The 56,849-nt window shown below is 69.2% G+C and carries 55 protein-coding genes (1 of these 55 running past the window's edge); 29 read left to right on the top strand and 26 right to left on the bottom strand.

Annotation, left to right across the window (positions count from 1 at the left end):
• The 5 genes from CFP71_RS06370 to rsmD form a co-directional block, all read right to left on the bottom strand.
• On the bottom strand, positions 1-21 hold the beginning of the coding sequence (locus tag CFP71_RS06370; protein ID WP_093932898.1) for a hypothetical protein. It extends 768 nt beyond the left edge of the window; the window shows 21 of its 789 coding nt (coding positions 1-21); the start codon lies at positions 19-21; the stop codon falls past the left edge of the window.
• Positions 21-536, bottom strand: coding sequence for an RNA polymerase sigma factor (locus CFP71_RS06365; protein ID WP_093932897.1), 516 nt, complete (start codon positions 534-536; stop codon positions 21-23). Before CFP71_RS06365 ends, CFP71_RS06370 begins: the two co-directional genes overlap by 1 nt.
• Positions 537-603: 67 nt before the next feature.
• Positions 604-1,293: a ribonuclease domain-containing protein gene (locus CFP71_RS06360; RefSeq protein WP_093932896.1), complete on the bottom strand. Its 690-nt coding sequence runs from the start codon at positions 1,291-1,293 to the stop codon at positions 604-606.
• Positions 1,294-1,392: 99 nt separating this feature from the next.
• Positions 1,393-1,875, bottom strand: a complete 483-nt coding sequence (coaD, locus tag CFP71_RS06355) for a pantetheine-phosphate adenylyltransferase (protein ID WP_093932895.1) — start codon at positions 1,873-1,875, stop codon at positions 1,393-1,395.
• Positions 1,876-1,927: 52 nt separating this feature from the next.
• Complete coding sequence (gene rsmD, locus CFP71_RS06350) at positions 1,928-2,482, bottom strand: 16S rRNA (guanine(966)-N(2))-methyltransferase RsmD (RefSeq protein WP_093932894.1); 555 nt, start codon at positions 2,480-2,482, stop codon at positions 1,928-1,930.
• Positions 2,483-2,604: 122 nt separating this feature from the next.
• Here rsmD and CFP71_RS06345 point away from each other — a divergent pair, with 122 nt between their 5' ends.
• On the top strand, positions 2,605-4,719 hold the full coding sequence (locus CFP71_RS06345) for a HelD family protein (protein ID WP_093932893.1): 2,115 nt from the start codon (positions 2,605-2,607) through the stop codon (positions 4,717-4,719).
• Positions 4,720-4,998: 279 nt separating this feature from the next.
• Here the strand turns inward: CFP71_RS06345 and CFP71_RS06340 are convergent, their stop codons facing one another.
• Positions 4,999-8,814 (bottom strand): nSTAND1 domain-containing NTPase, encoded by a 3,816-nt coding sequence (locus tag CFP71_RS06340; RefSeq protein WP_482746717.1) that lies wholly within the window; start codon positions 8,812-8,814, stop codon positions 4,999-5,001.
• Positions 8,815-8,988: 174 nt separating this feature from the next.
• On the opposite strand from CFP71_RS06340, the gene CFP71_RS06335 reads away from it, so the two are divergent.
• From CFP71_RS06335 to CFP71_RS06280, 12 genes are all read left to right on the top strand, one after another.
• A complete protein-coding gene (locus tag CFP71_RS06335; protein WP_208635891.1) occupies positions 8,989-9,984 on the top strand; it encodes an LLM class flavin-dependent oxidoreductase in 996 nt (331 codons plus the stop codon).
• A gap of 541 nt (positions 9,985-10,525) precedes the next feature.
• Positions 10,526-11,320, top strand: coding sequence for an MlaE family ABC transporter permease (locus tag CFP71_RS06330; RefSeq protein ID WP_020630757.1), 795 nt, complete (start codon positions 10,526-10,528; stop codon positions 11,318-11,320).
• Entirely contained in the window at positions 11,320-12,171 is an 852-nt protein-coding gene (locus CFP71_RS06325; protein ID WP_038509575.1) for an MlaE family ABC transporter permease, read from the top strand. The genes CFP71_RS06330 and CFP71_RS06325 overlap by 1 nt, the downstream gene beginning before the upstream one ends.
• A complete protein-coding gene (locus CFP71_RS06320) occupies positions 12,168-13,433 on the top strand; it encodes an MCE family protein (protein WP_093932891.1) in 1,266 nt (421 codons plus the stop codon). The genes CFP71_RS06325 and CFP71_RS06320 overlap by 4 nt, the downstream gene beginning before the upstream one ends.
• On the top strand, positions 13,430-14,437 hold the full coding sequence (locus CFP71_RS06315) for an MCE family protein (RefSeq protein WP_093932890.1): 1,008 nt from the start codon (positions 13,430-13,432) through the stop codon (positions 14,435-14,437). The genes CFP71_RS06320 and CFP71_RS06315 overlap by 4 nt, the downstream gene beginning before the upstream one ends.
• Positions 14,434-15,426: an MCE family protein gene (locus CFP71_RS06310; protein WP_093932929.1), complete on the top strand. Its 993-nt coding sequence runs from the start codon at positions 14,434-14,436 to the stop codon at positions 15,424-15,426. Before CFP71_RS06315 ends, CFP71_RS06310 begins: the two co-directional genes overlap by 4 nt.
• Positions 15,423-16,418: an MCE family protein gene (locus tag CFP71_RS06305; protein WP_093932928.1), complete on the top strand. Its 996-nt coding sequence runs from the start codon at positions 15,423-15,425 to the stop codon at positions 16,416-16,418. The genes CFP71_RS06310 and CFP71_RS06305 overlap by 4 nt, the downstream gene beginning before the upstream one ends.
• Complete coding sequence (locus CFP71_RS06300) at positions 16,415-17,470, top strand: MCE family protein (RefSeq protein ID WP_093932889.1); 1,056 nt, start codon at positions 16,415-16,417, stop codon at positions 17,468-17,470. The genes CFP71_RS06305 and CFP71_RS06300 overlap by 4 nt, the downstream gene beginning before the upstream one ends.
• Positions 17,470-18,663: an MCE family protein gene (locus CFP71_RS06295; protein WP_093932888.1), complete on the top strand. Its 1,194-nt coding sequence runs from the start codon at positions 17,470-17,472 to the stop codon at positions 18,661-18,663. Before CFP71_RS06300 ends, CFP71_RS06295 begins: the two co-directional genes overlap by 1 nt.
• The gene (locus CFP71_RS06290; protein ID WP_093932887.1) at positions 18,648-19,151 is read left to right on the top strand and encodes a hypothetical protein; all 504 of its coding nucleotides are present in this window, start codon (positions 18,648-18,650) and stop codon (positions 19,149-19,151) included. The genes CFP71_RS06295 and CFP71_RS06290 overlap by 16 nt, the downstream gene beginning before the upstream one ends.
• Complete coding sequence (locus CFP71_RS06285) at positions 19,148-19,756, top strand: hypothetical protein (RefSeq protein ID WP_093932886.1); 609 nt, start codon at positions 19,148-19,150, stop codon at positions 19,754-19,756. The genes CFP71_RS06290 and CFP71_RS06285 overlap by 4 nt, the downstream gene beginning before the upstream one ends.
• A 63-nt stretch (positions 19,757-19,819) precedes the next feature.
• The gene (locus CFP71_RS06280; protein ID WP_093932885.1) at positions 19,820-20,476 is read left to right on the top strand and encodes a hypothetical protein; all 657 of its coding nucleotides are present in this window, start codon (positions 19,820-19,822) and stop codon (positions 20,474-20,476) included.
• Between the two features lie 96 nt (positions 20,477-20,572).
• On the opposite strand, the gene CFP71_RS06275 is transcribed toward CFP71_RS06280, so the two are convergent.
• Complete coding sequence (locus CFP71_RS06275; protein WP_093932884.1) at positions 20,573-21,490, bottom strand: RCC1 domain-containing protein; 918 nt, start codon at positions 21,488-21,490, stop codon at positions 20,573-20,575.
• A gap of 343 nt (positions 21,491-21,833) precedes the next feature.
• On the opposite strand from CFP71_RS06275, the gene CFP71_RS06270 reads away from it, so the two are divergent.
• The 3 genes from CFP71_RS06270 to CFP71_RS06260 all read left to right on the top strand — a co-directional run bounded on the left by CFP71_RS06270 (position 21,834) and on the right by CFP71_RS06260 (position 24,527).
• Positions 21,834-22,460 carry a DUF6801 domain-containing protein gene (locus tag CFP71_RS06270; protein WP_093932883.1) on the top strand — a complete coding sequence of 209 codons (627 nt, stop codon included), beginning with the start codon at positions 21,834-21,836 and terminating at the stop codon, positions 22,458-22,460.
• A 70-nt stretch (positions 22,461-22,530) separates the two neighbouring features.
• On the top strand, positions 22,531-23,151 hold the full coding sequence (locus CFP71_RS06265; RefSeq protein WP_093932882.1) for a DUF6801 domain-containing protein: 621 nt from the start codon (positions 22,531-22,533) through the stop codon (positions 23,149-23,151).
• A 17-nt stretch (positions 23,152-23,168) separates the two neighbouring features.
• Positions 23,169-24,527, top strand: coding sequence for a DUF6801 domain-containing protein (locus CFP71_RS06260; RefSeq protein WP_093932881.1), 1,359 nt, complete (start codon positions 23,169-23,171; stop codon positions 24,525-24,527).
• Between the two features lie 67 nt (positions 24,528-24,594).
• Here the strand turns inward: CFP71_RS06260 and CFP71_RS06255 are convergent, their stop codons facing one another.
• The 5 genes from CFP71_RS06255 to CFP71_RS06235 all read right to left on the bottom strand — a co-directional run bounded on the left by CFP71_RS06255 (position 24,595) and on the right by CFP71_RS06235 (position 33,207).
• Positions 24,595-25,878: a PucR family transcriptional regulator gene (locus CFP71_RS06255; RefSeq protein WP_093932880.1), complete on the bottom strand. Its 1,284-nt coding sequence runs from the start codon at positions 25,876-25,878 to the stop codon at positions 24,595-24,597.
• A gap of 231 nt (positions 25,879-26,109) precedes the next feature.
• On the bottom strand, positions 26,110-26,904 hold the full coding sequence (locus tag CFP71_RS06250; RefSeq protein ID WP_093932879.1) for an arginase family protein: 795 nt from the start codon (positions 26,902-26,904) through the stop codon (positions 26,110-26,112).
• Positions 26,905-27,614: 710 nt separating this feature from the next.
• The gene (locus CFP71_RS06245; protein ID WP_093932878.1) at positions 27,615-30,992 is read right to left on the bottom strand and encodes a pyruvate carboxylase; all 3,378 of its coding nucleotides are present in this window, start codon (positions 30,990-30,992) and stop codon (positions 27,615-27,617) included.
• A gap of 88 nt (positions 30,993-31,080) precedes the next feature.
• The gene (locus CFP71_RS06240; protein WP_093932927.1) at positions 31,081-31,980 is read right to left on the bottom strand and encodes a S8 family peptidase; all 900 of its coding nucleotides are present in this window, start codon (positions 31,978-31,980) and stop codon (positions 31,081-31,083) included.
• A 42-nt stretch (positions 31,981-32,022) separates the two neighbouring features.
• Positions 32,023-33,207 (bottom strand): erythromycin esterase family protein, encoded by a 1,185-nt coding sequence (locus CFP71_RS06235; protein WP_093932877.1) that lies wholly within the window; start codon positions 33,205-33,207, stop codon positions 32,023-32,025.
• Between the two features lie 31 nt (positions 33,208-33,238).
• Here CFP71_RS06235 and CFP71_RS06230 point away from each other — a divergent pair, with 31 nt between their 5' ends.
• Complete coding sequence (locus CFP71_RS06230) at positions 33,239-33,862, top strand: TetR/AcrR family transcriptional regulator (RefSeq protein WP_093932876.1); 624 nt, start codon at positions 33,239-33,241, stop codon at positions 33,860-33,862.
• Between the two features lie 365 nt (positions 33,863-34,227).
• Positions 34,228-34,635 carry a hypothetical protein gene (locus CFP71_RS06225; protein WP_093932875.1) on the top strand — a complete coding sequence of 136 codons (408 nt, stop codon included), beginning with the start codon at positions 34,228-34,230 and terminating at the stop codon, positions 34,633-34,635.
• On the opposite strand, the gene CFP71_RS44825 is transcribed toward CFP71_RS06225, so the two are convergent.
• The 6 genes from CFP71_RS44825 to CFP71_RS06200 form a co-directional block, all read right to left on the bottom strand.
• Entirely contained in the window at positions 34,625-34,768 is a 144-nt protein-coding gene (locus tag CFP71_RS44825; RefSeq protein ID WP_244199571.1) for a hypothetical protein, read from the bottom strand. The genes CFP71_RS06225 and CFP71_RS44825 overlap by 11 nt on opposite strands.
• The gene (locus CFP71_RS44820) at positions 34,752-35,063 is read right to left on the bottom strand and encodes a GNAT family N-acetyltransferase (protein WP_244199570.1); all 312 of its coding nucleotides are present in this window, start codon (positions 35,061-35,063) and stop codon (positions 34,752-34,754) included. The genes CFP71_RS44825 and CFP71_RS44820 overlap by 17 nt, the downstream gene beginning before the upstream one ends.
• Positions 35,064-35,130: 67 nt before the next feature.
• Positions 35,131-37,251, bottom strand: a complete 2,121-nt coding sequence (locus tag CFP71_RS06215) for a caspase family protein (RefSeq protein ID WP_093932874.1) — start codon at positions 37,249-37,251, stop codon at positions 35,131-35,133.
• Complete coding sequence (locus tag CFP71_RS06210; protein WP_093932873.1) at positions 37,248-37,628, bottom strand: hypothetical protein; 381 nt, start codon at positions 37,626-37,628, stop codon at positions 37,248-37,250. The genes CFP71_RS06215 and CFP71_RS06210 overlap by 4 nt, the downstream gene beginning before the upstream one ends.
• Positions 37,629-37,711: 83 nt before the next feature.
• Positions 37,712-39,865 carry an ATP-dependent DNA helicase RecG gene (gene recG / locus CFP71_RS06205; protein WP_093932872.1) on the bottom strand — a complete coding sequence of 718 codons (2,154 nt, stop codon included), beginning with the start codon at positions 39,863-39,865 and terminating at the stop codon, positions 37,712-37,714.
• A 4-nt stretch (positions 39,866-39,869) separates the two neighbouring features.
• On the bottom strand, positions 39,870-41,453 hold the full coding sequence (locus CFP71_RS06200; protein WP_093932871.1) for a DAK2 domain-containing protein: 1,584 nt from the start codon (positions 41,451-41,453) through the stop codon (positions 39,870-39,872).
• A gap of 133 nt (positions 41,454-41,586) precedes the next feature.
• On the opposite strand from CFP71_RS06200, the gene rpmB reads away from it, so the two are divergent.
• Positions 41,587-41,778: a 50S ribosomal protein L28 gene (gene rpmB, locus CFP71_RS06195; RefSeq protein WP_007031450.1), complete on the top strand. Its 192-nt coding sequence runs from the start codon at positions 41,587-41,589 to the stop codon at positions 41,776-41,778.
• 518 nt (positions 41,779-42,296) lie between these two features.
• On the opposite strand, the gene CFP71_RS06190 is transcribed toward rpmB, so the two are convergent.
• Complete coding sequence (locus tag CFP71_RS06190; protein WP_093932870.1) at positions 42,297-42,974, bottom strand: uracil-DNA glycosylase; 678 nt, start codon at positions 42,972-42,974, stop codon at positions 42,297-42,299.
• 221 nt (positions 42,975-43,195) lie between these two features.
• On the opposite strand from CFP71_RS06190, the gene CFP71_RS06185 reads away from it, so the two are divergent.
• Positions 43,196-43,420 carry a hypothetical protein gene (locus CFP71_RS06185; protein WP_093932869.1) on the top strand — a complete coding sequence of 75 codons (225 nt, stop codon included), beginning with the start codon at positions 43,196-43,198 and terminating at the stop codon, positions 43,418-43,420.
• On the opposite strand, the gene CFP71_RS06180 is transcribed toward CFP71_RS06185, so the two are convergent.
• On the bottom strand, positions 43,417-43,938 hold the full coding sequence (locus tag CFP71_RS06180) for a gamma carbonic anhydrase family protein (RefSeq protein ID WP_093932868.1): 522 nt from the start codon (positions 43,936-43,938) through the stop codon (positions 43,417-43,419). The genes CFP71_RS06185 and CFP71_RS06180 overlap by 4 nt on opposite strands.
• Positions 43,939-43,946: 8 nt before the next feature.
• The gene (locus CFP71_RS06175; RefSeq protein WP_093932867.1) at positions 43,947-44,417 is read right to left on the bottom strand and encodes a GNAT family N-acetyltransferase; all 471 of its coding nucleotides are present in this window, start codon (positions 44,415-44,417) and stop codon (positions 43,947-43,949) included.
• A 111-nt stretch (positions 44,418-44,528) separates the two neighbouring features.
• On the opposite strand from CFP71_RS06175, the gene CFP71_RS06170 reads away from it, so the two are divergent.
• Entirely contained in the window at positions 44,529-45,263 is a 735-nt protein-coding gene (locus tag CFP71_RS06170; protein ID WP_093932866.1) for a GNAT family N-acetyltransferase, read from the top strand.
• 3 nt (positions 45,264-45,266) lie between these two features.
• Here CFP71_RS06170 and CFP71_RS06165 read toward each other — a convergent pair whose 3' ends face one another.
• On the bottom strand, positions 45,267-46,223 hold the full coding sequence (locus CFP71_RS06165; RefSeq protein ID WP_093932865.1) for a thiamine-phosphate kinase: 957 nt from the start codon (positions 46,221-46,223) through the stop codon (positions 45,267-45,269).
• A gap of 133 nt (positions 46,224-46,356) precedes the next feature.
• Between CFP71_RS06165 and CFP71_RS06160 the strand changes: the two genes are divergently transcribed.
• Positions 46,357-46,590 (top strand): Lrp/AsnC ligand binding domain-containing protein, encoded by a 234-nt coding sequence (locus CFP71_RS06160; RefSeq protein WP_005160289.1) that lies wholly within the window; start codon positions 46,357-46,359, stop codon positions 46,588-46,590.
• Between the two features lie 19 nt (positions 46,591-46,609).
• Positions 46,610-47,152: a DUF3515 domain-containing protein gene (locus CFP71_RS06155; protein WP_093932864.1), complete on the top strand. Its 543-nt coding sequence runs from the start codon at positions 46,610-46,612 to the stop codon at positions 47,150-47,152.
• A gap of 17 nt (positions 47,153-47,169) precedes the next feature.
• Here the strand turns inward: CFP71_RS06155 and CFP71_RS06150 are convergent, their stop codons facing one another.
• Complete coding sequence (locus CFP71_RS06150) at positions 47,170-48,141, bottom strand: zinc-binding dehydrogenase (protein WP_093932863.1); 972 nt, start codon at positions 48,139-48,141, stop codon at positions 47,170-47,172.
• Between the two features lie 33 nt (positions 48,142-48,174).
• The gene (gene pdxR, locus CFP71_RS06145; RefSeq protein WP_093932862.1) at positions 48,175-49,533 is read right to left on the bottom strand and encodes a MocR-like pyridoxine biosynthesis transcription factor PdxR; all 1,359 of its coding nucleotides are present in this window, start codon (positions 49,531-49,533) and stop codon (positions 48,175-48,177) included.
• A 90-nt stretch (positions 49,534-49,623) separates the two neighbouring features.
• On the opposite strand from pdxR, the gene CFP71_RS06140 reads away from it, so the two are divergent.
• The gene (locus tag CFP71_RS06140; RefSeq protein WP_093932861.1) at positions 49,624-50,277 is read left to right on the top strand and encodes a pyridoxamine 5'-phosphate oxidase family protein; all 654 of its coding nucleotides are present in this window, start codon (positions 49,624-49,626) and stop codon (positions 50,275-50,277) included.
• 289 nt (positions 50,278-50,566) lie between these two features.
• Here the strand turns inward: CFP71_RS06140 and CFP71_RS06135 are convergent, their stop codons facing one another.
• Both CFP71_RS06135 and CFP71_RS06130 read right to left on the bottom strand, forming a co-directional pair.
• Complete coding sequence (locus CFP71_RS06135; RefSeq protein ID WP_093932860.1) at positions 50,567-52,000, bottom strand: sensor histidine kinase; 1,434 nt, start codon at positions 51,998-52,000, stop codon at positions 50,567-50,569.
• Complete coding sequence (locus CFP71_RS06130; protein WP_093932859.1) at positions 51,997-52,698, bottom strand: response regulator transcription factor; 702 nt, start codon at positions 52,696-52,698, stop codon at positions 51,997-51,999. Before CFP71_RS06130 ends, CFP71_RS06135 begins: the two co-directional genes overlap by 4 nt.
• Before the next feature lie 137 nt (positions 52,699-52,835).
• On the opposite strand from CFP71_RS06130, the gene CFP71_RS06125 reads away from it, so the two are divergent.
• From CFP71_RS06125 to CFP71_RS06105, 5 genes are all read left to right on the top strand, one after another.
• Entirely contained in the window at positions 52,836-54,191 is a 1,356-nt protein-coding gene (locus CFP71_RS06125; RefSeq protein ID WP_208635889.1) for a ferredoxin reductase family protein, read from the top strand.
• Positions 54,192-54,208: 17 nt separating this feature from the next.
• A complete protein-coding gene (locus CFP71_RS06120; RefSeq protein ID WP_093932858.1) occupies positions 54,209-54,625 on the top strand; it encodes an FMN-binding protein in 417 nt (138 codons plus the stop codon).
• Positions 54,622-55,359, top strand: a complete 738-nt coding sequence (locus tag CFP71_RS06115) for an FAD:protein FMN transferase (protein ID WP_093932857.1) — start codon at positions 54,622-54,624, stop codon at positions 55,357-55,359. Before CFP71_RS06120 ends, CFP71_RS06115 begins: the two co-directional genes overlap by 4 nt.
• A gap of 137 nt (positions 55,360-55,496) precedes the next feature.
• Positions 55,497-55,877, top strand: coding sequence for a VOC family protein (locus CFP71_RS06110; protein ID WP_093932856.1), 381 nt, complete (start codon positions 55,497-55,499; stop codon positions 55,875-55,877).
• Entirely contained in the window at positions 55,874-56,698 is an 825-nt protein-coding gene (locus tag CFP71_RS06105) for a class I SAM-dependent methyltransferase (RefSeq protein ID WP_093932855.1), read from the top strand. Before CFP71_RS06110 ends, CFP71_RS06105 begins: the two co-directional genes overlap by 4 nt.
• Positions 56,699-56,849 lie beyond the last annotated feature (151 nt).

Here is a 56,849-nt window from a genome sequence, read left to right as displayed (position 1 = left end):
CTTGTTCTCGAGTTCGTCCATCACGCGTTCCTCCCGGAGACAGCCTCGTCGTGCTGTCTCTTCAGGGCCGCGCGGAGGACGTCGAGTCCCCGCGAGGCCTGGCTCCTGACCGTCCCTTCCGAACTGCGCAGCGCGACGGCGACCTCCGCGACCGGGAGGTCGGCGCAGTAGCGCAGTACGACGGCGGCGCGCTGTTTCGGTGGAACTTCGGCGAGGGCGCGAAGCAGCGAATCCGAGATGCCCGCATCAGCGGGGGCCGAAGGCTCTTCGGGGACGACGCCGTCGCGGTTTTCCTTGCTCCGCCATGGACGTCGCCGCTCATCGAGCCAGCAGCGCATCAGGATCTGCCTCGTGTAGTTGTCGACGGGCCCTTTCCGGCGGACCTTCGGCCAGACCCGGTAGAGCTTGATGAGCGCGGTTTGGACCAGATCCTCCGCGAGATGCCAGTCGCCGCAGAGCAGGTACGCCGTCCGCCGGAGCGGCAGCGCCTTGTCCCTGGCGAACTCCCTGAAGCTCGCATCGTCCCCAGACCGCATCGTGCCTCCTCATCCGTGTTCCGATGTATCTCACGGACGAGGAGGCACGGGATGTTGCATGGGCGACTCAGCCGTTCAGGTCGACCAGCTTGAAGGTCGCGTAGCGGTCCGGCGTGTAGACGATCTCGCTGCCCTTGCCGGAGATCACGCGGTCGCTCGTGCCCACCGGGAACAGCTGGTAGTAGCCGGCCGCGCACGACGGCAGCACCCCCTCACGGTTCTCGTAGACCGTGCCGGTCGCGCCGCCGCGGGCCTTGTCCACCACGGACTTCGCCGCGGAGGACAGCGCCGAGTAGCCGGTCTTCGCCAGCTTCGAGGTGTCACCGCAGGACGGCGCCGGCGTGCCCTTGACGTCGATCACGGAGAAGCTCTTGTAGTGGTCGCCGGTGTAGAAGTACTCCCCGCCGGTCCCGGTGACGATGCGGCGCGTGCCGCGGTTCGACGAGCCCGGGGTCGGGACGGTGTACTCGTGGTAGTAGCCCGAAGCGCACTTCGGGAGGATGTTCTCCCGGTTCGAGAAGACCGTTCCGTCGTTGTCCGGGTACGGGTACGGCCCGCCCTTCTGGATCAGGTTGTACGTCGTCGTCGCCTCGGCGGGGAGCGACGAGAGCGACGTGTGCTTGAACCCGGTGAGATCCCCACAAGGGTTCTGCTGGATGGAGACGGGCGCCGCGGCCTGCGCCGCACCGACCCCGCCGAAGAACGTGACGAGCAGAACGAGCAGCGCGGCGGCGGCCCGCGATCGTTTGTTGGTCATTTTCGGACCGTAACCCGATCGTGTGTTCGCCAGAAGGCGTCGAGATGAACTCTCCACCGCCGCTCACCGCTGCCAGACCAACGGCTTCGGCCGTTCGGGTCAACCTCGTTCGGAGTACTTCTCCGAGAGGCGTTTGAACACTATCGGCGGCACCAGGTGCTCGATGTCGCCACCGAGCGCGGAGATCTCCTTGACCAGCGAGCTCGACACGAAACCGTAGGCCGGGTTGTTCGCCATCAGCAGCGTTTCGAGCCCGGTCAGCTCGCGGTTCATCTGCGCCATCTGGAGCTCGTAGTCGAAGTCGCTGACCGACCGCAGGCCCTTCGCGACCGCGATGATGTCGTTCTCACGGCAGTAGTCGACCAGGAGTCCCTGCCAGGAGTCGACGCGCACGTTCGGCAGCTTCGCGGTGATCTCGCGCAGGATGTCCATCCGCTCTTCGGTGGTGAACAGGCCCTTCTTGCTCTTGTTCACCCCCACCGCGACGACGACCTCGTCGAACAGCTTGGCCGCCCGCTCGATGATGTCGAGATGCCCATTGGTGGCCGGGTCGTAGGACCCGGGACAGACCGCACGCCGCATGGCGCGGACGCTACCAAGGCCGACGGCCTCCCGCGCGTTTCTCTGTGCGGCGTCACACCTGATATTCGGCCCAGTAGAGCGCGGTGTCGCCGTAGCGTTTCGTCCGCATCGGCGCGAAGCCCGGCGGCCAGTCCGGCTCGCCGTCCCGCGCGGCCCGCTCGATCACCACCAGCGCCCCGTCCACGACCCAGCGACCTGCCGCGAGCGCGGCCATGACCTCCCCCAGGCGGGTGGAATCGACCGCGTACGGAGGGTCGGCGAGGACGATGTCGAACGTCTCCGGCGCCGGAGCGGCGACGACGGACTCGACGGCCCCGGCGCGGACCGTGCCGCCGAGACCGAGCGCGGCGACGTTCCCCTTGAGCACTTCGACCGCGCGCCGGTCCGACTCGACGAACAGCGCGCCCGACGCGCCGCGGGACAGCGCCTCGAGCCCGAGCGCGCCCGAACCGGCGTAAAGGTCGAGGACCTGGCTCCCTTGCAGCTCGCCGGCGACCTCCAGCGCGTTGAACAGCGCTTCGCGTACGCGTTCCGATGTGGGCCGCGTGCCCTTCGGAGGGACCTTCAACCGCCTGCCGCCCGCGGTCCCCGCCACGATCCTGGTCATTGCAGCATCGTGCCTCAACGCCTTCCACCGTGACGTTGCCCGGGACTTGGTGAAGCCGCCGCCCAGCTCGCGTAGAGTCGTCCTTCGCCCTCGGAGGCGATAGAAGCGTTTAGGAGCGTTGCGTGTCCGAACCTCGGGTCAGACGGGCCGAGATCGCCATCGAGCAAGCCCATGTGGACACGGTCTACACCCGGCTCGCCGAACTGCGAGCCCAGGCAGAGGCCATGCGTACCAAGGGCTATGAGATCGGCCATGGCGCCGGGCGGGAAGCGATCTTCGAGCAGGCGTCGATGCTGTTCGAACGGGACATGATGGTGTACCACGCCAATCAGACCCTCCAGACCCTCGACGCGGAGTACGAGGGCCTGGTCTTCGGCAGGCTCGACCATCTCGACAACGACCACATCTACGTGGGCCGTCTCGGGATCCGCGACGCCGAGTTCGACAACCTCGTCACCGACTGGCGCGCGCCCGCGGCCGCGGCGTTCTACCAGGCGACCGCCGAGGAGCCGATGGACGTCGTCCGGCGCCGGGTGATCCGGTGCTCGGGGCAGAACGTGCTCGACGTCGACGACGACGTGCTGATCGCCGACGCGGTCCCGGAGACGATGCAGATCGTCGGCGAGGGCGCGCTGATGGCCGCGCTCGGGCGGTCGCGCGGCGAGAAGATGCGCGACATCGTCGCGACCATCCAGAAGGAACAGGACGAGGTCATCCGGGCGCCGTGGCGCGGTGTCACGGAGATCACCGGCGGCCCCGGCACCGGCAAGACCGCGGTCGCGCTGCACCGCGCGGCCTACCTGCTCTACCGTCACCGCCGCCAGCTCGGCGGCGCGGGCGTGCTGGTGATCGGCCCGTCGGGGGTGTTCACCAGCTACATCTCGCGGGTGCTGCCGTCGATGGGCGAGACGAACGTCGAACTGCGCGCGCTCGGCGAGGTCCTCGACGGCCTCGAAGCGACCCGGCAGGACCCGGCTCCGCTGGCGGCGATCAAGGGGTCGCTGCGGATGCGCAAGATCCTGCTGCGCGCTCTGCGGGACACGCCGGAAGACGCGCCCGAGGACATGAAGATCGTCTACCGCGGCGAGGTGCTGCGGCTGAACGCGCGCGAACTCGACAAGGTGCGCCGCAAGGTCCACACCGCGGGCGGGCCGCCGAACCGGTCGCGGATCCGCGCCGCGGAACTGCTGCTCGACGCGCTCGCCGCGAAGGCCGATCAGCACGCGAAGGACGACGGCCGTCAGATCGACAAGGCCGAGCTGATCACCGAACTCGGCGAACGCATCGAGTTCCACCGGTTCCTGGTGGTCTGGTGGCCGATCCTGTACCCGGCGCAGATCCTGCGGTGGATGGGCACCGAGAAGCGGCTCGCGTCGGCGGCGAAGGGCCTGCTCAACCGCACTGAGATCAGCATGCTGGCCGCCGACTTCGCCGACCGCTCTCGCGGCTGGACCATCGCGGACGTCGCGCTCCTCGACGAGCTGCGCGTCCTGATCGGGCAGCCGCCCAAGAGCCGCCGGGCCCGTCAGAGCATCGAGGTCAACCCGGAGCGCGGCGGCGCCCCGACCCGGCCCGAGCACTACGACGAGTACTCGCACGTGGTCATCGACGAGTCGCAGGACCTCTCGCCGATGCAGTGGCGGATGGTCGGGCGGCGCGGGAAGTACGCGAGCTGGACCGTGGTCGGCGACCCGGTGCAGAGTTCCTGGCCGGATCCGGCCGAGGCCGCGATGGCGCGTGACCAGGCCTTCGGGCTCAAGACGACGCGGCGACGGTTCACCCTGCGCACCAACTACCGGAACTCGGCGGAGATCTTCGATCTGGCCGCGAAGGTCGTCGCCGGGCACGCCGAGGCCGACGAGCTCCCGCGCGCGGTGCGGCAGACCGGCATCACGCCGGAGGTCCGGCCGGTCGAGGCCTCCGGGTTGCAGGCGGGGACGCAGGCCGCGGTGAAGGAACTGATGGGGGCCGTCGAAGGCACCGTCGGCGTGATCACCGCCATGGACCGGGTGCCCGAGGTCGAGGGCTGGCTCGACGGGCTCGCGGACGAGCGGCTCAAGGTCGTCGGCAGCCTCGACTCGAAGGGCCTCGAGTACGACGCCGTCGTCCTGGTGGAGCCCAACGACCTCATCACGGAGTCGACCACCGGACGGCGGGTGCTGTACGTGGCGCTGACCCGCGCGACCCAGCAGCTGACCGTCCTGGCCTCCAACCCGGACTGGATCCCCGCCGTCTGACCCCCGCCCGACCTAGAACGCATTTCGTCCTCTGGATGCGGTAGTTGCGCGTGCAAGTACCGCATCCAGAGGACGAATTGCGTTCTAGGGGTGGGCGCGAAAAAGCTGAAGGGCTCCTTCAGGGCACTGGTGAATGTCCTGAAGGAGCCCTTCAGACCCCCGGTGAGTGAACGATGTGGGGACGCATCGCACGTCCAGGGGTATTTCTAGCGCCTATTCGTTGTTCGGTGTCACAGCGCTTTCACCGAACAACAACGCCGAACAACGAATCGGCGGTGGTCACGGGCACGGAGGCCGGTAATCGAGCCCCGGGAGGCGTTGCTCCCACTCCGCCGCCGTGATCCGCGGGTACACGGTCGCGCAGACGCGTTCGGCGGCGCGTTCCGCGTTCGTCTCCCACAACCGCACGCTGCCGTCCGCCACCGAAGCCGCGAGCGTGTGCCCGTCGGGGGCGAACGCCACCGCGTTGACCCTGTCGACATCCTCGGCCAGCGTCGCCGATTCACGGACCGCTCCGGGATCGGAGACGTCCCATAGTCGCACGGTCCGGTCGTAGCTGCCGGTCGCGAAGGTCTTCCCGTCGCCGCTGAACGCCACCGAGATGACGATGTCGGTGTGCCCGGGGACCGACGCGGTCTGCCGCGGGGCCGCCGGATCCGACACGTCCCACAGCCGCGCGGTGCGATCGGCGCCGCCGGTGGCGGCGAGTCTGCCGTCCGGGCTGAACGCGACGGAGAACACGGTGTCGGTGTGTCCCTTCAGCACCGAAAGCTGCTTCGGCGCCTTCACCATGGAGACGTCCCAAAGCCGCGCCGTGTGGTCCCAGCCCCCGGTCAGCAGAGTGCGCCCGTCCGGGCCGAACGCGATCGAATGGACGTCGTCCTCGTGCCCGGTCAGGGTCGCGAGTTCGACGGGTCTCCGCGTGTCCGCCACGTCCCAGAGCTTCACCGTGTGCCCGGCGCCCGCGGTCGCCAGGGTCCGGCCGTCCGGGCTGAACGCGACCGCGTCGATCTCCTCCGGAGGCCTGCTGAAGACACCGACGTCGACCGGCGCGCGCGGATCGCCGACGTCGATCAGCCGCATCGTGTGGTCCCAGGCGCCGGCCGCGAGCGTCCGGCCGTCCGGGCTGAACGCGAGACCGCAGACGCCGTTGCCGAAGCCCGTGATCCTGCCCAGCTCGCGCGGGTTCCGCGGATCGGCGACGTCGTTCAGGCGCACCACGCCGTCCTGGCTCCCGGTGGCCATCAGCTTCCCGTCGGCGCTGAACACCGCCCGGCAGGCCGACCTCGTGGGGCCGGTGATCGCGGGCCCCGGCAGCTCCCACAGCCGCACCGTCTGATCGTCGCTCGCGGTCACGAGCGTGCGGCCGTCGCGGGAGAACACCGCCCAGACCACCGCCGCGGTGTGCCCGGTCAGCAGCGCTTTCTCACGCGGCTTCTTCGGGTCGGTGACGTCCCACAGCCGCGCGTTGCGGTCGAAACCGGTCGTCGCGAGCGTCGTCCCGTCGGGACTGAACGCCACCGACCGCACGATGGTCCTGTGCGCCGTCATCGTCCCCAGCGGCGCGGGCGCCATCGGGTCGGCCAGGTCCCACAGCCGCGCGCTCTGGTCGATGCTCGCGGTGGCGAGCGTCCGGCCGTCCGGGCTGAACGCCGCGGAGTGGACCCCGGCGGTGTGCCCGGCCGCCACCCCGAGCGGCCTGGCCTTCAGCGGTTCGGCGACGTCCCACAGTCGCGCGGTCTTGTCCGCGCCCGCCGAGGCCAGCGTCCGGCCGTCGGGGGCGTAGGCGAGACCGTTGACGTTGCCGGTGTGCCCGGCCAGCGTGGCCACGAGCACCGGTTTCGCGAGATCGCGGACGTCGAACAGGCGGATCGTGCCGTCGCCGTCCGCGGTGGCGAGCACCGGCGCCTTCGGGCTGAACGCGACCGCGTTGACCCGGCTCGGATGTTCCCCGACCGGCACCCCCGGCCCGGGGTTGGCCGGATCGGCGACGTTCCACAGCCGCGCGGTCTTGTCCCAGCCCGCCGTCGCGACCGTCCCGCCGTCGGCGCTGAACGCCACCGAGTTGACGTTTTCGGTGTGCCCGGACAGCGTGGCCAGCTCGCTCGGACGATAGGGATCCTTGACGTCCCACAGCTTCGCCGTGTGGTCCCAGCTCCCGGTCACCATGACCTGGCCGTCGCCGCGCAGGGCGGCCGAATTGACCCGGTTGGCGTGCCCGGCGGCACGGGTCGAGTAGGGCGAGGCGACCATCCCGAGCACGCTGCCGCGGGTTTCCACCCCCGGGTCGACGCGATACGCCGCCAGCGCGAGCTGCGCGGCCAGCGCCGGGTTCGTCCCTCGCATTTCGAGGGCCTGCCCGGCGACCTTCTGCGCGAGCGCGTTGTTGCGCTGGCTGGTCGCGGTCTGCTCGGCACGGACGGCGTACACCATCGCGGCCGTGGCCAGGACCAGCAGCACGGCCAGGAGCGCGACCAGCTGACGCAGCCGCCGGGTGCGACGGCGCGCGATGGCCTGCTCCCGGTTCTCGATGGCGACGCTCGCTTCGAGGAAGCCGCGTTCACGCTGGGAAAGCGCGCTGTCGTGCTCGCCCGCCCACTCCATGGCGATGGACAGCCGCGCGCCGCGGTAGAGCCAGCCGTCGTCGCGGCCGACCGACTCCCACGCGTCGGTCGCCTCGGTGAGCTGCCGGTGCACGCGCAGGCCCTCACGGTCCTCGGCGAGCCATTCGCGCAGGCGAGGCCAGCCGCGGATCAGCGCCTCGTGCGCGATCTCGATGCCGTTGTCGTCGAGGGTGACCAGCCGCGAGGAGGCCAGCCTGTCCAGCACGACGGCGACGTCCGGATCGTCGGCGTCCACTTCGTCGCGGGTGATGCGGCGTTTGGTGTCCTCGGTGCCTTCGCCGAGCGCGGTCATCCGCAGGAAGATCTGGTTCGCCAGTTGCTGTTGGTGTTCGCTCAGCGCGGTGAAGGTGTGCTCGGAGGTCTGCGCGACCGACCGCTCGATCCCGCCGGTGGACTCGTAGCCGGTGAGGGTGAGGGTGTTGCCGTGGCGGCGGCGCCAGGTCTCCAGCAGCGCGTGCGAGAGCAGCGGCAGCACGCCGGGCTGCCCGGTCGCGTCGGCGACCAGCCGCGAGACCAGCGCGTTTTCGACGCGGTACCCGGCGTCGATCGCCGGTCGCGAGATGGCCTGCCGCAGCTCCTCGGTGCTCATCGGGCCGACGAGGATCTGCGCGTCCTGCATCGCCTCGACCAGCTCGGGATGCCGCGCGCAGTGCGTGTAGAAGTCGGTGCGGATGCCGAGGACGACCCTGGTCCGGCTGTCCGGCTCGGTCGTCGCGGTGACCAGCGCGGCCAGGAAGGCGGCGCGCTCGTCGGCGTCCTGGCAGAGCGTGAAGACCTCTTCGAACTGGTCGACGACCAGCACGACGTCGCCCTCGCGGTCCGCGACCAGCTGCCGGGCGGCGAGACCGAGATTGCGCGGATGCCCGGTGAACTCGGTCAGCAGCCCGCCGGGCGCGAGCCCGAGCGCGGCGCCGAACTGGACGGCGCACTCCTGCAGCGGCCGCGAACCGGGCGTCATCAGCACCGTGACGGAGTGCTCGCCGACGACGGGCAGGAGGCCCGCCCGGAGCAACGACGACTTACCCGAACCGGACGCTCCCAGAACCGCCAGAAATCTTTGCCCCGAAAGCCGGGTAACCAGTTTCCCGACAAGTCGTTCGCGTCCGAAGAATCGGCCCGCGTCACCCGGTCCGAATGCGGTCAGGCCGATATAAGGGGCCGATTCCCCATTCAGTGGGGCAACCCGTGAATCGCTGACTCCGGTGCGCGTCCGCTCGGTCACGTCGTGCCATCGGGCCTCCCACTCCGCCTCTGGCCCTTCACATGCCCGGACGTAGGCCAACGTGACCGCCAAGCTGGGCATCTTCTTCCCGCCCGCGGCTTCGGAGAGGGTGCCTGCCGAGTAATGGGCGCGCCTGCCCAGCTCGCGGTACGTCGGGTTTCCGGCTTTCTCCCTCAATCTCCGGAGATCGGCGGCGAACTCGAGCAACGGATCGTCCCCGGGATCCAAAGGTCGCTCCGGACGCGGCACCCTCAATCCTTTCTTTTCAGTGGTTTTCCCACGGTCGCATTAGGGGGCAACCGTACCGTGAAAACGACGGGAGTCCGCCGGGCACCGGACATATCGGGTCGGTTAATTTCGATCGGTTGACAGGTGCTCGATGTCACGGGAAGGGATCGGGGGCCGGACGCGTTGTACCGGAGCGTGACCTCCTTGCCTGACATCCCGCTGTCCGTGCTCGACCTCTCGCCCGTCGTGGCCGGGGGCGGCGTGGGCGACTCGCTGCGCAACACCCTCGACCTCGCCCGCCGGACCGAAGCGCTCGGCTATCACCGGTACTGGCTCGCCGAGCACCACAACATGCCCGGCATCGCGAGCTCCGCGACCGCCGTGATGATCGGCCAGGTCGCCGCCGCCACCGAACGCATCCGGGTCGGCTCCGGCGGGGTCATGCTGCCGAACCACGCGCCACTGGTGGTCGCCGAACAGTTCGGCACCCTGGAGGCGTTCCACCCCGGCCGGATCGACCTCGGCATCGGGCGCGCCCCGGGGACCGACCAGCGGACCGCGCTCGCGCTGCGCGGCCCCGGCGGGCTCACCGCGGAGAACTTCCCGCAGCAGTTCGCGGAGCTGCTGGCCTACTTCGAGCACTCCGACCAGCGCGCGGTCAACGCCGTGACCGCCGAGGGCAACAAGCCGCCGGTGTGGCTGCTCGGTTCGAGCGGCTTCAGCGCCCGGATGGCGGGCGAACTGGGCCTGCCGTTCTCCTTCGCACACCACTTCAGCGCCGAGAACACGCTTCCCGCCGTGGCGCTCTACCGCGACTCGTTCAAGCCGTCGGACGTCCTCGACGAGCCGTACGTGATGCTCGGCGTCTCCGTGGTGGCCGCCGAGACCGACGAGCGCGCCCAGTACCTTGCCGCGCCCAGCGGCCTGACGTTCCTCAGCCTGCGCAAGGGCCGCCCGATCCCGCTGCCGACTCCGGAAGAGGCCGCGGCGTACCCGTACACCGACATCGAGCGTGTGTTCATCGAGGACCGGGCTTCGAGCAGCGTCATCGGTTCGCCCGAGACAGTCCACAAGGGACTCGAAACCCTGCTGGCCGACACGGACGCGAACGAGCTGATGATCACGACCATGGTGCACGACCAGGCGGACCGGGTCCGCTCCTATGAACTGGTGTCCGAACTGGCGCGCTGACCGGCCGCCGGGCGGCCTCGACCATGCCCCCGATGTGGCATTGGGGACGCTGAGTGTCCCCAATGCCACATCGGGGGCAACCGATGAAGCGTGAAAGGGTCCACCAGCGACCTCGCCACCCCCGTTCCGTGAAGGCCTCCTTGCCTACCTTGAGGGTAGGGAAGGAGGCCTTCACGGACTTTCGGGACAACAAAACCGAGACTCGAGGGTCGATCGAGACTCCAAGTGGGTGACCGTCCCGCCTCTCACCCACCCCGAAGCACCGAACGGCCCACCGCGCCGGAGATCGCGAAAGAACGGACAAGATCCACGTCCGCCTTTGTCATAAAGGGACAAGAATTCACCGGTTACCAGGACGTGACGTCTTGATCGGACCGAAGTTCTTGTCACCAAGCAGGCTCGTCATTAGCGTACCGACCAGTAGCAAACAGCACGGTAACACCCCGTTGATCCTATTCAACGATTCCGCTCCGCCATTCGGAGCAAAGGAATTGCGCAACCTGGGGTGTATTCGCCGTGCCCGGAAAACGGGAGGGTCGGCGTGGGCGTCCGGACTAACGCACCCTCATTCCCCGGCGCGGGTGCGATCCGGGAGACGGGCAGGCTCTACTCACTCGGCCTCGACGTCGTCCGCCTGACTTTCCGGCGGCCGTTCCAGGCCCGCGAGCTGATCCAGCAGTTCTGGTTCATCGCGAGTGTGTCGATCCTGCCGACGGCGCTGGTCGCGATCCCGTTCGGCGCGGTGATCGCGCTGCACATCGGGTCGCTGACCGCGCAGATCGGCGCGCAATCCTTCACCGGCGCGGCCAGCGTGCTGGCGATCATCCAGCAGGCGAGCCCGATCGTGACGGCGCTGCTGATCGCGGGCGCCGGCGGATCGGCGATGTGCGCGGACCTCGGGTCCCGCACGATCCGCGAGGAGATCGACGCGATGGAGGTGCTCGGGGTCTCCCCGATCCAGCGCCTGATCGTGCCGCGGGTGCTGGCCGCGATGGGGGTCGCCGCGTTCCTGAACGGAATGGTCAGCGTGGTCGGCGTCCTCGGCGGCTATTTCTTCAACGTCATCATGCAGAACGGGACACCGGGTGCGTATCTGGCCAGTTTCTCCGCTCTCGCGCAGCTGCCGGACCTCTGGATCAGCGAGATCAAAGCGGTCATCTTCGGTTTCGTCGCGGCGATCGTCGCCTCTTATCGCGGGCTTAATCCGAAAGGCGGCCCGAAAGGCGTCGGTGACGCGGTGAACCAATCCGTGGTGATCACGTTCCTGCTCCTGTTCCTGTTGAACCTCGTGCTGACGACGCTTTACCTGCAGCTCGTCCCGGCGAAGGGCAGCTGATGGTCACGACGACACCCACCCGGGCCACGCGGGTCCGCGAAGCCGTGGACCGCCGGTTCGGTTTCCTGGACACGCTCGGCGACCAGATCCTCTTCTTCCTCAAGGCGCTGGCCTGGGTGCCGCGCGCGGTGCGCCGCTATCTCCGCGAGATCACCCGCCTGCTGGCCGAAGTCAGCTTCGGCAGCGGCGCGCTCGCGGTCATCGGCGGCACGATCGGCGTGATGATCGGGATGACCGTGTTCACCGGCACGGTCGTCGGGCTCCAGGGCTATTCGGCGCTCAACCAGGTCGGCACTTCCGCGTTCGCCGGGTTCGTCTCCGCGTACTTCAACACCCGCGAGATCGCGCCGCTTGTCGCCGGGCTGGCCCTGTCGGCCACCGTCGGCTGCGGGTTCACCGCGCAGCTGGGCGCGATGCGGATCTCCGAGGAGATCGACGCGCTCGAAGTGATGGGCATCCCCAGCGTCCCGTACCTGGTGACCACCCGGATCATCGCGGGTTTCCTCGCGGTCATCCCGTTGTACGCGATCGGCCTGCTGACCTCGTATCTCGCGTCGCGCCAGATCACCGTCTGGTTCTACGGGCAGTCCGCGGGCACCTACGACCACTACTTCCTGCTGTTCCTGCCGCCCGGCGACGTGCTCTGGTCGTTCGGCAAGGTGCTGGTGTTCAGCGTCGTGATCGTGCTCGCCCACTGTTACTACGGGTTCCGCGCGAGCGGCGGGCCGGCGGGCGTCGGGGTGGCCGTCGGCCGCGGCGTGCGCACCGCGATCGTGGCGGTCAGCGTGCTGGACTTCTTCCTCAGTCTCGCGATCTGGGGCGCGACCACGACGGTGCAGGTGGCCGGATGAGCAGGCGCGGGCTGCGCAAAGCCGGGGTCAGGACGGCCGGAGTGCTGTTCCTCGTGGTGATGTCCGCCCTCGTGCTGCTCTCGATCAAGATCTACCAGAAGGACTTCGTCACGTCGGTCCCGGTGACCTTGCAGGCGGACCGGGTCGGCAACCAGCTGCGCGCGGGCGGGCAGGTCAAGGCACGCGGTGTGGTGGTCGGCGAGATCCGCGACGTCCGCGCCACGCCGTCGGGCGCGGAGATCGAGCTGGCCATGGAGCCCGGCAAGGTCTCCCAGCTGCCGAAGAACGTGTCCGCGCTGCTCGTGCCGAAGACCCTGTTCGGTGAGCGGTACGTGCAACTGTCCATTCCGGACGGATCGACCGCGAAGCCGCTGGCCTCGGGCGACGTGATCACCCAGGACCGCTCGGCCAACGCGATCGAGCTGGAACGAGTCTTCGACAACCTGCTGCCGCTGCTCAAGGCGGTGCAGCCGCAGAAGCTCGCGACCACGCTCACCACGGTCTCCACCGCGCTGGAGGGCCGCGGCGAGCAGCTCGGCGACACCCTCGCCACCGCGGCCGCGTACCTCAAGGACTTCAACCCGAACCTCCCGAAGCTGAACGACAACATCCGCGATCTCGCGACGGTTTCGAAGCTGTACGGCGACATCGCGCCGGACCTGCTCGACGCGCTGAGCGCCTCGGCGGTCACGCTCGACACGGTCAAGGAGAAGCGCGCCGAACTGGCGACGGTGTACCAGCAGGTGACGGCGTCCTCCCAGCAGGTCACGACGTTCCTCGCCAACAACCGCGCCAACATCATCGCGCTCGCCACCGACAGCCGGGCACCGCTGGAGATCGGCGCGAAGTACTCGCCGAGTTTCGCCTGCACGCTGACCGCGCTGGCCGAGCTGAAGCCGCAGATGGACAAGGCGCTGGGCGCGGGCACGGACGAACCCGGTCTGCACGCGGAGGTCACCATCACCCAGCCTCGCGGCAAATACGTCCCCGGCAAGGACGACCCGGTCTACAACGCCACCGGTGAACCACGTTGCTACCCGTCGAACGGGCTGATGACCCAGGGCATCGCGGTGACCGGCGAGAAGACCGCCTCGCTCCCGGGCGTGCAGGGCGACCTCGGCCTGGCGAACTCGCCGCAGGAACGGGAACTGATCTCCACGCTGGTCGCGCCGTCGGCCGGTGTCCCGGCGAGCCAGGTGCCCGCCTGGGGCAGCGTGCTCGTCGGTCCGCTCTACCGGGGCACGGAGGTGACCCTGCGATGAGGAACTTCGTGAGCCCGCTGATCAAGGGGCTGATCTTCGTCGTCGTCACGACACTGGCCACGGTGCTGCTGGCGGTGTCCATCACCAACACCGGCCTCGGCGACACCAAGACCTACAGCGCCAAGTTCCTCGACGCGACTTCGCTGAACGTCGGCGACGACGTCCGGATCTCGGGGGTGCGGGTCGGCCAGATCGAGGAGCTGGAGATCGCCGATCACAGCCTGGCCCGGATCAGGTTCTCCCTCGACTCCCAGCGCAGGCTGCCCGCCGACGTGAGTGCGGTGATCAAGTACCGCAACATGGTCGGCCAGCGCTACATCGCCCTCGAACGCGGCAAGGGCACCCGCGAACTCCTGGAGCCGGGCGCGGAGATCCCGCTGGAGCGCACGACTCCCGCACTGGACCTGACGGAACTGTTCAACGGCTTCAAACCGCTGTTCCAGGCGCTGTCCCCGAAGGACGTCAACCAGCTCTCCGGCGAGATCGTCCAGGTACTGCAGGGCGAGGGCGGCACGGTGGAAAGCCTGCTGGCGCACACCGGTTCGCTGACCACCACGCTCGCCGGCCGCGACAAGGTGATCGGCGACGTGATCACGAACCTGGACACCGTGCTGAAGACCATCAACGGCAAGGGCGACGCACTGTCCACTTTGGTCTCCACGCTGAAGGAGCTGGTGTCCGGCCTCGCCGGTGACCGCGCCGAGATCGGGGAGGCCGTCTCCGGGCTCGCGGACCTCACCACCGCCACGGCCGGTCTGCTCGAACAGGGCAGGAAGCCGCTCAAGGACAGCATCGAAGGTCTCGGCCTGCTCTCCGGCCAGCTGACGACCGACCAGGGCAAGGCCGAGGTCGAACGGGTCCTCACCGTGCTCCCGGGGAAGCTGGACGAGCTGGGCCGGATCGGCTCGTACGGATCGTGGATGAACTTCTACCTGTGCTCGTCCGTCCTCCGAAGCACCCCTCCCCGCGGGGTCCCGGCGACGGCGGAGAGGTGCACGTCGTGAAACCCTTCAAGGAGCGGAACCCGATCGTCATCGGTGTCGTCGGCAGCGCCGTCGCGGCCGCGCTGCTGACCGCGACGCTCAACTACGAGAACCTCCCGATCATCGGCTCCGGAACCACCTACCAGGCCGAATTCTCCGAAGCGGCCGGGTTGCAGGCCGACGACGAGGTGCGGATCGCCGGGATCAAGGTCGGCGAGGTGAGCGACGTCCAGCTCGCCGAGGACCACGTGGTGGTGAGCTTCCGCGTCAAGGACGCCTGGGTGGGTGACAAGACCGCCGCCGAGATCAAGATCAAGACGCTGCTGGGCCGGAAGTTCCTGGCGCTGCGCCCGACCGGCGAGACGGTGCAGAACCCGAAGCAGGTCATCCCGCGAACCCGGACCGTCACGCCCTACGACGTCACCGAGGCGTTCAACGGGCTGGCCGACACCGCGGGCGCGATCGACACCGATCAGCTCGCGGAAAGCTTCACCACGCTGTCCGACACGTTCAAGAACTCGCCCGACCACATCCGGAAGGCCCTCGACGGGCTGACGTCACTGTCGAAGACCGTGTCCTCGCGGGACAACGAACTCGCGAGCCTCCTGTCGAACGCGCACGGCCTCACCACGACGCTCGCGAACTCGAACGAAGACTTCACCAAGCTCCTCTCGGACGGCAACCTGCTGCTGACCGAACTGGACAACCGGCGGCAGGCGATCCACGACCTGCTCACCGGCTCGCAGGACCTCGCCACCCAGCTTTCGGGCCTCGTGCAGGACAACAAGGAGCAGCTCGGCGGGGCGCTCAGCCAGCTCGGAGAGGTGACCGACATCCTGCAACGGCAGAACGACAATCTCGCCAAGAGCCTCGACCTCGCCGCGCCGTACTTCCGGGTGGTCAACAACTCCCTCGGCAACGGACGCTGGGTCGACAGCTACCTGTGCGGACTCGTCCCTGAGAACCGGGATCCGTGCACCCCGGTGATCCCCCGCGGAGGTGGCCGGTGATCAGCAGGTTCGTCACCCTCGCGCTCGTGCTCGCGCTGGCCGTCGTCGGCGGTCTCTGGTGGATCTTCTCCGGCAGCGGGCTCGACCGCGTCACCGTGTACTTCTCGCGCGCGGTCGGTGTCTACAGTGGATCCGACGTCCGGGTGCTCGGCGTCCGGGTCGGCCAGGTCGAATCGGTCGCCCCGGAAGGCGAGCAGGTCAAGGTCGTGCTGACCGTCGACGGCTCGACCCCGATCGCCGCCGACACCAATGTCCTGGTCGTGGCGCCGAGCGTGGTCGCCGACCGGTACGTCCAGTTCACCAAGCTCACCCGCGCCGGGAACCGGCTGGACGACGGCGCGGTGATCCCGGTGGAGCGCACCGGCACGCCGGTGGAGCTCGACCAGCTCTACTCCAGCCTCGACACGCTCGCCAAGGCTCTCGGCCCCAAGGGCGCGAACGCCGACGGCGCGCTTTCGGAGCTGCTGCGCACCGGCGCGAAGAACCTGCAAGGCAACGGGAAACCGTTCAACGAGTCGGTGCGCAACTTCGCCGACCTCGCCAGGACGCTGTCCGGGAACTCGCAGAACCTGTTCGCCACGGTCGACGAGCTCCAGCGGTTCACCTCGATGCTGGCGACCAACGACCGGAACGTCAGCGAGATCAACAAGCAGCTCGCCTCGGTGACCGGGACGCTGGCGCGGAACAAGGACGAGCTCGCCCGCGCGCTCAACGGCCTCGGCGGCGCGCTCGCGCAGATCCAGCAGTTCATCCGGGACAACCGCGCGCTGATCAAGTCCAATGTGGACAAGCTCGCGGTGACCACCGGGACACTGGTGGACAAGCGCGCCGCGCTCGCCGAGACCCTCGACACGATTCCGCTGGCGGTGACGAACGTGCTCGAAGCCGTCGACCCGAAGACCGGGAAGCTGCAGGGCCGCGGCAACCTGCTCGAATACGCCCCGCTCCCGCTGCCGGTCGCCGGCGACACCTACACCGGGGGGCGCCGATGACCACGAAACGGACGATCGCGGTGCTCGCCGCGTGCTGTGTCGCGCTCACCGCCTGTTCGTCGGATTTCAAGGGCGTCTACGACCTGCCGCTGCCCGGCGGCGCGGACATCGGCGACCATCCGTACCGGGTGACCGTGCAGTTCGCCGACGTGCTCGACCTGGTCCCCCAGGCCGCGGTGAAGGTCGGCGACGTGCCGGTCGGCCGGGTCGAGACGATCAAACTCGGCGAGGACGGCTGGACGGCGGAAACCGTCCTGGCGGTCAACGGCGACGTCCACCTGCCCGCCAACGCCATCGCCCGGCTGCGGCAGTCCAGTCTGCTCGGCGAGAAGTTCATCGAGCTCGCCCCGAGCGCGACGAAAGCCGAAGGCAGGCTGGGCGACGGCGGGGTGATCCCCGTCGCGAGCACGAACCGCAACCCCGAGTTCGAGGAGATCTTCGGCGCGCTTTCCCTGCTGCTCAACGGCGGCGGGATCGGCCAGCTGCAGACCATCAACCGCGAGCTGTCGAAGGTGATGGACGGCAACGAGGAGGAGATCCGCTCCTTCCTGTCCACAGTGGAGCAGCTGGTGTCCAACCTGGACTCGCACCGCTCCGACATCACCTCGGCGCTCGACGGGCTCAACCAGCTCTCGACGACGCTGGCGAACCGGAAGACCCAGGTCGAAGGCGCGCTCACCGACCTCACCCCCGGGTTGAAGAGCCTTTCCGAACAGCGCACCCAGCTCGTCTCGATGCTGCAGTCGCTGGACCGGCTCTCCGGGGTCGGCGTCGACGTGATCAAGAAGACCAGGGCCGACCTCGTCGCGGACCTCACCGCGCTCGCGCCGATCCTCAAGCGGCTGGCCGACGCCGGCGAGAACCTGCCCAAGTCGCTGGAGATCCTGCCGACGTTCCCGTTCACCGACGCCGTCCGCGACGGGATCAAGGGCGACTACCTGAACGTCTACGCCTCGATGATCCCCGGGCCGGGCGTCGAGCTGCCGCCTCCGGGCGAAGGGGTCCCGCCGGGGCTCCCGACCCTGCCGCTGCCGTCCTCCGGAGGTAGCTGATGCTCACCACCCGTGTCCGGATCCAGGTGATCGCGTTCGTCATCATCGCGCTGGCGACGACGGCGTTCGTGGGGGCCAACTACGCGGGGCTCGGCCGTCTCTTCGGGGCGAGCGGGTTCACCGTGAAGCTGGCGCTGACCGACGGCGGGGGCCTGTTCACCAACGGCGAGGTGACCTATCGCGGCGTCGCCGTCGGCCGGGTCGGCGAACTCCGGCTCACCGCCGGGGGCATGGAAGCGGATCTGCTGATCGACGACGACGCGCCGCCGATCCCCGCGAACTCGCGGGCGGTCGTGGCGAACCGGTCCGCGGTCGGCGAGCAGTTCGTCGACTTGCAGCCCCGGACCGGCGACGGGCCGTTCCTCGCCGAAGGTTCGGTCATCCCGCGCGAGGCGACGAGCGTTCCGCTGCCGGTGCAGCACCTGCTGACCGATCTGGACTCGCTGACCGCGTCCGTGCCGACCGAGGATCTGCGGATCGTGGTCGACGAACTCGACAACGCCCTGCGTGGTTCCGGCGCGAACCTCCAGGTGCTGCTGGACTCGACCACCGACTTCACCAAGCAGGCCGCGAACCACCTGCCGCAGACGGAAAAGCTGCTCACCGACGGCACGACCGTGCTGAAGACCCAGGTCGATTCGTCGCAGGCGTGGCGGCAGTTCAGCGACAACGCCCGGCAGTTCGCCCAGCAACTGTCCCGTTCGGACGGTGACCTGCGCACGCTGATCGCGACCGCGCCCGAAGCGGCGACCCAGCTCTCCGGGCTGCTGAGGGACAACGAACCCGGTCTGCCGATCCTGCTGGCGAACCTGCTCACGACGTCCCAGGTGTTCTCCGCGCGCACCGACGGCCTGCGGCAACTGCTGATCAACACCCCGAAGGCGGTGTCCGCGGTCGACGCGGCCGTCGACGGGGGGTCCGTGAAGATCGATCTGGTCCTGACCTTCTTCGACCCGATGCCGTGCACCAAGGGCTACGAGAAGACGACGATCCACAGCAGCGCGGAACTCTCGACGCTGCCGTTCAACACCGGTGCCGCGTGCACGCTCGACAGGGGCGATCCGAGTTCGGTCCGCGGCTCGCAGAACGCGCCGAAGGGCGGCGTCCCGCCCGCCGCGATCCCCGGCGGCTTCGGCGCCGACGGCCAGGCGACGTCCACCAGCCTCGAGGAGATGTTGTGGCTGCGCAACTGAAGATCGCGATCGCCGTGCTCGCCGCGGCCTGCGCGTTCGCCGGATGGGCCGGGTACACCTGGTACACCGCGACGAGCTCCGAGGCCGTGTCCTACGGGAACTCGCGCGACGAAGCGCTGAAGTCCGGGCGAGAGCTCGTCGCCCGGCTGACCAGCCTCGACCACCACCGCGTCGAGGCAGGCATCGCCGACTGGCTCGCCGCGTCGACCGGTCCCCTGCGCGATCAGCTCGGCAAGACCGACGACGCGACGAAACAGACGCTCACCAAGGACGCGACGGTCTCGACGGGCAAGGTGCTCGACGCGGCGATCAGCGAACTCGACGACCACGCGGGAACGGCCAAGATGCTGGCTTCGGTGGAGATCACGATGGCGAAGGAAGGCGCGGCGCCGACGACGAAACGCAACCGCTTCGCAGCCGGACTGACCAGGACCGGCGAAGGCTGGAAGCTCAGCGCGCTCGACCAGCTCCCGGTGGGTGCGCGATGACCGCCGCGGCAGAGACCGAGCCCGAAACCGATGCCGAGACCGAGCCCGAAGCCGCGTCCGAGGCCGAAACCGTCGCCGAAGAGACCGCCGAACAGCCGTCCCGCAGGCCGAAGCTGTTTCTGATCCTGCTGGCCGTGGCCGCCGTGCTGGTGGCGGCTGGAGTGTGGTTCACGCTGGAGGCGAGGTCGATCTCGGCCGCGCCGTCGGCGGCCAACACCGCGCTCACCGACGTCGGGGCGACCGCCGAGGTGAACTCGGCGGTGACGGTGGCGCTCAACAAGATCTTCTCCTATTCCTTCGACCGGACCGACGTCACCGAAAAGGCGGCCGCTTCGGCGTTGAGAGGCAAGGCGCTGGAGTCGTACAACCAGTTGTTCGCCCAGGTCCGGGAAAAGGCTCCGGCACAGAAACTCGTCCTCACGACCCGCGTCTCCTCATCCGCCGTCCAGGAACTCGGCGACGGTAAAGCGCGACTGCTCGTATTCCTCGATCAAGCGGCGACGCGAGCCGACAACAATTCGTCGACGACGGCAGCCGCCCAGCTTTCGATCACCGCGGAACGCGAAGGCGACAATTGGGTCATCACCGATCTTGTCCCCCGGTGACAAACCGGTAATTCCTCATTCAGTCCACGGTTGTAAAACAGGAGAGAAAACGAGGAGAAACCCATGTTCGGTCGAACGCGCCCGAAAACAGCCCGTCGCCGCCTCGGCACGGTCGTCGCGCTCACGTCCGCGATCGCCGTGGCCGGCAGCCTCGCCGCGTCCCCCGCGCTCGCGGACGACCCGGTGGAGATCCCGGTGTCCTACACCGTCACCGGGAAGACGACGGTGAAGAAGACCGGCGGCACCCTCGACCTGGGCCCCGGCCAGCTCAACGGCGCCCTGGTCATCGACGGGGACAACGTCGGCATCAGAGGCGACCTGTCCCTGCCGCCCTCGACGGCGAACATCTCGCTGGTCTCGGGTGTCTTCAAGATCAAGGCCCGCGTGCGGATCCAGCCGACCGGCCCGGTCACCGGCACCCTGGCCAACGGCGATCTGACCACCCACTCGCAGGCGAACATGCTGATCGACAACATCGTCGTCGGCCTGTTCTACCCGGTCATCCCGCTCCCGACGGTGCCGAACGCCTGCAAGACGGTCAAGCCGCTCGACCTGACGCTGGTGTCGAAGAACGTCGACCTGTTCGCGGAGACGATCCCGTCTTCGGGCACGTTCGTCATCCCGGAGTTCAAGGACTGCTTCATCAACGACCTCGCGCTGGGGGCGTTGATCTCGGGTCCTGGCAACACGATCAACCTGAACCTCAAGTCGAACGTCTAGGCACGGTCCCCTGAGTACATGAAGGCCCCCTTGCTTGCGCCTGGCGCAAGCAAGGGGGCCTTCATGTACTCAGGGGACGTGGCTGGCGGACGAGCGTCAGCAGAACTGCGGCGCGCTTGGGTCGACCAGGGCGACACCGGTGCCGTCACCTGCGGAAACGGCGTAGACCGGAGCACAGACACCCGAGAACTTCCACATGTCCATCGGCGGTTCCGAACTGGTGTCCCGGCTCTCCTGCTTGAGGTTGCTACCCCAGGCGAAGACGCTTCCGTCGGCCTTCAACACGACGTTGTGGTTGTAGCCGGCGTCGATGGCGACGACGTCCGACTGCGCCTCGGGCGGCACGGACGACTGACCGTAGGTGTTGTCGCCCCAGGCGAGGACGCCGCCGTTCTTCAGCGCGATGCTGTGGCGGAACCCGCCCGAGATCGCCGTCACCCCGGAGGTCGCCGCCGCCGGCACGGTGATCTGGCCCTTCGCGTTGCTGCCCCACCCGATCACGCCGCCGTTCTTCAGCGCGAGGCCGTGGTCGACACCCGCCGAGATCGCGGTGACCCCGGACGAGACCGTCGCGGGGACGGTGGTCCGCGAGCCCCAGCTCAGCACACCGCCGTTCTTGAGCGCCAGGTTGAAGTACGCACTGGTGGAGATCGCGGTGATCCCCGAGGTCGCGGCGGCCGGGACGACGTTCTGGCCGTAGAACCCGTTGCCCCAGGCGATCACCCCGCCGTTCTTGAGCGCCAGCCCGTGCGCCCAGCCCGCGGCGATCGCCGAAACCCCGGACGTCGCCGCGGCGGGCACGACGGTCTGGCCGTAATTGTTGTTGCCCCAGGCGACGACGCCGCCGTCCTTGAGCGCCAGATGCGTGAGCCCGCCCGCAGAGACCGCGCTCGCGCCGAACGCCTGAGGGGGCACCGTGCCCTGCCCCTGCTGGTAGTCGTTGCTCCCCCACGGCCGCGGTTCGCCGGTCGGCGCGGCGTCGGCGATACCGGAAAGAGAAACCGTGGCGATCATTACGGCTATCGCGGTGGTCGTCACGCGCCGTGTCGTGGATCGTCGATTGACTGAAGCCATGCGGGAAATGTTAACCCGGTTCCGCCGATCGGCTCCGTCTTTGTCATCGGAGCACAAACTTCATAATCGTATTCAGCACGCACTGACAAGAAAGAACGGGCTCCTCACCCGCTCCGAAACATGTCGACATGAATCCTTGTTACGTACATAACTCGCGGGTAACCTCGGTTTACCCCACCACCGAGAAAGCCGCTCAGTCGAGCATATTTGATCAGAAAAATCCGCCGAAAGGCGCATGGGGAAAGCCGCCGAGACGTAAACTGGATCAAAGGAGATGACAGGTATGTCCCGCAGACTTGGCAAGTTGTCAGCAGGCGTCGCCACCACCGGCATCGTGATGGGCGCGGTCGCCGTGCTCACCGCCGGCACGGCGCTGGCCGCCACCACCTACGCCACCGGCACCGTCGCGTACATGTGCAACTTCCCCGCGATCGGCCAGCAGCAGCTGGACGTGAAGGCGCAGTTCGACGGACCGGCTTCGGTCGCTTCGGGCGGCACCTTCACGCCGTCGAACATCTCGGGCACCGCCACGATCAGCGCCACCATCAACGCGCTGCTCAACAGTGCCAACTACGACGGCGTCCGCGGCAAGGTGAACATGCCGGTGACCGTCACCAACGCGACCCCCGCTTCGGCGACGGTGACGAACCTCGACGTCCCGACCCAGATCAACCCGTACGTGCCGGGAACGCGGACGTTCAACATCGTCCAGGCCACGGGGACCGGCGTCCCCACGTTCACCGCCGGAACGCCCGGCTCGGCGACGGCGTCCCTCGGCACCGCGATCAGCGCGCCGCTGGAGTTCCACAAGAAGGACGGTTCCTGGACCGCCTGGAGCTTCAACTGCACGGTGAAGAACACCAACCCGGCGCAGAACCGCGCGTTCAGCCCGGCGGTCCCCATCACCTGATGAACCATCCGTGCGGGGCGGGGACGCCCGCCCCGCACGGTCCCCACCCCCAATCTCGAGAGGAATACATATGGGACAGCAGGTTCGCCGAGCGGGCACGGTCTCCGTCATCGTGTCCGGCGTGGCCTGCCTGCTCACCATCGGGCAGGCCTCGGCCGCCGTCTCCCACGAGACGGGGACCGTCCTGTACATGTGCAGCTTTCCCATGATCGGCCAGCAACCCCTCGACATCACGGCGAGGTTCGACAGCCCGGGTACGGCGACCGCGGGCGGCACGATCACCCCGGCCGCGATCAGCGGCACCGCGACCTTCAACGCCATCCACAACGCGACGATCTTCAGCGCGGCCAACTACGACGGCCTCCGCGGCAAGGTGACCGCGCCGGTGACCGCGACGAACGCCACCCCCGCTTCGGCGACCGTCACCGGACTGGACCTGCCAGCGCAGATCACCCCGTACGTGCCGGGGCCTCGCACGTTCGTCTTCACCCAGACCGCGGCGACCGCCGTCCCCTCTTTCACCGCGGGTGCCCCCGGTGAGGCGACGTTCGCGCTCGGCAACACTTTCAAACTGGAAGTCGACTTCCACAAGAGGGACGGCACCTGGACCCCGTGGACGCTCGACTGTACGGTCAAAATCACCAACCCGGCACAGAACCGCGCGTTCGCCCCGGCGATCCCCGTCGTTTGACGCGAGAGGAAACCCAGATGACGCAGCAGGTTCGCCGGACACTCGGGAGGGTTCCCGTACTGGCGGGCGTGATCCTGCTCGCGGGCGTGAACGGCGCGCTGGCCTCGTCGGCGGCGACCGATCCGAGCGCCCCGCCGAAGCCGCTGCTCCAGGGCGCCGCCCCCGCGCACCAGACCCTGGCGAACAAGTGCGTCTTCCCGGATCCCGTCGGGGAACGTCCGGTCACCATGGACGTCGAGGCCACGCTGCCCAAGGTCGTGCCGTCCGGAAAACCGGTACAGGTCAAGGACTTCTCCCTCACCTTCACCCTCGGCGAGGGAACGCTGGGCGCGCTCACCGAGGTGACGGGCGCGGCGACGATCGAACTCACGGCCACGCGCGACGACAAGACATCCGCGATTCCGGTGACCCTCGAGATCCCGGCGACCAAGGTGCCCGCCACCGGCGAACTGAAGCTGGTCGCGACGGGCAAGGTTCCCGATATCGTGTCGACCCGCCCCGGCGAACTCCGGCTCACCACGGGCGCGCCTTCCCTCGCGCTGACCGCGGAGAAGACGGAAACGCCGCCGAAACCGATCACCTGTACGCAGGTCCCGGATCAGGACACCGCGCTCGGCAGCGTCACGCTGGCGGAGCTGCGCGCCGCGGAACCGAAGACCGACAAGCCCGGGGAAAAGCCCGGTGAACGGGCGCGGGCCGCGCAGGACGAGCCGGTGCCGGATGCCGTGTTCCCCTTGCAGCCCTTCGAATCGCAAGGCACGTCTTCGGTGAAGAAGCTGGGTGCCTTCGTCCGGTTGACCCCGTCGTTCATCTTCAACGCCTTCTACTACCTCTATCCGGCGCCTCCGCATCGCAGCACCGGCTCCACGATCCTGCCGCCGAGCAAGATGACGTTCCTCGGCTTCGGTTTCGTCCCCGTCAACGGGACGATGGAGCTCCTGCCGACCGACTACAAGACCGGCAACACCGTCGTCGACGTCGAGACCATGCTGCACGGGGACACGACGACGACGGCCATCGCCCGGATCGAACTATTCGGGAAGCTGAAGGACATCACCATCAACGGCACTCCCCTCGACGTCGGCCCCGACTGCATGACCGCCGAACCGATCGTGCTGAACCTGCGCGGTCCGAACTGGAACGCGTTCACCGGTGGCGTGCTGCGGACGGACCCGAAGGACCCGGAACCCGCCTTCCAGGGATTCACCCTGCCCAAGTTCTCCGGCTGCGGAGTCACGGAGAACCTCGACTCCTTGCTGAGCGGGATGGGATCGGGGCCGGGGAACCAGGCGTGCATCGGGGTCAACCAGGTGGGCCTGGAGTGGGAAGCGGAACGCAAGTGCCCCAACACGGATCCGCCGGTGGGGCGCCGCTGACGAGTGTCATGAGGGGTCCCCATAGGACGAAAAGTGTCCTATGGGGACCCCTCATGACATCCCGAGGCTACGACCCGCTCGGCGTCCATTGTGGACTCTTGCGCGGCGCCGGAAGCACCTCCGGCAGCGCGTAGCCCTCGGGCGCCGAGGAAGACGTGACGCCGGCCCGCAGCGCCAGTTCCATTTCGAACCGCGCGCCCGGGTCTCGCAGGTGCTCGCCGAAGGTCGCCTGGAGCTGGCGCATGCGGTACCGGACGGTCTGCGGGTGGACCTGGAGGCGCTCGGCGATGTCGACGACGTTGCCCTGGCTGTCGAGCCAGGCGCGCAGGGTTTCGAGCAGCCGTTCCCGTTGTTTCCCGGTCATTTCGGCGAGCGGGGCGAACAGGCGGTCGCGCAGCTGGCAGGTCAGCACCGCGTCGGCGTTCACGAGCAAGGTCGCGAGGTGCTCTTCGGCGCGGATCACCCGGCGGACGCCGATGATCCCGCGTTCGGAGAGGTGCAGGGCGTCGCGTGCCCAGCGCAGCGAATCGGCGACGGAGTCCAGCGGACGGCACGGGCCGATCGACAGCCGGTAGTCCGGCAGTGCGGCCTGCAGAGTGGCCAGGCGGGCGCCGGAGATCTCGCCGGGGACGAGCAGACGCGGCTCGGCGCAATCGAGTTCGGCCAGGATGTCCGAATCCACCGCGTTGTGCCGCCGCGGTCTGACACTGTCGTTGATCGGGTGCAGCACCACCGGGGTCGCGCGCTCGGGTACCGGCCAGCCGGTCAGCTGCGCGAGTTCCGCGATCGCCTTCGACGGCGCGGGCGGGGTTTCCAGCACCAGGTGCAGCAGTTTGCGGCGCCACGTGTCCAGCGCCCCCGCGGTGCGCGCCTTCGCTTCGAGATAGCCGTCCAGCGCGACGGAGGCGAGTTCGTCCATGAACGCGAGCATCGCGTCGGCCAGTTGCGACATCACCGCGGACGAGAGCCCGCTGCGGCGGCCGACGCGCATGATGCGCCGCCACGACACGCGCGCGCCGACCCGGTACGCGGACTGGAGCGTGTCGAGGCTGCGGCCCTCCCGCATTTCGTTCTGCCCCAGCTGATGGTGGACCTCGTGCGACTGTTCCTTGGAGACGCTGGGATCGGCGATCTGCGCGACGAACAGCGTGATCGCGTACTCGACGCCCGCGCGGATCGACTTGCCGTAGGGCCCGTCGAGCGGACGCGCGTAGGCGGGGATGGTCGCCCGGATCTCGTCGACGATCTCGTTGGCGAGACTGCCGAGTTCCGGTCGCAAAATGTCGGCGAGCTTGCGAGGTAGCGCCGCAGGGGGCTGCGCAGCGTGTTCGATCCCGCGCTCCACCGACATCGCAGCTCCTTTGCTCCGCCCAGCGTCCGGACATCCCACGATCGTCGTGGGGTGACAACGAACACATCGCAAAGTCGCTCGTGAATGTGTCACCTTTCGCAGAAGAAACCGATTTCTTGTCACCGTCGTGACAAAATCACGGTCCGTCCCTGAATTTTGATGACAAGTGCCCGGCAAACGCCACGCGCCGTACGTACGAACGGCCGAAGCGGGCCATATCGTGACGGAGCGTCACTGCTTTTCGGTGAGCAATTCACCGAGTACTTCGAGCACGGGCTCCAGTACGCGCACCTCGGTGCCGACGCATTCGGTGATCCCGGCGCCGACGACTTCGAAGCCGCTCAGCCCGCGAAGCATCGCCACCAGACGCCCGATCGTCAAGCCACCGGGCTCCGGGCAGTTCAGCCCGTCGAACTCCCCCGGGTCGAGCACGTCGAGATCGACGTGGACGTACACCTTGTCCGCACCCGCCAGCCCGGCCGCGACGTCGTCCGCCTCGACGACCAGCCCGCGATCGATCACGTCCCGCTCGGCGTCGTCGAAGGCCCTCGTCCCGGCGAGCACGACGTGACCGGGTTCGACGCGCGGGTTCGCGGCGAAATCCGGGTCGCCCTCGCCGAGCAGCGACCGCAGCACCATGCCGTGGAACGCGCCCGACGGCGACGTCTCCGCGGTGTTGAGGTCCGCGTGCGCGTCGAACCAGGCGACTCCGAGACCCGGGCCGAAGCGGTAGCGCGCGACGCCGACCGGGATCAGTTCGACCCCGCAGTCCCCGCCGATGGTGAGCACCGGCCCGCCAGGCGCCTCCAGCGCGGCGAGCTGCGCGGCCCGGTTCGCGCCGGTGAGCACCTCGCGGTTGGCGATCCCGTCGACCACGGGCGAGGTCTCGCGGGTCTGCCGGATGTGGTGCACCGGTACGCCCAGGACGTGACCGGCCAGCTCGGCGAGCGCGACGCAGCCTTCGGGCATCTCCGGCGCGCGTTCGGTCAGCGCGCCCTGGAACTGGGGTACGGCGTGGATCAGCACCGGTCCACGTTAGCGGCGGCCGCAAGTCCGCGAAGGCCTCCTTCACCACCCTGAGGGTCAGGGTCCCGGCAAAGTCGTCTACCCGCCGTCCAAGTGGGTGGCGAAGAGGCTCGTCACCGTGGCATGGCACCTTGTCGACTGTCCATAGAGGACACTATCGGGATGACTTTGCCTGATTTGGGCGTTTGAGAAGGGGGTCGTGAGTGGCAAAGAGGGTTAGAACCGTCCTTACCGCTCACGACCCCAGGAGAAAACGTACATATAGTCATCAATCAGACATTCGTCGGTCGCCTGAGGTCCTTTGCGGACACCGCCGTTCAGGCTCTCGGGTCATCTGCCCTGTCCGGAGGTCCCGTTCGCATCATCAAGAGCGACATCGACCGGTGTTCATGCGACTTTGCCGAGACTCTGACCCTGAAAGCAGGGAAGGAGGCCTTCATGGACGGTTTCGCGTGACTGGAGGGACGACACGCGTGACGGAATGGACGGCGCGCGTGATCAGACGGACGACTCGCGGCGAGCCCCCGGCTGCGAGCGTGTCGTCCGTTCATTCACGCGCGTCGTCCGTCTGATCACGCGTGTCGTCCGACCGGGCCCGGACCATCGGCGCCCGGTCGTCGAGTGGCCACGAGGGACGCTTTCCCCGCGTCTGAAGCGACGAAGGGACCCTTCACCGCGTCAGATGCGGTGAAGGGCCCCTTCAGCCCACGTCACTCCAGAACGAGCAGCAGGTCCCCGCCTTCGACCTGCTGGACGGCGTTGATCGCGCGCCGCGACACCTTGCCGCCCGCCGACGCGGTGATCGACGCCTCCATCTTCATCGCCTCGATGGTCGCGACCGTCGCACCGGCCTCGACCACGTCGCCTTCGGACACCTGCAGCGTGACCACGCCCGCGAACGGCGCGGCGATCTGCTTCGGGTCGCCCTTGTCGGCCTTCTCCGTCGCCGGGATGTCCGACGCGATCGAGGTGTCGCGGACCTGGATCGGGCGCAGCTGGCCGTTGAGCGTCGACATCACCGTGCGCAGCCCGCGTTCGTCGGCCTCGCCGATGGCCTCCAGCTCGATCAGCAGCCGGACACCCTGCTCCAGGTCGACCGAGTACTCCTCGCCCGGGCGCAGCCCGTAGAAGAAGTCCTTGGACGGCAGGACCGAGGTGTCGCCGTACTGCTCGCGGTGCGCCTCGAAGTCCTTCGTGGGCCCGGGGAACAGCAGCCGGTTCAGCGTCCGGCGACGGTCTTCGGCCAGTCCCTTGAGGTCCTCTTCGGACAGTTCCTGCACCGGCTTCGGCTGCGCGCGGCCCTCCAGGGCCTTGGTGCGGAACGGCTCCGGCCAGCCACCGGGCGGGTCGCCCAGTTCGCCGCGCAGGAAGCCGATCACCGAGTCGGGGATGTCGAACTTGTTCGGCTCCGCCTCGAAGTCGGACGGCGAGACGCCCGCGCCGACGAGGTGCAGCGCGAGGTCACCGACCACTTTGGACGAAGGCGTGACCTTCACCAGGTGCCCGAGGATCCGGTCCGCGGCCGCGTACATCGCCTCGATGTCCTCGAACCGCTCGCCGAGACCGAGCGCGATCGCCTGCGTGCGCAGGTTCGACAGCTGCCCGCCGGGGATCTCGTGGTGGTACACGCGGCCGGTCGGCGACGCGAGACCGGCCTCGAACGGCGCGTAGATCTTGCGCACGCTCTCCCAATACGGCTCCAGGTCGCCGATCGCCTGCAGGTCCAGCCCGGTCGGCCGGTCCGAGTGGTCGGTGGCCGCGACCAGCGCCGACAGGGAAGGCTGCGAGGTCGTGCCCGCCATGGACGCGACGGCGCCGTCGACGGCGTCCGCCCCGGCCTGGATCGCGGCGAGGTACGTCGCCAGCTGACCACCAGCGGTGTCGTGCGTGTGGATGTGCACCGGGAGGTCGAACTCCTTGCGCAGCGCGGAAACCAGCCGCACCGCCGCCGGCGCCCGCAGCAGGCCCGCCATGTCCTTGATGGCCAGGACGTGCGCACCCGCGCCGACGATCTGCTCCGCCAGCTTGAGGTAGTAGTCCAGCGTGTACAGCTTCTCCGCCGGGTCCGACAGGTCCGAGGTGTAGCAGAGCGCCACCTCGGCGACCGCGGATCCGGTCTCGCGGACGGCCTCGATCGCCGGGCGCATCTGCTCGACGTCGTTGAGCGCGTCGAAGATCCGGAAGATGTCGATGCCGGTCGCCGTCGCCTCCTCGACGAAGGCGTTGGTCACCTCGGTCGGGTACGGCGTGTAGCCGACGGTGTTGCGGCCGCGCAGCAGCATCTGGAGACAGATGTTCGGCACCGCTTCCCGCAGCTTCGCCAGCCGTTCCCACGGGTCTTCCGCGAGGAACCGCAGGGCGACGTCGTAGGTCGCGCCGCCCCAGCATTCCAGCGAAAGCAACTGCGGCGTGGTGCGCGCGACCACCGGCGCGACGGCGAGCAGGTCCTTCGTCCGCACGCGGGTGGCGAGCAGCGACTGGTGCGCGTCGCGGAAGGTGGTGTCGGTGACGCCGATGGTCGGCGACTCCCGCAGCCAGCGGGCGAAGCCCTCCGGGCCGAGCTCGGTCAGCTTCTGCTTCGAGCCGGGCGCCGGTTCGAGCCCCTTGGGCAGCTTCGGCAGTTTGACCTGCGGATCGAGGGTGCGCGGACGCTCGCCGTTCGGCTTGTTGACCGTCTTGTCGGCGAGGTAGGTCAGCAGCCTGGTCCCGCGGTCGGCCGAATGGCGCGCGGTGAGCAGATGCGGGCGCTCCTCGATGAACGACGTCGTGACGCGGCCTTCGCGGAAGTCCGGGTCGTCGAGGACGGCCTGCAGGAACGGGATGTTCGTGGCCACGCCGCGGATGCGGAACTCGGCGACGGCGCGCCTCGCGCGGCCGACGGCGGTCTTGAAGTCGCGGCCGCGGCAGCTGAGCTTCACCAGCAGCGAGTCGAAGTGCGCGCTGATCTCGGTGCCGGCGAACGCCGTCCCGCCGTCGAGGCGGATACCGGAACCGCCGGGCGAGCGGTACGCGCTGATCATCCCGGTGTCCGGGCGGAAGCCGTTGGCCGGGTCCTCGGTGGTGATGCGGCACTGGAGGGCGGCGCCGCGCAGGTACACCTTGTCCTGCGAGAGGCCGAGGTCTGCCAGGGTCTCGCCGGAGGCGATGCGCAGCTGCGACTGGACGAGGTCGACGTCGGTGACCTCCTCGGTCACCGTGTGCTCGACCTGGATCCGCGGGTTCATCTCGATGAAGACGTGGTTGCCGTCCTTGTCGAGCAGGAACTCGACGGTGCCGGCGTTGCGGTAACCGATCTGGCGGGCGAACTTCACCGCGTCGGCGCAGATCCGGTCACGCAGCTCCGACGGCAGGTTCGGCGCCGGGGCCAGCTCGACGACCTTCTGGTGACGGCGCTGGACCGAACAGTCGCGCTCGTAGAGGTGGATCACGTTGCCCTCGCCGTCGGCGAGGATCTGGACCTCGATGTGGCGCGGCTCGACGACGGCCTTCTCGATGAACACCGTCGGGTCGCCGAAGGCCGATTCGGCCTCGCGGGCGGCGGCCTCGATGGACTCGCGCAGCTGCGCGGGGTCCAGGACGCGGCGCATACCGCGACCGCCACCACCGGCGACGGCCTTGACGAAGACCGGGAAGCCGATCTCCTCGGCGGCGGCGATCAGCGCGTCGACGTCGGAGGACGGTTCGGAGGAGCCCAGCACCGGCACGCCGGCGTCGCGCGCGGCCTTGACCGCGCGGGCCTTGTTCCCGGTCAGCTCGAGGATGTCCGCGCTCGGCCCGACGAAGGTGATGCCTTCGTCCTCGCACGCGCGCGCGAGGTCCGGGTTCTCGGAGAGGAAGCCGTAGCCGGGGTAGACGGCGTCGGCCCCGGCCTTCTTGGCGGCGGCCACGATTTCCTCGACCGACAAATAGGCCCGCACCGGATGACCGGGTTCGCCGATCTCGTAGGCCTCGTCGGCCTTCAGCCGGTGGAGCGAATTGCGGTCTTCGTGCGGGAACACAGCCACCGTGCCCGCGCCGAGCTCGAATCCGGCGCGGAACGCGCGGATGGCGATCTCACCCCGGTTGGCGACCAGTACCTTGCGGAACATGCCGGTCCTTCCCATCATCGGATCGGTAGGTGAGGCACGTTACCTGCTCGCTCCCGCAGGACGGGAGTTGTTGCCCAGGTGATGGACGTCATCCCCGCCCGAGTTGCGTACCCGGGGTCTGGAGCAACCGGTTCGCGGTGCCCTCGTGGACGCCGGTCAGCACGTCGACGGCGGCGAGGTCCACGACGGCCTTCGTGACGTCCGGCGCCGACACGTCGGGGTGCAGGCCCCGGTACAGCGCGGCCACCCCGGCGACGTGCGCGGCGGCCGACGAGGTCCCGCTCAGCACCCGGCCGCCACTGCCCCCGGCGTTGGGTCCCGGCACGTCCACGCCGGGCGCGAACAGGTCGACGACCTCGCCGTAGTTGGACGTCGATCCGACCTGGTCGCTCGCGTCGGTCGAGCCGACGGTGAGCGCTTCGGTGACCCGGCCGGGTGAGAACTGGCCCGCGTCGGTGGCCTCGCCACCGGCCGGGAGGGCGACCGGGACGACCGCCGCGAGCGCGCGGACGGCGGCGTCGAGCCGGTCGTTGGCGGTGCCGCCGATGCCGAGGACGGCCACGGCGGGCTGGTGTGCGTTCTGCGTCACCCAGTCGATACCGGCGATGATCTTGTCCGTCGAGCCGCCACCCTGCGCGTCGATCACCCGGACGGGGACGATCTGCGCGCCCTTCGCGACGCCGTAGCTCGTCGACGCGGCGACACCGGCCAGGTACGTGCCGTGACCGTTGGTGTCGGAAGTGTCCGTGCCGCCGTTGAGAAAGTCCTTACCGGGCTTCACCCGGCCGCCGAAATCCGGATGGCCCGCGTCGACACCGCTGTCGATCACGTAGACCGTGACGTCCTTGGCGTCGGTGTCGTAGTGATAGAGCTGGTCGAGGCCTGTTCGCTGGTCGATCCGGTCCAGTCCCCAGTTCGGCGGGTTCTGCTGGACTTCCGTCGCGGAGGCGGGCTGCGCCACGAACACCAGGAGGGCGAGCGCGGCCATGACCCGTACCAGTCGAATGATCATGCCTCGGGCCTACGCCTGTCACCCGCGAGGGGCAACTTCAACCACCCGATCGGCTGGGGCCGGTCGGAGGTGCCCGCTGACCGTCGACTCCGGGAAACACACCAGCGCGTCGAAGGCGTTGACGACGTCGACGGGATTGAACAGATGCGCGTGACGGATGCTCTGGGGTCCTTCGGTTCCGCGCCGCGCGCGAAGATCGACCAAGCCGGGCCCTTCCGCCTCGACGCTGCCGTCCGCCGGTTCGTCCAGATCCTGTTCGTAGACGGTGAAACCGAGCCGTGCGGACGGATCCGGTTTGAGGCCGGTGGTCTTCCCCTCGACGGCGGTGAGCGCCAGGGCGAAGTAGTCGTCGCCGAACTCGGCGGCCAGATGCGTTCCGGCCGAAGGCGCGGTGAGGCCGGGGAACGGCGAGAACGGCACGCGCTGGAGGTGTCCGTTGTGGAGCATCACGACGATCTTCGTGTCGTCGCCGTGGAGCCGCCGGATCAGCCGGACGCTCTCGGCCATGTACGCGTCGCGCGAACCGCTCTGCAAGGCGGGCGCGGTGCCGGACATCATCGCGGCCACCTCGGCGAGGTAGGCGTCGAGCCGCAGCGCACCTTCGACCTGGTGCTCGGCGACGGCGGTGTCCCCGTAGACGGGACGCAGCGAGGTGAGGTGCGTCTTGAGGCGGGTGAGCGCCGCTGTCGCCTTGTCCCGGGCGACGTCGTCGAGGGCGGAGTACTTGGCGGGCGCTTCCGCGCTGCTGACCGACGCGTAGCCCTCGGTCGCCTCGATCGCGGCGTCGACGAGGCTTGTGGCGACTTCGTCCACAGTGGACAAGTAGTCGCGGACCGCTCTCAGCGCGGGCACGGGCGAGCCCGCGGAACTCGGCACGTCGAGGCCGAAGTACCGGACGTCACCCCGGTCACGGAGCCACGTCAGCATTTCGTGGGCCTCGGGTGACTCTCCGAGGGAGAAGGTGAAGCCGTCGCGGCCGATTTCGGCGACGTCTCCGGGGGCGCCGTTCAGCCAGTTTTGGACGAGCTCGCCCTCGGCGAAGCCGGATTCGAAACCGACCACCCGGAAGCCGTGGTTCTCGACGAGCTCGCGAAGCAAACGATTGCGCAGGTCCCCGAACTCGTGGAGGTGGTGGTTGTTCTCACCGATGGCGACGATCTTGGCGTCCCCGATGAGTTCGGCGATCTTGGCGGGGTCTGACATACTGACCACACTAACGCAACAGGAGTAGCAATTGGCAACCTCCGGTACGCAGCGGCCCGGCGGCCGGACCGAACGCACCCGTCAGGCCGTCCTGCACGCCACCCTCGACCTGCTGGCCGAACGCGGGTTCGGCGAGCTGACCGTGGACGCGGTCGCCGAACGGTCCGGAGTGCACAAGACCACGGTGTACCGGCGCTGGTCCTCACCGGACGGTCTCGTCGCCGCCGCGTTGCAGATGGGCGCGGAGGACGACTGGAAGGCACCTGACACCGGATCGCTTGAAGGCGATCTGTACGAAGTGGCCGCCGAGGTCGTGCGCTACTTCACCGAGCCCGCGCTGAAGGAGCTTCCGATGGCGTCGGTCGCGGCGGCCTTCCAGTCGACGCAGGCGGCCGAGGCGCTGCACGACTTCTACGCGGACCGGCATGTCCGCATGGCGCCGATCACGGAACGGGCCGTCGCACGCGGCGAGGTTCCCTCCGGAACGGACGGCGACGAGCTGGTGCGGGCGGTGTGCGGGCCGATGTTCTACCGGCTGCTCCTCTCCCGGGAGAGGGTCACGGTCACGGACGCGCGGGTCACGGCACGGGCGGTCGCCGTCGCCGCGCGCGAGGGCGCCTTCGTCACCTCGCGCGATCAGCCTGCCGGTACATGATGGCCCCCTTCCTTGCGCTAGACGTAAGGAAGGGGGCCATCATGTACCGGTGCCGGGGCGACCAGTCGCCTGCTTTCCTCGGCGTTGCGAAAGCCACTTTGGCAACGATGAAGGTTGCGAGAGTGGCTTTCGCAACGCTCCACACCTTCGCGCCCCTTCGAGTACTGCGCCGGAGACGAGTTGCCCAGTCTTGCGGCCGGGTCCGTGAAGGCCTCCTTCCCTACCTTCAAGGTAGGGAAGGAGGCCTTCACGGCAAGATTCAGGCCTGCACCTCGTTTGGTCACGCGCTGAGGACAGTTTTACCCTCAGCGCCAACGAGTCCCGGGTCCACACTGGCTTCTCCGTAACGAAAGAGGGAGCCCGTCATGACCGAGGACGTCCGGAACGAGGCGCCCGAGATGCCGCGCCAGCTCAAGACTGTCCGCGTCCTCCTGTGGATACAGGCGGTCCTCAATCTCCTCGCCAGCGCGCTCGTGACCGCCCTCGCGATCAACGAACTCGACCACGGCAACGAAGAAGCGGGGCTCGCTCTGGCGTTGGCGCTCCTCGGCTTCGCGGTCTCCCTCGTGCTGATCGCCTGCGCGATCAGGATCTCCCGCGGTTCGGCCTGGGTGCGGCCCGCGGTGCTCGGCGTCGAAGGACTGTCCGTCGTCCTGGGGGTGATCGGCCTGATCAGCGGCGGGGCGGTCACCCAGCTGATCGGGATCGGCATCGCCATCGGCATCATCGTCGTCCTCAACAAACCCGAGGAACGCGCCTGGTTCACGCGCTGACGAGCTCGATCCGGTAGCGCACTTCGCACAGCGGGACGTCTTCGCCGGGCATGGTGTCGGTCTTCTCCGCCCCGTCCGGCGCCCATCCCGCCGCCGAGTAGAAGCGACGGGCGCGCTCATTCGAGTCGAGCACACCAGAGCGTCGCCTCGCGATGTCCCGAATCCCGCAGCGCGGCGACGGCGGTGTCGAGCAGCAGCCTGCCCAGTCCCGTACCCCAGCGCGCCGGTTCGAGGTAGATCGCGCGCAGTTCCCCGCGTTCCCGGTCGACGGCGGTGAAGCCGAGGAGCGAGCCGTCCTCGACGAGGACCAGGACGTCGCGCCGGTTGACGGGATCGGCGAGGATCCGCTGCCAGCGCGCGGCCCGGCCTCGACCGAGAGATCGCGCAGGTACAACTCGGGCAGCAGGCCCCGGTACGCCGACTGCCACGACCGGACGTTCACCTCGGCGATGGGCCAGGCGTCCTCGACGACAGCGGGGCGGATCGCGGACATCGTCAGCCTTTCGCTTTACTGGCCGCGAAACCGGTCACGATGGCGAGCGAGAGCACCATCCCCAGCGCGATCCCCCAGCCCGCGCCGGTCACCCGCGAACTGCTCGGCAGCGCGTAGAACAGCATGCACACCATGACGATTCCGCCGCCCGCCATACCACCGTGGAAAGCGACCCCGAACGCGGCGGGCCGCAGGAACGCGCCGAGGACGGTCCCGATCAGGAGCGTCATCGCGACGACGAGGTAGATCGCGCCCTCGTCGGCCCGGCTCGACGAGTAGGCGAAGAGCTCGCCGGCCTCCACCACGAGACCGGCCACGCCACCGATCCCGGCCACGAGGGCCGCGAAAGTCAGTGCGCCCCGGGGTTTCCTCAGCCCGAGCCGGACGCTCCGGTCGCGTCGCACCGAAACCAGCGCCCAGGCGGCCGCGACGAGCAGGCAACCGCGGGCGAGCACGAGCACGACCGGACCGTACGGAACCACCGAGAGCATCGCCAGCCCGCACAGCAGCCCCGGGCCGACCGTCCGCCGCGTCCTAGGCGCGAACATCGCGATTCCCGCCCCGATCGCGAACGCGATGAGCGGCGAGACGGTCCAGCCGCCGTCTTCGAAGAAGTCCTCCACGCTGCTGTTGACCTGGAACGCGATCACCACCAGGTACACCGCCGCCGCGAACGCGAACAGGCCGGCGGCGACGGCGAACGGGTCGGGCTTCGGGCTCGGAGGGGGCAGTTCGGCGGGCGGACGCGGTGCTTCGGGTGTCTCCGGGGCCGGGGCGAGCACGGGCTCGGGCGGCGGACTCGGCACGGGTCGCGGCTCTGTTCGAGGTTCCGGCACAGGCTGCGGCGCGGTTCGCGGTTCCGGCGCGGGCGGCGGTTCCGGTTCCCGGACGACCTGGCCCTCGACCCGGACGGCCACCTCGCCGGTCGGTCCGGTCACGGTGACCCGCCCGTCGAACGCTCCGATCTCCACCTGGTCCAGGCGGATTTCGGCCCCGCCGTCGACTTCGGTCACCCGCAGCCAGGAATGCGACGCGGTGAAACGGCAGGCCTGTGCGATCGGCGGCCCTTCCAGCCGGATCCGCGCCACCGGCCGCGATCCCCGGACGACCTCGCCGAACACCACCACCTCGGGCTCGGCACGCACCAGCGCCTCCTGCCGCGCCACGTCCGCGGCCTCGGCGACATGCTGGATATCGGTCTGCGCCATCGCCGTGAGGACTTCGTGGGCGCCGATGGCGACGGAGAGGTTCTCGCTCGTCAGCCGTCGCTGAAGTTCCGTCACCGCGCCGAGGCGGGTGAACATGTTCGGATCCTCGCTCGCCGCGCGCAGGTCGGCCGGGACCGGCGACGGCTTGATCCGGCGCCGCCTGCTCCTGGCCAGGTACAGCTCGCCCTGCATCTCGATGTCCCGGCTGGGTGTCTGGTTCGGATTCCGCTCGCGGACGCTGTCGAAGAGGTAGTCGTAAAGCTCGCTGAGCGCGATCCAGCCGTCTTCGTCGCGATCCGCGTCCCCCGTGCGGAGCCCCTCGACCAGCGCCGACGTGAACACCGACGGCCGCGCGTGGTCGTCGGCGAGATGGTCGCCCTCGAAGGCGTACTCGATGGAGTTCGACGCGGTGATCACCGCGCGGCCCCGGCCGCCGAGACCACCGCCCGGAAAAGCGTCGAGCACGTTGGCCTCGCCGGTGGCGCGCACCGCGACTCCTCGGCCGAAAGCGCCGCCGTAGCAGCAATCCAGCAGCAGGACGATGCTCCTCGACCGGCTCATCCGCATGCAGCGCTGGACGAAATCGGCGGGGACGGCACTCGACGCGAGCCGCTCCGGCCGGGTGTTGCGGGCGGCGAAGAACAGCTCGCCCGACTCGCTTTTCAAGCCGTGGCAGGAGAAATGCACCAGGACGACGTCGTCCGGCGCGCTGTCGGCGAACAGGTCCTCGACGCGGCTCGCGATGACGTGGGCGGTCTCGTCGCGCACCACCTGGACGTCGAAATCGCTGACGTCGCGGTCGGCGAGGACCGAGGCGAGCGCCTCCGCGTCGGCCGCCGGGGACCGCAGCGCGCTCAGCCCGGGGTTGTCGTACTCCCCGTTGGCGATGATCAAGGCCCGCCGCTGCCCGGTCATGGCGCCGAATGCCTGCTCACGAAGAGGTCGACGAGCTTGTCCTGATCGGAGAGGCTCGCTTCGGACAGCTCCAGCACGTCGCCGTCGATCTCCAGCCGCACCGTCCGCTTCACCCTGCCGCCGCGCGAAAGCCACTCCCGCGCGGCCGCCACCACCGAGCGCAGGCCGTCGGCGGACTTTCCCAGCGTGACCAGCAGCCCGCCCGCCGTCGCCGCGTCGAATCCGCGCGAGCCGGGCGGCGCCTCGCCGGCGGGCAGCGCCTTGACGTCGGAGAGCCCGCGTTCGATCAGTTCCCTTCGCAGGTAGCCGGCGAGCTGGTCGGCGCGCTCGGCGTCGGCCCCGTCCTCACCCAGCTGGACCCGCACCGCTGACGTCATCCCCGGCCTCCCTCGCCCGCACAAAACGAGGAAACGCCTACGCCCGCCCGGCGGCAAGGTCCGATCGGGCAGAGATGTTCACGTCAGCTTTTTTCCAGGTACTCCACGCGATCTTCGTCGACGACGTCGGCGATCATGTGCGCCAGCCCGAGATAGTTCCCCAGGGCCGGGTCCTTCTCGACGATCTCCGACGAGCGGGCCCTCGCCTCGGCGATGACCTCCTCGTCCTGCAGCAGCGAAAGCAGTTTCAGGGTCGACTTCTTCCCCGACTGAGCGGCACCGAGGATGTCGCCCTCGCGGCGCAGTTCCAGGTCCATTCTGGACAGTTCGAAACCGTCCGTTGTGGACTCGACGGCGGCGAGCCGCTCGCGGGTGGTCGTCCCGTCCAGGGTTTCGGTGACCAGCAGGCACAACCCCGGCACACTGCCCCGGCCGACCCTGCCGCGCAGCTGGTGCAGCTGGCTGATGCCGAACCGGTCGGCGTCCATGATCACCATCGCCGTCGCGTTCGGCACGTTCACGCCGACCTCGATCACGGTGGTCGCGACGAGCACGTCCAGCTCGCCCTTGGCGAACGCCTGCATCACGGCGTCCTTGTCGTCGGCGGGCATCCGGCCGTGCAGGGCCCCGATCTTCAGCCCCTTCAACGGTCCTTCGGCCAGCTCGGGCGCCACGTCGAGGACGGCGAGCGCCGGGCGTTTGTCGCCCTTGTCCGACGCCGGTTCGTCACCGATGCGCGGGCAGACGATGTACGCCTGGTGGCCCTTGCCGCATTCCTCGCGGACCCGCTGCCACGCCCTGTCCAGCCACGCGGGCCGCTCCGCGACCGGCACCACCGACGTCTTGATCGGCGACCGGCCTGCCGGCATCACGCGCAGCGCGGAGGTCTCCAGATCGCCGTACACGGTCATCGCGACCGTGCGCGGGATGGGTGTCGCCGTCATGACGAGCACGTGCGGGCTGGTGTCGTCGGAGCCGCGGGAGCGCAACGCGTCCCGCTGTTCGACACCGAAGCGGTGCTGCTCGTCGACCACGACCAGGCCGAGATCCGCGAAGGACACCGTGTCCTGGATGAGCGCGTGCGTGCCGACGACGATCCCGGCCTCGCCGCTGACCGTCTCCAGCAACGCCTTCTTGCGTTCCTTCGCGCCCATCGAACCGGTCAGCAGTGTCACGCGCGTGGCCTTCTCCGCGCCACCGAGCTGCCCCGCCTGCCCGAGGTCACCGAGCATTTCGCTCAGCGAGCGCGCGTGCTGCGCGGCGAGCACCTCCGTCGGCGCGAGCATCGCCGCCTGCCGCCCGGAATCGACGACCTGCAGCATGGCGCGCAGCGCGACCACCGTCTTACCGGAACCGACCTCGCCCTGAAGCAGCCGGTTCATCGGGTGCTCGGTGGAGAGGTCCCTGGCGATCTCCTCGCCGATCTCCTGCTGGCCCGAGGTCAGCTCGAACGGGAGCCGCTTGTCGAAGGCGTCGAGTATGCCGCCTTCGGTGTGCGGACAGGCCTTCGCGGGCCGGGAGACGAGGGAATGCCTGCGCTGCGCGAAAATCAGCTGCACCGCCATGGCTTCGTCCCATTTGAGCCGCCGCCGCGCGGAGTTCAGCGCGTCCCAGCCCGACGGCCGGTGGATGCCGCGCAGCGCGCTTTCCAGGCTGGGCAAGCCGTACTGGGCGAGCAGCTCCAGCGGCATCGGGTCCTCATCGACCTCCAGCACGTCCAGCACCTGCCGCACGCTCTTGGCGATCACCCACGTCGGGATGCCCTGCGCCGCCGGGTACACCGGGATGATCTCGGCGAGGAAGTCGTCCAGCGCCTCGGCCTCCCTGTCGGCTTCGAACAGCTCGTACTCGGGATTCGCCAGCTGGAGGACGTCGCGGAAGGCGGTGACCTTGCCCGCGAAGAGCCCGTTCTTGCCGGGTACGAGTTCCTTTTCGCGCCAGGCCTGGTTGAAGAAGGTGCATTGCAGACGGCGTTTGCCGTCGGTGATCACCATTTCGAGCAAGGTGCCGCTGCGCGCCTTCATCCGGCGCTTGTTGACCCGCTCGATCCGCGCCATCACGGTCGCGTGCTCGCCGAGTTCGAGCCCGGCGATGTCGGTGAGCTGCCCGCGTTCGGCGTAGCGGCGGGGATAGTGGCGCAGGAGGTCGCTGACCGTCTCGATCTTGAGGCCCTTGGCGAGTGCCTTCGCCGTCGCCGCGCCCACGACCAGTTTCAGGTCCGCGCGCAGGTTGGTCATGCGGTCACTCCACCCCCATCAGCAGCACGGCGTCGGACTGGCCGCCGGCGTAACTCGTCACTTCGACCTCAGGATGTTCCACGCGGAGCCGGTCCGCCAGCTCGCCGGGCAGCCGGACCGGGACGTCGACGCCGGTCAGCACGGTGACCAGTTCGCCGCCGAGGGCCAGCATCCGGTTCAGCACGCCGACCGCCGCCGCGACCAGGCTCGTCTCCGAAGCGGGCGCGGGCTCGATCAGCACGACCTCGCCGTCGACCAGGCCGACGACGTCACCGGCCTGCGCCCGGCCCACCCAGGTTAGCGACTCCTCCTGCGCGATCCGCAGTTCGCCACGCCTGGTGGCGGCGGCCGCTTCGGCCATCGCGACCACGTCGTCGTTGGTGCGGCGGTCCTTGTCGTGGACGGCCAGCGCGGCGAGCACCTGGACGGGTGAAACGCACGGGATGACGACGACGTCGCGGTCCGCGGCCATCGCGTGCCCGGCCGCCGCGTCGGCCGCCGCGGTCAGCTGATGGCCGCCGGGGAGGACGGTGACGTGGTGCCCGGCGGCCTCGTTGATCAGGCCGAGCATCTCCTCGACCGTCGGTTCGCTCCCTTGCGGGACCGAAAGCACCGCGACGCCTTCCGCGCGGAGGAGTTCGGCCAGGTGCCCGCCGTGGACCACGGCGACGACCGACCGGTCGAGGCCGCCGCCGACCTCGACCGGCGTGGGCGTGATCAGCGGCTCGACCCGGACCTTGCGCGGGCGGCCGAGCTCGATCCCGGCCTCCAGCGCCGCGCCGATGTCCGCGCAGTGCACGTGGACGGCGTACGCGCCGGCGCCGTCACCGGCGACCGTGACGCTGTCGCCGAGACCACTGAGGGTCTTGCGCAACGCGGGCAGGCTGGCTTCGTCGACGCCGTCGAGCAGGTACATGACCTCCCAGGCCGTCGGCGCGTCGATCGTGTGATGGTGGTGCGCTTCGAGCGGGTGCTCCGGCTCGGTGACGCCGCCGGAGATCACGCCGGACAGGGCGTCGAGGACCGCGACCAGTCCGCGCGCGCCCGCGTCGACCACCCCGGCCACGGCCAGGACCGGCAGCTGCTTAGGGGTCTCTTCGAGCGCTTCGGCGGCGACGCTCGCCGCCGTCGCGGCCACCTCTTCGAGCGATCCCGTCGCGTCGCGGACTGTCGCGGCGACGGTGTGGAGCACGGTCAGGATGGTCCCGGCGACCGGGCGGCTCACGGCGCCCGTGGCCGCCCTGTCCGCGCGGCCGAGCGCCTCCGCGAGACCGGGTCCGTCGAGGTCCCTGGCGGCCGCCGACTCGGCGATCCCGCGCACGACCTGCGACATGATCACCCCGGAGTTGCCCTTGGCCGCCGCGACCGCGCCCTTGGCGAACACCGCCAGCGCCTCGGCGGTCGTCGCGGGCTCGGCCTCCGCCAGCGCGTCGCGGGCCGCCGTCATGGTGAACAGCAGGTTGGAGCCGGTGTCGGAGTCGGCGACCGGGTAGACGTTGATGCCGTCGATCGCCGGCCGCAGCACCGCCAGGCTGTGCACACAGGCCGCCGACCAAGCCGACACCGCCGTCACGTCGAGCACCCGCACCCCGTAACCTCCTAGCTGTTCCAGCGAGGGTATCGACCCGGTGCCGGAGGGCTCTGAGCCACTGGTTACTATGGTCGAGTTGCCCAGCATGCTGGGCGCATCATTCTTTGTCCCAGATCCAGAGGAGTTCGACGTGGCTGCCGTGTGCGACGTCTGTGGCAAGGGACCGGGCTTTGGCAAGTCGGTCTCGCACTCCCACCGGCGTACCAACCGCCGGTGGAACCCGAACATCCAGACCGTTCACGCCAAGATCGGTCTGTCCCAGCGCAAGCGCCTGAACGCCTGCACCTCGTGCATCAAGGCGGGCAAGGTCGTTCGCGGCTGAGCCGGGTTTTTGGGGAATGGCGGGCGCTCTTCGGAGCACCCGCCATTTTTTATGCGCGGGTCTCGCGTGGAGGCTTTCGTGTGCCTGGGTGGACGGCGCGTGTGATCAGACGGACGACACGCGTGCTCCGATGGACGACACGCGTGATGGGCGGGACGACACACGTGCGGGCAGGCCCTCGCCGCGTGTCGTCCGTCTGGACACACGTGTCGTCCGTCGGAGCACACGTGTCGTCCCTCCAGTCACACGAAACCGCCCGGCAGTAGGTACCTGAGACACTCATGGCTCCGACCCGAATCGCCACTCACGACCACCTGGACCGAAGCCTCGACTGCACTGTCCGTGAAGGCCTCCTTCCCTACTCTCAAGGTAGGGAAGGAGGCCTTCACGGACTTTCGCCTCGCCCCAGGAGTCACACCGGCCACTGCTGTCACGCGCGCGTTCTCCGGAAGTACATGATGGCCCCCTTCCTTGCGCCTGGCGCAAGGAAGGGGGCCATCATGTACCTCAAGCGAGGGTCAGGGGAGCTTCCAGTCCACGGGGCCGGCCCCCTGGTCGGCGAGCAGCTGGTTCGCCCGGCTGAACGGCCGCGAGCCGAAGAAGCCGGAGTGCGCCGAAAGCGGGCTCGGGTGCGCCGACTCGATGCACGGCACCTTCCCCAGCATCGGCTTCAGGTTCCGCGCGTTGCGGCCCCACAGGATCGCCACCATCGGCTCGTCCCGCGCGGCGAGGGCCTTGATGGCCTGCTCGGTGACGTCTTCCCAGCCCTTGCCCTGGTGCGAGTTCGATTTGCCCGGCTGCACCGTCAGTGCCCTGTTGAGCAGCAGCACACCCTGGTCGGCCCACGGCGTCAGGTCGCCGTTCGACGGCAACGGATGCCCGAGGTCCTCGCAGTACTCCTTGTAGATGTTGATCAGGCTCTTAGGGATCGGCCGGACGTCAGGCGCCACCGAGAAGCTCAGCCCGACCGCGTGCCCGGGCGTCGGGTACGGGTCCTGGCCGACGATCAGCACCCGCACGTCGTGGAACGGTTGCTGGAAGGCCCGCAGCACGTGCTCCCCGGCCGGGAGATAGGTCCGGCCCGCGGCGATCTCCGCGCGGAGGAATTCCCCCATCGCGGCGACCTGCGGCGCCACCGGTTCGAGGGCTTGCGCCCAGCCTTCTTCGACGATGTCCTGCAGCGGTCGTGCGGTCACGGCGTGCGAGCTTACTCAGGCCGGTCGGCGCCCCTTTTTCCGGCCGGTTGAGACGGCGGTCACAGGGTCGTATCCTGGTCTCCAGCGGTGTTCCGCCTGACCTACTGCCGTGGGGTCACCCGGGGCCGGGACGCCCGAGCACGACCACGCACCACCCGCACACCAACCCTGACCGGCTGGTGGGGACGCCCTGGGACTCGTCGGCAGGTGAGGGCTGGGCTGTGCCTATCGAGAGCTTTTTCGTCCGTCTGCTCGGGATGTCCGTTCCCGCGCTGTTGGTGACGGCCGGCATCCTCCTGCTGATCTTCCTCGCGGGCTGGCTGACCCAGCGCCAGCAGTTGCACAACGGCAAAGGCGCGCCGTTCAAGATCAGGCTGCCCTTCTACCACGTCGAATCGGGGCAGCCGGAGGAAACCGAACCACCCGACGACACGAAAAAGTCTTAGTCCAGCCGCCGGAGTTCGACCCGGAACCGGGCCGCCCGCTCGACATAACCATCGACGACGAGCTTGATCATGTCGGGCCCGAAAGAGGTATTGGGCCGCGTCTTCGCCGGGACGCCGAGCGCGATGTGCCCACTGTCCACATGGGACCCATAGGAGAGAACCGCGCCCGCGCCGACCATCCCGCCGTCCTCGACGACGGTTCCGTTCAGCACCACCGATCCCGACGCGATCAGGCAGCCCTCGCCGATCCGCGCGCCCTCGATGTGCACGGAATGCCCGACGGCGGAGGAGTTCCCGATCACCGTCGGTTCCTTGCGGGTGCAGTGCAGCACGCAGCCGTCCTGGACGTTGGACCGCTCGCCGATCTCGATGTACCCGTGGTCGCCGCGCAGCACCGTCTGCGGCCACACCGACGCGAACGCCGCGATGCGGACGTCGCCGATCACCGTCGCGTCAGGGTGGACGTAGGCGTCGGGGTGGATCGACGGTTCGAGGTCGCCCAGGGCGTAGATCGGCATGCGTTCTCCTAGACCAGCGACTTGCCGTAGCAGACGCTTTCCGGTTCGTCCTTGTAGTACCCGAAGCCCGGCATCTCCCGGTAGCCCGCCGACTCGTACAGCGCGATGGCCTCGGGCTGTTTGTCACCGGTCTCCAGCACCATACGCAGCCGTCCGGCCTCGGCGGCCGTCCGTTCCAGATCGGCGAGGATCGCCCGCGCGACACCTCGCCCGCGCGCCGAGGCCATCACGAACATGCGCTTGATCTCGGCGTCGCCGGGCAGCAACGGGTCGGGCCCGTCGTGCGCCCGCCAGGCGCCGCACGCGACCGGGACGTCGTCGAGATAGGCGGCCAGGAACAGTCCCCTCGGCGCGGCGAACTGCGCCCCGTCCATCGGCGTCTCGTCTTCACTGCCGTACCGGGCGGCCAGCTCGAGCTGGGCTTCGGCCAGCAGCTTCACCGCGTCGGGGTGGTCGTAGGGCAGCACACGAAGGTCCATGAGCGCGAGATTAGCGAGCGGCCGTGGCACGGGGAAAGCAGAATTGGCCCAAGCAAATGTGACGTGATCGGCACTGTCGCCGGGACATCGGTGCGCCTTAGGTTTCCGATCATGTCGATCGAAGCCGGGGCGCCCCTGCGCCAGGCCCGCAACTCCGCCGCGTTCTGGGCCGCGACCGGCCGGTCCCGCGGGCACGAGGTGATCCGCCGCCGCGGTTTCCTCGCCGTCGCCGGTGACGAACGAGCGGGACTGCGCGTCCTGCTCCAGGAACCCGATCTCACCGACGACGAACTCACGGAGATCACCGAGCTGGCCGCCCGGTCGAAGGGCCCGGTGGACGCCGAGGATCCCTTCAGCGCCACCGATCTGAACCATCTCGGGGACATGCGCAGCTGGCAGATGCCGGTCATGCTCCGCCCGCCCTCCCCCGTCGCCGAACCCGCGATGGAGGTGGTCCGGGTCGACGCGGAAACGGATCTGCGGGCGGCCGAACTCGCGGTGATCGCCGGCTTCGAACTCACCCGGTTCGAGCCCTATCGCGCGGGCGAGATGTTCCCCATGGCCCTGCTCGGACAGCCGGGGGTCGGCGTGTTCGTCGCGCGGCTCGACGGCGAGGTCGCCGGGGCGTGCGTCACGGCCGTGGAGGACGGCTTCGGCAGTCACTACTGGGTGGGCACGCCGCCGGCCTTCCGCTCTCGCGGCGTGGGCCGGGCCGTGATGCTCGGCTCCCTCGCCCCGCTGGCCGGGCTGCCGGTCACCCTCACCGCCTCCAAAGCGGGCAGGCCGCTGTACGAATCCCTCGGTTTCACCGTCACCGCCCAGTCGACCTGGTGGGCCTCACGCTGATCCCTAGCGCCAGTGCTCCCAGCCGCCGTGGTGCCCGTACTTCTTCCCGTCCACCGTCACCCCGGAATCCGGCATCGTGACGACGCCGATCTCGGTCCAGCCCTCGGGCAGGTCGGCGAACGCGGGGAAGGTGGCCGCGAAAGCGTGGTCCTCGCCGCCGGTGAGGACCCATTTCAGCGGGTCGGCGCCGAGTGCGGTGCCGACCTCGGTCAGCCTGCTCGACACGTCGAGATCCGCGGTCCGGATGTCGATTCCGACGTCGGACGCCGTGGCGATGTGGCCGAGGTCGGACAGGAGCCCGTCGGACACGTCGATCATCGCCGTCGCGCCGCCGTCGGCCGCGCGGAGGCCCGCCTCGTAGTCCGGTTCGGGGCAGCGCTGAGCGTTGACGACGCTGACCGGCGAGCGGAAACCCCGGCCGAGCACGGCGAGCCCGGCGGCCGCCCAGCCGAGCCGTCCGCAGACCGCGACGACGTCGCCCGGACGCGCGCCGGATCGCTTGACCGGTTCCCGGCCACCGAGGTCCCCGAGCGCGGTGACACTGATCACGATCTGGTCGGCGCGCACCATGTCGCCGCCGACGATCCCGATCCCCGCGCGTTCGGCTTCGATCCACATGCCCTGGGTGAGTTCGGTGACGACCGAGGTCTCGGTGTCCGGCGGGCAGGCGAATCCCACCAGGACGGACGTCGGGCGGGCGCCCATGGCGGCGATGTCGGTGAGGTTCACCGCGACCGCCTTGCGCCCCACCTGTTCGGCGCTGGACCAGTCGAGCCGGAAATGGACGCCCTGCACGAGGACGTCGGTGGTGGCCACCGTCCGGCCGTCCGGGGTGGCCACGACGGCCGCGTCGTCCCCCGGTCCGAGCAGTGTCGTCTCCGGCTGTTTCCGGCCGGCCGTCACCGCTTCGATCAACCGGAATTCACCGGTCCCGGCGACCGTGCCGTCGTTCGGTGACACCCGTCACCTCCACTTTCCCTTGTCCGGACAAATGTCGATCACCGATAGTCGGAAGCCCTAGGTTTTTCCCGGGGCTGGCGATACGTTGCTACAACGTTCCTACCTTGAGCCGACTTTTACGAAGGGGCGCGCCGTGGTCCACGCATACATCCTCATCCAGACCGAGGTCGGCAAAGCCGCCGCGGTCGCCGCGGAGATCTCCACCATCTCCGGTGTCACCAGTTCGGAGGATGTCACCGGCCCCTACGACGTCATCGTCAAGGCCGCGGCCGACACCGTCGATCAGCTCGGCCAGCTCGTGGTCGCGAAGGTGCAGAACGTGGAGGGCATCACTCGTACACTGACCTGCCCGGTCGTGCATCTGTAAGAGGTGGTGTAGTGGTCCGGTGGCTGACACGGACACCGGCGCTCCCCCGAAACCACTGCTGATCGCGGCCGTCTGCCTGGCGGTGCTGCTCGTCGCGGGCGTCGCCGTCTTCGGGCTGACCCGCGGCGCGGAATCCGAGGCTCCCGCGGCCGATGGCCCGCTCCCGCTCGTCCCGGTCCCGGCGCCGCAATCGGGATCACCCGATTGTGCGAAGCTCATCGGCGCGCTCCCGCACGAACTCACGTCGTCCGGGAACACGCTGGTCCGGCGGAAGCTGGCCGATCCCGCTCCCGAGGCCACGGTCGGCTGGGGCACCGGCGACCCGGTGGTCCTGCGCTGCGGACTCGGCAAGCCGCCGGAACTCACCCGGACCTCGCAACTGCGGACGATCAACAACGTCCAATGGCTACAGGTCGAGGGCGAGGGCACCGCGACGTGGTTCGTGGTGGACCGCTCCGTCTACACGGCACTCACCGTGCCGGACACCGCGGGGACGGGGCCGCTCCAGACCATTTCGGACGTCGTCGGCGCCAACCTCCCCGCCGTGCCACTGCGTTTCTGACCGCCTGCGGTTCTGATTCAGGGCACGACCAGCAGGCTCTTCCCGGTGTACCGCCGCGCCTCGATGTCCGAGTGCGCGGCGGACGCCTCGGACAGGGGATACGTCCGGCCGATGATCGGCGTCAGTTTCCCTTCGGCCGCCTGCCGCAGCACTTCCCGCACCCGGCGCGGATTGTCGGGCCAGAAGCCGACCAGCTGTGACATGTCCACAAGGGACAGCCGGGCGCGGTCGGCGTCGCCGATCACCGTTTCGGCCCCACTGGACATGCCGTAGCCCGAGAACCGGCCGCCGTTCTTCAGCAGCGCCAGCGAGGCCGCGCCCAGTTCACCGCCGACGCCGTCGAACACGACGTCGAGCCGCTTGCCCCCGGTGCGGGCCAGGGCCTCGCCCGTCCAGTCCGCCACCGAGTAGTCGACCGGCTCGGCGCCCAGTTTCCTGGCGATCGCCGCCTTTTCGCCGCCGCGGACCGCCGCGATGACGGTCGCGCCCGCCGCGCGGGCGAGCTGCACCATCAGGCTGCCGAGACCGCCGACCCCCGGCGCCACCAGAATCCGCTCCCCGGCCCGGACCGGGGTCTTCTCCAGCAGCGCCAACGCGGTACTGCCGTCGTTGAGCAGGGCGACAGCGTGCTGGAGGTCGAGGCCCGCCGGAACCGGGAAGGTGTCCTCGGGCAGCGCGATGACCGTGTCCGCGTATCCCCCGCCGTAGTCGCCCACCGCGCTGGAGACGACTTCCTTGCCCAGCCAGGTCTGGTCGACTCCGGCCCCCACGGCCTCGACGATGCCCGCCACCGCGCTGCCGGGTACGTACGGCAGCTCGACCCCGAACTCGTCGGGCCCGTCCCCCCGCCGGATGAGGGCGTCGAGCCAGCCGACTCCGGCCGCCTTCACCGCGATGCGAAGCTCGCCCTCGCCGGGTTCGGGAGTGGGCAGTTCGATCTGTTCGAGAACACTGGGGTCGCCGAAGCGGGACACTGTGATCGCACGCATGTCCGCAAGGTAGGACCTCCAGTTCGCTGGAGGTCAAGCGAACACGGGGATCAGCGGTTTCAGCGCGGAGTGCAGCACTTCCCGCGAGCAACCCGCGTAGCCGATGAGGTTCCCGAACACCGTCGGCGTCCCGGTGAAGTGCCGGACGAGCCCGTCGAGCCGGATCCCCGCGCGTTCCGCGGCCGTCAGCCGCGCCGCTTCCTCGGCCGCCGTTCCACAAGGGACGACCAGGTGCGCGCCCGCGTCGTCGCCGAGCACCGGGATCCCCGCCGACGTCAGCGCGGCCGAAACCAGGGACCGGCGCTCCGAAAGTTCCCGCCGGAGCTTCCGCAGATGCCGCCCCAGATCGCCGTGCCGCGCCAGTTCGGCGAGCACCCGCTGCCCCGCGGGCGACGGGCGCGTCCCGGTGCCTTCGCGATACTCCAGCACCGCGGCCGCGACGGGTGACGGCGCGACCATCCAGCCCGCGCCCAGCGCCGGGGTGAGGATCTTGCTCGTGGTCCCGAGATGCGCGACGACGTCGGGCGCGAGCGCGGCCAGCAGCGGGAGCGGCGCGACGTCGAACCGCAGCTCGCCGTCGTAGTCGTCCTCGATCACCAGCATGCCCTCGGCGCGGGCGAGTTCGACGAGCTCGACCCGGCGGGACGCGCTCATCCGGCTGCCGAGCGGGTATTGATGCGCGGGAGAGCAGTACACCGCGCGGACGTCGGCGGGGACGGCGTCCGGGCGCAGGCCCTCTTCGTCGACCGGGACGGGCACGACCTCCATCCCCGCCCGCCGGAACGCCTGCACCGCGCGCTGGTAGCCCGGCTCCTCGATGGCGACCCGGTCGCCGCGCGAGAGCACGGCGCCGGCGAGTTCGATCACCGCCGCCGTCGTCCCGCCGGTGGCGAGCACCGTTCCGGCGGCGAGCCCGCGGTGGCGCAGCAGATGTTCGGACACCGCGTCCCGGTACGCGGGCAGACCGGCCCTGTCCTCGCGGTAGGTCGGGCGCGGATCGGCGGCGGCCCGCCACGCGCGGCGCCACGCGGCCCTTTCGACGCCGTCGGCCCACGGGACGCCCGGTGTGAGGTCGATCAGCGTGGGCGGCGCGGCCGGTCTACCGGGCGCCGGGCCTTTCGACGGCCTGTCCGCGGGCGGTGTCGTGGTCACATAGGTGCCGGAGCCGTGGCGGCCCGCGATCCACCCCTCCGCGTGAAGCTGCTCGTACGCCGCCGACGTCACCGTGCGGCTGACGCCGAGCCGGTTCGCGAGCGCCCTGGTCGAAGGCAGCCTGTCGCCACCGCGCAGATGCCCGTCGCCGGCGGCCACGCGCAACGCGTCGGCCAGCTGGACCGCGAGCGGGACGAGCGAATCGCGGTCGAGGCTGACCGGCAGAGCGGTGTCGGACATGCTGTACTCCGCTTCTCCGTGAAGTGGCCTTCTCAAGTATAGGAGAATTGGCCGTTATTACAGGCCACTCGCGTGGGTGAGACTGCTCGCATGCCCACACCGCTGTCTCCCACCGACCGCACCACTCTCAACCGCAAGAAGAACCGCGCGCTCACCGATCGCTCGGCGCTGTACGCGGTGCTCGACGAAGGCCTGATCTGCCATCTCGGCATCGTGCGCGACGGCGTCCCGCTGGTCATCCCGACCGGCTACGGCCGCGACGGGGACACGCTGTACCTGCACGGCTCCACCGGGGCGAGGAGCATGCGCGACTCGGACGGCGTCGAGGTCTGCGTCACGGTGACCCTGCTCGACGGCATCGTCTACGCGCGTTCGGTCAACAACCACTCGATGAACTACCGCAGCGCGGTGATCCTGGGCAAGGCGGCCGCGGTCACCGACGGCGAACGGAAGATGCACGGCCTGCGGGTGCTGACCGATCACCTCGCGCCCGGCTCCTGGGAGCACGCGCGGGACGTCAACGCGAAGGAGTTCGCGTCGGTTTCGGTGCTGGAACTGGACCTCACCGAGGCGTCGGTGAAGATGCGCGGCGAGGGTCCTGACGACCCCGAGGACGAGGTCGCGGCCGATCTCTCGTGGGCGGGGGTGCTGCCGGTGCGGACGGTGTTCGGGGAGCCGGAGCCGTCGGCGGACCTGGCTTCGGACTGGGTGGTGCCGGACCACGTGAAGGGGCGGGTCGGGTAGTCGCGGATGTCATGAAAGGGTCTTTCAGGACGTTTTTCGTCCTGAAAGACCCTTTCATGACACGTGGGGAAGGCCCCTTCGCCTCGGGGCGTGATCCTCGCGGAGGGCGGAGTCCCGAAGGTGTTGCGAAAGCCACTTTCGCAACGTTGAAGGTTGCGAAAGTGGCTTTCGCAACACCGGTGTCATTGGCGGTCGACGGGGGAGGAATCGGGGCGTTCAACGTCCCAATTCCTCCATCGTCGCGCCCTGACAGCCGCGGAACCACCACTCACGACCACCTCGAAAGCCTTCAGCGCGTCCGCGGCAGCCGCACGGTGAAAGTCGTCGCCCCCGGAACGCTCGCGACCTCGATGGTCCCGCCGTGCGCGGAGACCAGTGACAGCACCACCGAAAGCCCGAGTCCGGTCCCGCCGTTGCCGCGGGTGCGGGCGGTGTCGACGCGGAAAAACCGGTCGAAGATCCGTTCCCGCGCTTCCGGCGGGATCCCCGGCCCGGCGTCGCTCACCCGCAGGACGACCTCCGAATCCGAAGCCGCGCCCGACAACGTGACCGGGGTTCCGGGCGGCGTGTGCACCGCGGCGTTGGCGAGCAGATTGTCCAGCACCTGCCGCAGGCGCACCGGATCCGCTTGCAGGACGACGTCTTCCGGGAGCGGCCCGACGGTCAGCGGATGCTCCGGGCGGCCGGCGGCGAAGGCCTCGCCCGCGTCGGTCATCAGTTCGGCGAGGTCGACGTCGACCAGCCGCAGCGGCGCCTCGGTCTCGGGCGCGTCGAGGCGCGCGAGGAGCAGGAGGTCGTCGACGAGCACGCTCATCCGCTGGGTCTCTTCGCGGATTTTCGACAGGTGCGCCTCGCGTTCCGCGGGCTCGTTCGCCGCGGCGTAGCGGAAAAGCTCGGCGTAGCCCCGGATCGACGTCAGCGGCGTGCGCAGTTCGTGCGATGCGTCGGCGATGAACCGCCGCAGCCGTTCGTTCGCCTCCCGGCGCGCGACCAGCGAGGAATCGAGGTGCGCCAGCATCAGGTTGAACGCCGTCCGCAGTTCCTCGACCTCGGCGCCGCCACCGTTCGCCGGCGCGCGCACCGGGAGATCGGCGTTCGTGGTCAGATCGTGCGACGCGATGTCGTGCGCCGTCCCGGCCATGTCGCTCAGCGGCCGTAACCCGCGCCGCAGCACCAGCCGTCCCGCGATCACCAGCACCGCCAGCGCCAGCAGGAACGCGACGACCTCGACCATGATCAGCTGGCTGACCGTCCGGTCCAGATCCGCCTGCGGCGCGGCGCTGACCAGCACGATGTTCCGGCTCGGCTCGATCGGGCAGGCCCGGACGCGGTAGGTGCCCTTGTCCTCGATGTAGACGGTCCGCAGCACCTCGGTCCGCGTCGCGTCCTCGGCGACCTTTTCGAGCGCTTTCGAGTCCGGTGGCAGGGAACCGCCGTCCTGCGGGAGCGCGTCACCGTTCTGTACCGAGAAAACGGCGGAGAACCAGCCGTAGGACTGCTGCGGTTTCCCGCCGTGCGTGGTGCGCAGTGACGGCACCTGGCTGATCTGGGTCTTGGCGAGCTGTTCGTCGAGCCGGTCGTTCAGATAGCCCTTCATGATGCCGACCATCACGGTGCCGACGACGGCGAACACGACCAGCGCCAGCGCGCCGAGGCCGAGCGCGAGCCGGGTCCCGAGCCTTGACCGGCGCCAGGCGTCGTACCACCGGCGCAGTGCTTTCATCTGGCGGCCTGCCGCACGACGTAGCCCACCCCGCGCACGGTGTGGATCAGCGGCTCGTTGCCCGCGTCGAGTTTGCGCCGCAGGTGGGAGATGACGAGTTCGACCACATTGGACCGGCCGCCGAAATCGTATTCCCAGACGTGGTCGAGGATCTGCGCCTTGGTCATCACCGACGGCGAACGCCGCATGAGATAGCGCAGCAGTTCGTATTCGGTCGGCGTCAGCTCGGCGGGTTTGCCGTCGCGGGCGACCTCGCGGGTGTCCTCGTTCATGGTCAGATCGCCGACGCGCAGCAGCGCGGCGGCCCTGGCCTGGCTGCTGTGGCTTCGCCGCAGGACCGCGCGCAGCCGCGCCATCAGTTCCTCGACGGAGAACGGCTTGACGAGGTAGTCGTCGCCGCCCCGGGTGAGCCCGGCGACACGGTCCGCCGTCGCGTCCTTCGCGGTGAGGAAGACGACGGGCACCGCCGTCCCGGACTCGCGGAGCCTGTCCAGCACGGTGAACCCGTCGATCCCGGGCAGCATCAGGTCGAGCACGACGATGTCGGGCACGAACTCGGCCGCCCTGACGAGCGCGGCCTCGCCCGACCCGGCGGTGACGGCCTGCCAGCCCTCGTAGCGGGCGACGGTGGCCACCAGATCGGCGATATGCGGCTCGTCGTCCACCACCAGTAGTCGAACGGGGGTCTCGGTGTTCACAAGGCCCATCCTCCGTTAACGCGCGCGCGAGAGCGAGGCGGGAGCGCAGACGACAGGAAGCCGACAGGTTCCGCCAAGAAAGGTCACAGGTTGGCCCAGCAGGCTCGGTGCTTGAACCGGACCGGAAGGAACCACGTGTGACCACCATGACGCAGACCGCCGTGAAGCCGCGCCCGGCGATCCGTCCCAGGATCGCCGCACGCGCCGGGCTCTTGACCTTCATCGGGGCCAACGTGGCCGCCGTGACCGCGCTCTTCTTCACCGCGGGACCGTCGGACAACGTGCTCATCAGCGTCGGCAGGCTCGCCGGGCTGTACGGGGCGCTGGCGATGGCGTTCCAGCTGCTGCTGGTCGCCCGGCTGCCGTGGCTCGACCGCCGTCTCGGCATGGACCGGCTCACCGTCTGGCACCGCTGGACCGGGTTCAGCCTCCTGTGGACACTGCTGACCCACTTCGTCTTCATCGTCTTCGGCTACGCGCAGGTCGAGGACAACGGCGTGGCGGACGAGTTCGTCACGATGGTGACCAAACTCGAGGGGATCCTGCGCGCGGTCGTCGCGCTCGCGCTGATCCTGCTCGTCGGCGCCGTTTCCGCGCGCTTCGCCCGGCGCCGTCTGGCGTACGAGACCTGGCATTTCCTGCATCTCTACACCTACGCCGCGGTCGTGCTGGCGTTCAGTCACCAGATCGCGCTGGGCGGATCGTTCGCGTCGTCGCCCGGAGCGCGGGCCTACTGGTGGGCGGTGTGGGGGGTCGCGCTCGGCTCGGTCTTCGCCGGCCGCGTGGCGCTGCCGCTGGCCCGGAATCTGCGGCACCGGCTGAAAGTCGTCGCCGTGGTGCCCGAATCCGACGACGTCGTCTCGGTGTACATGACCGGAAAGCACCTGGACAAGATGCCCGCGAAGGCCGGTCAATTCTTCCTGTGGCGCTTCATGACCCGGGATCGCTGGTGGCAGGCCAATCCATTCTCGCTGTCGGCCGCGCCGGACGGCCGTACCCTGCGGCTGACCGCGAAAGCCGCCGGTGAGGGCAGCGCGTCGTTGCGGTCGCTGAAGACCGGGACGCGGGTGTTCGCCGAAGGCCCGTACGGCGCGTTCACCACGATGCACCAACGGAAACCGGACGCGCTGCTGATCGCGGGCGGCGTCGGGATCACGCCGATCCGCGCGCTGCTGGAGGAGATCTCCGGCCACGTCGTGGTGCTCTACCGCGTCCGCACCCAGCTCGACGCGGTCCTGCTGCCGGAGCTTCGCGGGCTGGCGCAGGCGCGCGGCGCCGTCGTCCACGTCCTGAGTGGACCGTCCGATCTGGCCGGTCCGTACGGGCCGGTGCTCGGCGCGCCCAGCCTGGGGCGGATGGTGCCGGACATCGAGAATCGGGACGTCTTCGTCTGCGGTCCGCCGGGGATGACCTCGGCGACGTTGCGCAGCCTGCGCGAACTGCGGGTGCCGAACCAGCAGGTCCACGCCGAACGCTTCAGCCTCGCCGCCTGAGCCAGGGAGTCCCGATCATGAAGAAGACCATCGTCGCCGCCACGGTCGCCCTTTCGGCCGCCGGATTCCTCGGTGTCTGGCTGTACGAACCTTCCCCGCTGGGTTCGGAGACCGTGGCCGTCGCCGCGCCCGCCCCTTCCGTGTCCTCTTCGGACGGTGGCGCCTCCGAAGGCGCCGAGCGCACCATCGACGGATCGGTGGAGAGCAACCGGTACGGCACCGTGCAGGTACGGCTGGTGATCTCGGCCGAGGACAAGATCTCCGAGGTCCGTCTCCTGCAACGGCCGATCAGCGGGCGCGGCGTCGACGCGATCCCGATCCTCCAGGAGGAGACGCTGACCGCGCAGAGCGCCGACATCGACACCGTCTCCGGGGCGACGTCGACGAGCGAGTCGTACATCGACTCGCTACAGGCGGCGCTGGACGCCAGATGAACCGGGTCGAGCAGGTGATGGGGCTGCCGGTCTCGGTCGACGTCCGGGCGGACGGTGAACTCGTCGCCCATGCGATCGACGGCGTCTTCGGCTGGCTGCGGGAGGTCGACGCCCGGTTCAGCCCGTTCAAGGCCGGCAGCGAGGTCTGCCGGTACGACCGCGGCGAACTCGCGCCTTCGGAACTGAGCGACGACCTGCTGGAAGTGCTTTCGCTGTGCGATCACTACGAACGGCTGTCCGGCGGCGCGTTCAGCGCCCGGCTCCCCGGACGACGGCTCGACCCGAACGCGATGGTCAAGGGCTGGGCGGTGCAGCGGGCGGCGTCGCTGCTGCTGGCCGAAGGGCTGGACGTGTTCTGTGTCAACGCGGGCGGGGACGTGGTCACCTCCGGCGAACCGGAACCCGGCCGCGCGTGGCGGGTCGGCATCCGGCATCCCGAGCGGAGAGACGCGGTCTGCGCCGTGGTGGAGTCGTCCGGCGGCGCTGTCGCGACGTCGGCGGAATACGAACGCGGCGCGCACATCCTGGACGGGCGGACGGGGCGACCGCCCGTCGGGCTGCTGAGCGTCACCGTCACCGCCGACGACCTCGTCACGGCGGATTCCCTGGCCACGGCCGCGTTCGCGATGGGAACCGAAGGGATCGCCTGGGTCGCGGCGCAGCCGGGCTGCCAGGTGCTGATCGTGGACGCGAAACGGCAGGTGCACCGGTCGCCGGGGCTGCGGCTGGCGTGAGTCGCGTGTCGGTACAGGTGGTCGTGAGTGGTAAGTGGGGTTAGAACGACACTTACCACTCACGACCACCTGTACCGAGGGCTCGCTGTGCTTAAAGCGTTGGCAGGGGCTCGCGGGCTCAGGCAGACTGCGGTCTCATGGCCTCTGTAGTGCAAAACTTCTTCTTCGACTGCGCCGACGCCTACGAACTGGGACGGTTCTGGAGCGGCGTCGTCGGCAAGCCGATGGCCGACGACGACGTGCCCGGCGACCCCGAGGCGATCATCGTGATGGACAACGGTGTCACGCTGTTCTTCGGGCAGGTCCCGGAACCGAAGACGGTCAAGAACCGCATCCATCTCTGCCTCGAACCCGACATCCCGCGCGACGAAGAAGTGGACCGCCTGCTGAAGCTCGGCGCGACCCTCCTGCACGACCGGCGCAATCCGGACGGCACCGGCTGGGCCGTCCTCGGCGACCCCGAAGGCAACGAATTCTGCGTCCTGCGCAGCGCCGCCGAAAAGGCCGCGACCTCGTGACGGATTACGTCACCGTCAACCGCGCGAACTGGGACGAACGCGCTCCGGCTCACGCCGATTCGGTGGATTACGGCTACCGGAAGTTCGTCGCGGATCCCGCGCATCTCAGCGGTGTGGTCACCTTCGACCGGCCGCTGCTCGGCGACGTCTCCGGTGCGCGCGGAGTGCACCTCCAGTGTCATATCGGCACCGACACGCTTTCCCTGTCCCGGCTGGGCGCGCGGATGACCGGACTCGACTTTTCCGCGCCCGCGCTGGAGATCGCGCGACGGCTGGCCGCCGAGACGGGCGCGGAGATCGACTATCACGAGTCCGATGTGTACGGTGCCGTCGATGTGCTGGGCGCCGGGCGTTTCGACCTCGTCTACACGGGAATCGGCGCGATCTGCTGGCTGCCGGACATCGCCCGCTGGGGACAGGTCGTCGGCGCGTTGCTGCGGCCGGGCGGGCGGCTGTTCATCCGGGACATGCACCCGATGCTGGGTACGCTCGACGAGACCCAGCCGCAGATCACGCCGCGGTATCCGTATTTCGAGCAGGCCGAGCCGCTGGTGTTCGACGAGCCGGGGACCTATGTGGACACCGACGTCGCGTTCGAGAACAACCGCACACACGAGTGGAACCACGGGCTGGGCCAGATCGTCACTTCGCTGCTCGACGCCGGGCTGACACTGACGCGGCTAGTGGAGCACGACAGTGTGCCGTGGAACGCGCTGCCGGGGTTCATGACCCGGAACGACGCGACCGAAGAATGGCGGCTGACGAAGGATCCGCAGCGACTGGCGGCGAGTTTCACCATCGAAGCCGTGAAGCGCGCTTGAGTCCCGTCGCTCCTTGGTGTCATGAGGGGTCCCCATAGGACACTTTTCGTCCTATGGGGACCCCTCATGACACCCCCCGGGGGACGCGAGGGGCGGCGGATGTCATGAAGGGGGCTTTCAGGACGAAAGACGTCCTGAAAGCCCCCTTCAT

Origin of the sequence: Amycolatopsis thailandensis (genome assembly GCF_002234405.1) — a bacterium.
Taxonomy (GTDB): Bacteria; Actinomycetota; Actinomycetes; order Mycobacteriales; family Pseudonocardiaceae; genus Amycolatopsis; species Amycolatopsis thailandensis.
This window is presented reverse-complemented; position numbering and strand designations above follow the sequence as displayed.

Bases quoted from the DNA above. Each gene is read 5' to 3' on its own strand.
- CFP71_RS06360 (WP_093932896.1), bottom strand. From the start codon at position 1,293: ATGACCAACAAACGATCGCGGGCCGCCGCCGCGCTGCTCGTTCTGCTC.
- CFP71_RS06315 (WP_093932890.1), top strand. From the start codon at position 13,430: ATGAGGAACTTCGTGAGCCCGCTGATCAAGGGGCTGATCTTCGTCGTC.
- CFP71_RS06235 (WP_093932877.1), bottom strand. From the start codon at position 33,207: ATGTCAGACCCCGCCAAGATCGCCGAACTCATCGGGGACGCCAAGATC.
- CFP71_RS06110 (WP_093932856.1), top strand. From the start codon at position 55,497: ATGGCCTCTGTAGTGCAAAACTTCTTCTTCGACTGCGCCGACGCCTAC.
- CFP71_RS06295 (WP_093932888.1), top strand. From the start codon at position 17,470: ATGCTCACCACCCGTGTCCGGATCCAGGTGATCGCGTTCGTCATCATC.
- CFP71_RS06115 (WP_093932857.1), top strand. From the start codon at position 54,622: ATGAACCGGGTCGAGCAGGTGATGGGGCTGCCGGTCTCGGTCGACGTC.
- recG (WP_093932872.1), bottom strand. From the start codon at position 39,865: ATGACCAACCTGCGCGCGGACCTGAAACTGGTCGTGGGCGCGGCGACG.
- CFP71_RS06135 (WP_093932860.1), bottom strand. From the start codon at position 52,000: ATGAAAGCACTGCGCCGGTGGTACGACGCCTGGCGCCGGTCAAGGCTC.
- CFP71_RS06240 (WP_093932927.1), bottom strand. From the start codon at position 31,980: ATGGCCGCGCTCGCCCTCCTGGTGTTCGTGGCGCAGCCCGCCTCCGCG.
- CFP71_RS06150 (WP_093932863.1), bottom strand. From the start codon at position 48,141: ATGCGTGCGATCACAGTGTCCCGCTTCGGCGACCCCAGTGTTCTCGAA.
- CFP71_RS06170 (WP_093932866.1), top strand. From the start codon at position 44,529: ATGTCGATCGAAGCCGGGGCGCCCCTGCGCCAGGCCCGCAACTCCGCC.
- coaD (WP_093932895.1), bottom strand. From the start codon at position 1,875: ATGCGGCGTGCGGTCTGTCCCGGGTCCTACGACCCGGCCACCAATGGG.
- pdxR (WP_093932862.1), bottom strand. From the start codon at position 49,533: ATGTCCGACACCGCTCTGCCGGTCAGCCTCGACCGCGATTCGCTCGTC.
- CFP71_RS06275 (WP_093932884.1), bottom strand. From the start codon at position 21,490: ATGATCGCCACGGTTTCTCTTTCCGGTATCGCCGACGCCGCGCCGACC.
- CFP71_RS06175 (WP_093932867.1), bottom strand. From the start codon at position 44,417: ATGGACCTTCGTGTGCTGCCCTACGACCACCCCGACGCGGTGAAGCTG.
- rsmD (WP_093932894.1), bottom strand. From the start codon at position 2,482: ATGACCAGGATCGTGGCGGGGACCGCGGGCGGCAGGCGGTTGAAGGTC.
- CFP71_RS06120 (WP_093932858.1), top strand. From the start codon at position 54,209: ATGAAGAAGACCATCGTCGCCGCCACGGTCGCCCTTTCGGCCGCCGGA.
- CFP71_RS06140 (WP_093932861.1), top strand. From the start codon at position 49,624: ATGCCCACACCGCTGTCTCCCACCGACCGCACCACTCTCAACCGCAAG.
- CFP71_RS06280 (WP_093932885.1), top strand. From the start codon at position 19,820: ATGTTCGGTCGAACGCGCCCGAAAACAGCCCGTCGCCGCCTCGGCACG.
- CFP71_RS06320 (WP_093932891.1), top strand. From the start codon at position 12,168: ATGAGCAGGCGCGGGCTGCGCAAAGCCGGGGTCAGGACGGCCGGAGTG.
- CFP71_RS06260 (WP_093932881.1), top strand. From the start codon at position 23,169: ATGACGCAGCAGGTTCGCCGGACACTCGGGAGGGTTCCCGTACTGGCG.
- CFP71_RS06215 (WP_093932874.1), bottom strand. From the start codon at position 37,251: ATGACCGGGCAGCGGCGGGCCTTGATCATCGCCAACGGGGAGTACGAC.
- CFP71_RS06265 (WP_093932882.1), top strand. From the start codon at position 22,531: ATGGGACAGCAGGTTCGCCGAGCGGGCACGGTCTCCGTCATCGTGTCC.
- CFP71_RS06255 (WP_093932880.1), bottom strand. From the start codon at position 25,878: ATGTCGGTGGAGCGCGGGATCGAACACGCTGCGCAGCCCCCTGCGGCG.
- CFP71_RS06300 (WP_093932889.1), top strand. From the start codon at position 16,415: ATGACCACGAAACGGACGATCGCGGTGCTCGCCGCGTGCTGTGTCGCG.
- CFP71_RS06245 (WP_093932878.1), bottom strand. From the start codon at position 30,992: ATGTTCCGCAAGGTACTGGTCGCCAACCGGGGTGAGATCGCCATCCGC.
- CFP71_RS06180 (WP_093932868.1), bottom strand. From the start codon at position 43,938: ATGCCGATCTACGCCCTGGGCGACCTCGAACCGTCGATCCACCCCGAC.
- CFP71_RS06270 (WP_093932883.1), top strand. From the start codon at position 21,834: ATGTCCCGCAGACTTGGCAAGTTGTCAGCAGGCGTCGCCACCACCGGC.
- CFP71_RS06285 (WP_093932886.1), top strand. From the start codon at position 19,148: ATGACCGCCGCGGCAGAGACCGAGCCCGAAACCGATGCCGAGACCGAG.
- CFP71_RS06325 (WP_038509575.1), top strand. From the start codon at position 11,320: ATGGTCACGACGACACCCACCCGGGCCACGCGGGTCCGCGAAGCCGTG.
- CFP71_RS06210 (WP_093932873.1), bottom strand. From the start codon at position 37,628: ATGACGTCAGCGGTGCGGGTCCAGCTGGGTGAGGACGGGGCCGACGCC.
- CFP71_RS06365 (WP_093932897.1), bottom strand. From the start codon at position 536: ATGCGGTCTGGGGACGATGCGAGCTTCAGGGAGTTCGCCAGGGACAAG.
- CFP71_RS06225 (WP_093932875.1), top strand. From the start codon at position 34,228: ATGACCGAGGACGTCCGGAACGAGGCGCCCGAGATGCCGCGCCAGCTC.